The organism is Pseudomonas sp. HMSC065H01, from assembly GCF_001815235.1.
Lineage (GTDB): Bacteria > Pseudomonadota > Gammaproteobacteria > Pseudomonadales > Pseudomonadaceae > Pseudomonas > Pseudomonas aeruginosa.
Genome location: NZ_KV819829.1, coordinates 55,106 through 111,813, shown reverse-complemented (window position 1 = coordinate 111,813; position 56,708 = coordinate 55,106). Strand labels below are relative to the sequence as shown.

The following is a 56,708-nucleotide window of genomic DNA, read 5'->3' as shown; positions in this document are numbered from 1 at the left end:
CGGCTTCGCCCTGACCGACGAGGGCCGCGAGGTCTATCGCGCGACCCAGACCCTGCTGGCGGCGCTGGAGGGGTTCCGCGCCGAGGTCAACGACCTGCACCAGCACCTGCGCGGCGAACTCAACATCGGCATCATCAACAACCTGGTGACCCTGCCGCAGATGCGCATCACCCACGCTCTCAGCGCGCTCAAGGGGCAGGGACCGCAGGTGCGGATCAACATCGGCATGACCACCCCCAACGAGATCGAACTGGGCGTGCTCGACGGCCACCTGCATGTCGGCGTGGTGCCGTTGATCAGTCCGCTGTCGGGGCTCGAGTACCTGCCGCTGTATGACGAGCACGCGCAGCTCTATTGCAGCCGCGGCCACGCACTGTTCGAGCGCGCCGACGGCGATATCGCGGTGGACGAGGTGCTCGCCGCGGACGCCGTGGCGCCCAGCTACCGCCTGCCCGCCGAAGCCCAGGCGCGCCACCAGGAGCTGAACAACAGCGCCAGCGCCTCGGACCGTGAGGGCATGGCATTCCTGATCCTGACCGGCAACTTCATCGGCTACCTGCCGTCGCACTACGCTGCCGACTGGGTCGCCGCCGGGATGCTGCGGCCCCTGCTGCCGGAGCGTTTCCACTATGCCATCGCGCTGACCATCGTGACCCGCAAGGGACGCCGGCCGAACCTGGTGCTGGAGCGCTTCCTGGAGGCGGTGGCGGTGTCGTGAGGGCGCGGATGGAGTAACGCGAGCTTCGGCCGCCCGCCGAACGGCGTCTTTTCTCTACGGCGCGAGGAGGTGGCATGCAGCGACGGGCCGAGCCAACGCGGGAAAGAGACTCTCACCCCTTCACATGGCGCCGCTCCCCCATCACCCAGGTCTCCGCCACCGCGCGGTCGTCGCCCAGGGTGTTCAGCACGAACAGGGTATCGGCCAGGCCGCGCGCATGCTCCATGCGCTGGGCGATCATCGGCGTGGCGGCCAGGTCGAGGGCGACGAAGTCGGCTTCGCGGCCGGGCAGGAAGTTACCGACCAGGCCGTCCAGGTCGAGCGCCCTGGCGCCGCCGAGGGTGGCCAGGTAGAGCGCCTGGAACGGATCGAGGCTGGTGCCGCGCAATTGCTGGATCTTGTAGGCGTCGGCGAGGTTGGCCAGCAGCGACAGGCTGGTGCCGCCGCCGACGTCGCTGCCGATGCCGACGCGGATGCCGTATTGCTGGGCGCGGCCAAGGTCGAACAGGCCGGAGCCGATGAACAGGTTGGAACTGGGACAGTGCGCCAGCGCCGCGTTCTTGTGCGCCAGGCAGCGGCATTCGCGTTCGGAGAGATGGATGCCATGGGCGAACACGCTGCGTTCGCCGACCAGGCCGGCGCGATGATAGACGTCCAGGTAGTCCTGCGCCTGGGGAAACAGCTCGCCGACCCAGGCGACTTCCTTGAGGTTCTCCGAAAGATGGGTGTGCAGGTAGACGCCGGGATACTCGTCCAGCAGGCGCGCCGCCGCGGCCAGTTGCTCGGGCGAGGAGGTCGGCGCGAAGCGCGGGGTGACCGCGTATTGCAGGCGCCCGTTGCCGTGCCAGCGCTCGATCAGCGCGCGGCTCTCGGCGTAGCCACTGGCCGCGGTATCGCACAGCGCCGGCGGCGCGTTGCGGTCCATCAGCACCTTGCCGGCGATCATCCGCAGGCGGCGCTTCTGCGCGGCCTGGAAGAATGCCTCGGCGGATACCGCATGGACCGTGCCGAACACCAGCGCGGTAGTGGTGCCGTGGCGCAGCAGTTCGTCGAGGAACAGCTCGGCCTGGGCGGCGGAGTAGCCGGCATCGGCAAAGCGCTGCTCGGCGGGAAAGGTGTGGGTTTCCAGCCAGTCCAGCAGTTGGGTGCCGTAGGAGGCGATCACTCCGAGTTGCGGGTAATGCACATGGCAGTCGACGAAGCCGGGCAGCAGCAGGCGCTGCGGATGCTCCTCCAGCGGCAGGTCGGCGGGCAGTTGCGGCAGCAGGTAGGTTGCGTGATCGAGCGCGCGCACGTGGCCGTGTTCGATCCACAGCAGGCCGTCCTCGAAATACTCCCAGGCCTTGTCGCCGAGTTTCGCCGGGTCGCCGAGGAAATGCAGGATCCGCCCGCGATGGGCCGAACTGCTCATCGCGCTCCCGCCGTGGTCGGAGTGCAGGATAAGTGGGGGGACGAAGTTGCCAGCAGGTACTGCATCGTTCATCTCCTCTGCTGCCGGAATGGCGCTTTCGCCTCTTTAGTCCGGGAAATCGACGGAAATATCCCGTCTTTGGCGCGTGATCTCGCTTCCGCCATTATGCACTGTGCGCATGCTGTGGATAAGTCTGTGTGTAGCGCGTGTTCGGAGAGATTGCACGAGCCATTGCGGGATGTGCCCATCTGGCTGCCGGCAGGCGATCCGCGAAAAGCGTTCCGGCACCTTGAGTCCGCCTTGCGAAATGCCCGGTCGGCAACTGGCGCTTCTGTGGGTTTGTCTGTGGAAAAGCTGTTCGCATTCCCCGTTGAAAAAATGCCTTCGGCGGTCGGGGGAAAGGCATTGGACGGAGCCGCAGAATTTCTCCCGGTTGGCGAAAGAGCCAGGGAAAAGGTGCTGTGGAATGCGCCACGACGGTGCATCGCGAAACTGTGGACAGCGGATCCACCCATGGCGCCGCCGAGCATGCTTCCGTCGATCGCCGCGGACTTTCCTGGAAAGCCGGAAAACCCAGTATCCATGGGCATCATGGCGTCTAAAGGGGAAGTCCTGGAGACATTTTCACGGGCATTCCCGTTCCGCGGGTTTCCTGTGGAAAAGCTGTTGGCAAACTGTGCCGGAAGCGGGCCGCCGGGGCTGCCCCAGGGATTCGGCCGACCCGTGGCTTGGCCGGGAGAGATCGTCCTGCCGTGCTCCTCCGAACGGCTGTCGATATCTTGTGGATAAAGCTGTTGGCAAAGTGTTGGAAAAAATGCCTTGCCAGGTCGCGCCCATGGCCTGCCGGGTTGGCTGTTTTCTGTCCATCGCCAATGTTGCGAAAATCGCCGGGACGATCGGCGCGGGAGGCTTCCCAAGGTCCCGGATGGGCTCCCGACACGCTGTGGATAACTCTGTGAGCAAGGTGGTGATGACTGTTTTGCGACAAATGCTCACGCGGGTGCGCCGCAGGGTTGCCCGCAAATGTGCCGCGGCGTCCCAGGCGTGCTCCGGCTTGGTGCCGCTCGGCGCGGCAGCCTGGCCCGTGGCTCCCGGCGCAAGCCGCGTTCCAGGGCTTTCCTGACCTCCTGGCCAGGTATTTGCACCGGCCGTGGCATCGTCGAGCAACCGACCGGGCCCGCCATGTCCGCACCTACCTCCTTCGCGCCGCCGCGCCTCGAACTGCGCGGGATCAGCAAGCGCTATCCGGGTTGCCTGGCCAACGACCGCATCGACCTGTGCATCGACGCCGGCGAGATCCACGCCCTGCTCGGTGAGAACGGCGCCGGCAAGAGCACGCTGATGAAGATCATCTACGGCGTGACCCGTCCCGATGCCGGCGAGGTCCGCTGGCAGGGCGAGCCGGTGCAGGTACGCGACCCGGCTCGCGCCCGGGCGCTGGGGATCGGCATGGTGTTCCAGCATTTCTCCCTGTTCGAGACGCTCAGCGTGGCGGAGAACATCGCGCTCGCCCTCGGCGCCGAGGCGGGCAGCCCGCGCCGGTTGGAGGCGCGTATTCGCGAGGTGTCGCAGCGCTACGGCATGCCGCTGGAGCCTCGCCGGCTGGTCCATGGGCTGTCCATCGGCGAGCGCCAGCGGGTGGAGATCGTGCGCTGCCTGATGCAGGACATCCGCCTGCTGATCCTCGACGAGCCGACTTCGGTGCTGACCCCACGCGAGGCCGAGGATCTCTTCGTCACCCTGCGCCGTCTTGCGGAAGAGGGCTGCAGTGTCCTCTTCATCAGCCACAAGCTGGCCGAGGTCCGTGCGCTCTGCCAGCGCGCCACGGTGCTGCGCGGCGGACGGGTGGCCGGACAGTGCGTGCCGGCGCAATGTTCCGATCTCGAGCTGGCGCGGCTGATGGTGGGCGACGCCGAGGGCCTGGCGGCGGAGTATCCGAAGGTTACCGGCGGCGCGCCTTTCCTCCAGGTGCGCGACCTGCACTGGCGCAACCCGGACCCCTTCGGCGTGTCCTTCGCCGGCCTCGATCTGGAGGTGCGCAGCGGCGAGATCCTCGGTATCGCCGGGGTCGCCGGCAACGGCCAGGACGAGTTGCTCGCTCTGCTCAGCGGCGAAGTGCGCCTGCCGCGCGCCCAGGCCGAGCGCATCCGCCTCGGCGGCTGCGCCGGCGCGGACCTGGCGCCGGATGCGCGGCGCCGCGCCGGCCAGGCCTTCGTGCCCGCCGAGCGGCTGGGGCACGGCGCGGTGCCGGAGATGAGCCTGGCGGACAATGCGCTGCTCACCGCCTTCCAGCAGGGTCTGGTGAAGCGCGGGTTGGTCCGGCGGCGCAAGGTGCTGGCGCTGGCCGAGGAGATCATCCGCCGTTTCGCCGTGAAGGCCCCGGGTGCCGGGGCGCCGGCACGCAGCCTTTCCGGCGGCAACCTGCAGAAGTTCATTCTCGGCCGCGAGATCCTCCAGGCCCCGCGCCTGCTGGTGGCGGCGCATCCCACCTGGGGCGTGGACGTCGGCGCGGCGGCGCTGATCCACCGCGCGCTGATCGCCTTGCGCGATGCCGGTACGGCGATCCTGGTGGTCTCCGAGGACCTCGACGAGCTGTTCCTGCTCAGCGACCGCATCGCCGCGCTGTGTTCGGGTCGGCTGTGCCCGGCGGTCGCCACCGCGAGCGCTTCGCCGCAGCAGGTCGGCGGCTGGATGGCCGGTCAATTCGAGGCGCCGGCGGCAGTCGCCGGCGCCGTTGCCCAAGGGAGCCTGTGATGCTGTTGTCCCTGGAACCGCGCGGCCGGCAGTCACGCTGGATGCTGCTGGCCTCTCCGCTGCTGGCGGGGCTGCTGACCCTGGTCTGCGGTGCGCTGCTGTTCGCCTGTCTCGGCCACGATCCGTGGCAGACCCTGCATACCGTGCTGGTACAGCCGCTCAGCGACCTCTATGGGCTCGGCGAGCTGCTGGTCAAGGCCATGCCGATCCTGCTCTGTGCCCTCGGCCTGGCACTGGCCTACCAGGCGCGCGTGTGGAACATCGGCGCGGAGGGCCAGTTGCTGGTCGGCGCCCTGGCCGGCAGCGCGGTGGCGATCCAGTTGCTCGACTGGCAGAGCCGCTGGGCGCTGGCCTGGGTGCTGCTCGCCGGCACCGCTGCCGGGGCGCTCTGGGCCGGGTTCGCCGCCTGGCTGCGAACGCGCTTCAACGCCAACGAGATCCTGACCACCATCATGCTCAACTACATCGCGCTGAACCTGCTGCTGTACGGCGTGCACGGGCCGTTGAAGGACCCGGATGGCTTCAACTTCCCGCAGTCGGCGCTGTTCGGCGAGGCCAGCCGCCTGCCGGCGCTGTTCGAGGACAGCCGGGTGCACCTTGGCGCATTGTTCGGCCTGCTGGCGCTGGCGGCGGTCTGGGTGCTGGCGCAGCGCAGCTTCCTCGGTTTCCAGGTCCGCGTGCTCGGCCTCGACCGCCGCGCCGCCGGTTTCGTCGGTTTCCGCGAGAAGCGCCTGGTCTGGTTCGTGCTGCTGTTCTCCGGCGCGCTGGCAGGCCTGGCCGGCGTCTGCGAGGTCGCCGGGCCGATCGGCCAACTGGTGCCGCAGGTCTCGCCGGGCTACGGCTATGCGGCGATCACCGTGGCCTTCCTTGGCCGTCTCAATCCGTTCGGCATCCTCTGCGCCAGCCTGCTGATGGCGTTGCTCTACCTCGGCGGCGAGGCCGCGCAGATGAGCCTCAACCTGCCGTTGGCGCTGACCGGGCTGTTCCAGGGGATGATGCTGTTCTTCCTCCTCGCCTGTGACGTGCTGATCCTCTACCGCCCACGTTTGCACGGACGCTGGCGCAAGCGCCCGGCGCTGCGCGACGCCCTGGCCTGACCGAACCGCCGAGGAACCAAGATGGATATCGATCTGCTCGACAACCTGCTGTTCGCCATGGTCCGCACCGGTACTCCGCTGCTGCTGGTGGCCCTGGGCGAACTGGTCTGCGAGAGAAGCGGAGTGCTCAACCTGGGCCAGGAGGGGATGATGCTGTTCGGCGCGGTGATCGGCTTCATGGTCGCCTTCTCCAGCGGCAGCCTGTGGCTCGGCGTGCTCCTCGCGGTGCTCGCCGGCATGCTGCTGGCGGCGCTGTTCGCCGGGGTCGCCCTGTACCTGAACGCCAACCAGGTGGCCTGCGGCCTGGCGCTGACCATCTTCGGCGTCGGCCTTTCGTCGTTCGTCGGCGCCGCCTGGGTCGGCAAGCCGCTGCAAGGGTTCGCCCCGCTGGCGCTGCCGGTGCTGGGCGAGTTGCCGCTGCTCGGGCGCATGCTGTTCGCCCAGGACGCGCTGGTCTACCTGAGCCTGGCGCTGTTCGCCGCGGTCGCCTGGATGCTCCTGCGCAGCCGCGCCGGGCTGGTTCTCCAGGCGGTCGGCGAGAACCCTGACGCGGCCAGCGCGATGGGCCTGCCGGTGCTGCGCGTGCGCACCCTGGCGGTGCTCTTCGGCGGCGCCATGGCCGGCCTGGCCGGTGCCTACCTGTCGCTGGCCTACACGCCGATGTGGGCGGAGAACATGACCGCCGGACGCGGCTGGATCGCCCTGGCGCTGGTGGTCTTCGCCAGTTGGCGGGTGTTCCGCGTGCTGCTCGGTGCCTGGTTGTTCGGCCTGGCCAGCATCCTGCACCTGGTGGCCCAGGGGATCGGGCTGTCGATTCCGGCCAACCTGCTGGCGATGCTGCCCTATGCGGCGACCATCCTGGTGCTGGTCCTGCTCTCCCGCGATGCCCTGCGCACCCGGCTGTATGCCCCGGTTTCCCTGGGCCAGCCGTGGAAGGCCGGGCACTGACGAGGGCAGGTTCTTCGATTAGTTGTTTTAACTATTTATATATTCTTCGATAGATTTAGATAATTTCACTGATGGCCTAAATCAATGGGGCATTTTTGCCGAACCCCGTTAAGATTCTCCCAGTCGATTTGAAACACCCCATTCAACTGAGAGAGGAACGACTGATGTCCCTGATCAACACTCAAGTCCAACCGTTCAAGGTCAACGCTTTCCACAACGGCAAGTTCATCGAGGTGACCGAGGAATCCCTGAAGGGCAAGTGGTCGGTCCTGATCTTCATGCCGGCTGCCTTCACCTTCAACTGCCCGACCGAGATCGAAGACGCCGCCAATAACTACGGCGAGTTCCAGAAAGCCGGTGCCGAGGTCTACATCGTGACCACCGACACCCACTTCTCGCACAAGGTCTGGCACGAAACCTCCCCGGCAGTCGGCAAGGCCCAGTTCCCGCTGATCGGCGACCCGACCCACCAGTTGACCAACGCCTTCGGCGTGCACATCCCGGAAGAAGGCCTGGCCCTGCGCGGTACCTTCGTGATCAACCCGGAAGGCGTGATCAAGACCGTCGAGATCCACTCCAACGAGATCGCCCGTGACGTCGGCGAGACCGTGCGCAAGCTGAAGGCCGCCCAGTACACCGCCGCCCACCCGGGCGAAGTCTGCCCGGCCAAGTGGAAGGAAGGCGAGAAGACCCTCGCTCCGTCCCTGGACCTGGTCGGCAAGATCTAAGACCGCGCCGGCGGCATTCGCCGCCAGCCTCTCCGGCGGACGATCCCTCGCGGATCGTCCGCCCTTCACCCAGCCAACGCGCCGTGCAGGGCGGATGTCCCATCCGCCGGGGATACGTTTGCCCGAATTTCGAGGAGCTGAACCATGTTGGACGCCAATCTTAAAACCCAGTTGAAGGCCTACCTGGAAAAGGTCAGCCAGCCGTTCGAGATCGTCGCGTCCCTCGATGACAGCGACAAATCCCGCGAGCTGCTGGGCCTGCTGCAAGACATCGTCGGCCTGACCGACAAGATCACCCTGAAGACCGACGGCAGCGATGCGCGCAAACCGTCGTTCTCGCTGAACCGCCCCGGTGCGGACATCGGCCTGCGCTTCGCCGGTATCCCCATGGGCCACGAATTCACCTCGCTGGTGCTGGCCCTGCTGCAGGTAGGCGGCCACCCCTCCAAGCTCGACGCGGACGTGATCGAGCAGGTCAAGGGCATCGAGGGCACCTTCGAGTTCGAAACCTACTTCTCGCTGTCCTGCCAGAACTGCCCGGACGTGGTCCAGGCGCTGAACCTGATGGCCGTGCTCAACCCGAACATCCGTCACGTCGCCATCGACGGCGCGCTGTTCCAGGATGAGGTCGAGGCGCGCCAGATCATGTCGGTGCCGAGCATCTACCTCAACGGCGAAGTCTTCGGCCAGGGCCGCATGGGCGTGGAAGAGATCCTCGCCAAGATCGACACCGGCGCCGCCGCCCGCGACGCCGAGAAGCTGACCGCCCGCGACGCCTTCGACGTGCTGGTGGTCGGCGGTGGCCCGGCCGGCGCCGCGGCGGCGATCTACGCCGCGCGCAAGGGCATTCGCACCGGCGTCGCCGCCGAGCGCTTCGGCGGCCAGGTGCTGGACACCATGGCCATCGAGAACTTCATCTCGGTGCAGGAGACCGAAGGGTCGAAGCTGGCGCGGGCGCTTGAAGAGCACGTGCGTCACTACGAGGTCGACATCATGAACCTGCAGCGCGCCAGCAAGCTGGTTCCGGCGAAGAACGCCGGCGAGTTGCACGAGGTGCAGTTCGAGAGCGGCGGCAGCCTCAAGGCCAAGACCCTGATCCTCGCCACCGGCGCTCGCTGGCGCGAAATGGGCGTGCCCGGCGAGCAGGAGTACAAGGCCAAGGGCGTGTGCTTCTGCCCGCACTGCGACGGCCCGCTGTTCAAGGGCAAGCGCGTGGCGGTGATCGGCGGCGGCAACTCTGGCGTCGAGGCGGCCATCGACCTGGCCGGCATCGTCGCCCACGTGACCCTGCTGGAATTCGACAGCAAGTTGCGCGCCGACGCCGTGCTGCAACGCAAGCTCTACAGCCTGCCGAACGTCGAGGTGATCACCAGTGCTCTGACCAGCGAAGTGAAGGGCGACGGCCAGAAGGTCACCGGCCTGGTGTACAAGGACCGCAACTCCGAGGAGTTCAAGTCGATCGAGCTGGAAGGCATCTTCGTGCAGATCGGCCTGCTGCCCAACACCGAGTGGCTCAAGGGCAGCGTCGAGCTGTCGCCGCGTGGCGAGATCATCGTCGACGCCCGTGGCGAGACCTCGCTGCCCGGCATCTTCGCCGCCGGCGACGTGACCACGGTGCCGTACAAGCAGATCGTGATCGCCGTGGGCGAGGGCGCCAAGGCTTCGTTGAGCGCCTTCGACCACCTGATCCGGACCTCCGCGCCGGAGTGACCCGGCCAGCGACCGTCGAACCAGGGACGCCCGGAGCGCGAAAGCGCCCCGGGCGTTTTCGTTGGCGCGACCGCCCGCCTCAGGCCGGGATATCCAGGTTCGCGTGGCCCGGCGCGGCGGCCGCCTCGGCGTAGACCTTCTCGTCGTCCTCGATCACCCGCGAGGCCGGCCCCACCAGCAACGGGTCCGGCTCATGGGCGATGCGCCGGTCCTTGTCCGGGTAGTCCAGCGAGTGCAGGAAGTGGCGGATGCAGTTGAGTCGCGCGCGCTTCTTGTCGTCGGACTTGATGACCGTCCACGGCGCGTCGGCGGTGTCGGTATGGAAGAACATCGCCTGCTTGGCGGCGGTGTAGTCGTCCCACTTGTCCAGAGACTTGATGTCGATGGGCGACAGCTTCCAGTGCTTGAGCGGATCGTCGCGGCGCGAGATGAAGCGCCGCAGTTGTTCCTCGCGGCTCACCGAGAACCAGTACTTGAACAGCAGGATGCCGCTGTTGGTGAGCATGCGCTCCAGCTCCGGCGCCTGGCGCATGAACTCCAGGTATTGCAGCGGCGAACAGAAGCCCATGACCCGCTCGACGCCGGCGCGGTTGTACCAGGAGCGGTCGAAGAAGACCATCTCGCCGGCGGTGGGCAGATGTTGGATGTAGCGCTGGAAATACCACTGGCCCTGCTCCTGGGAGGACGGTTTCTCCAAGGCTACGATCCGCGCGCCGCGCGGGTTCAGGTGTTCCATGAAGCGCTTGATGGTGCCGCCCTTGCCGGCGGCGTCGCGGCCTTCGAACAGGACCACCACGCGCTGGCCGGTCTCCTTCACCCAGCTCTGCACCTTGAGCAGTTCGATCTGCAGGTCGTGCTTGGCCTTCTCGTACTCGTTGCGGCGCATCCGCGTGTGATAGGGATAGTTCGCCGGCAGGCTCGCCGAGGTGCTGTCCTCGCTGCTGCCGTGGGGCGCACTGGCGACCTGCAGGGCCACCGGCTTCTGGCTGATTGCCTGGATCTCCTCGCGGGCCTTCTGCGCCGGGCTGGCCACTCGCGGGCGGCGGGTCGCCGGCTTGCGCGGGGCGCGGCGGGCGGCTGGCCGGGCCGGCTTGGCCGGCTGCGCGGCGGGTTGCTCGGGGGAGGGGGGACTGACAGTGGGTTCTTCGCTCATGCGGGACTCCTTCCGTTCTACGTTTTCAGCTATGCAGTCCCCCACTCTATGCCCCTGCCGGGAGGCGTCCGTTGACCCCCATCAAACCGCGCCCGGCCGCCACCGGGAGGAAAGCCTTACACCTCTCCAGAAATCCCTTGTAGGATATCGCCACGCGCGTGGCGTCCCGTCGTCGCCCCGCGGACCTGGATCAGCAGACAGGGTGAACACTGAGCTGGCTCTCATCAACCGAGGGCCGGCAGCGTTCGCGCCGGCCCGCCGATCCGACGAAGGTCCGCACATGTCCCGCACCTGGATTCGCAATCCCCTCGCCATCCTCACCGCCAACGGTCTCGACGCCGCCGGCGGCCTGGTCGTCGAAGACGGCCGCATCGTCGAGCTGCTCGGCGCCGGCCAACAGCCCGCGCAGCCCTGCGCCAGCCAGTTCGACGCCAGCCGGCACGTGGTGTTGCCGGGGTTGGTCAACACCCATCACCACTTCTACCAGACCCTCACCCGCGCCTGGGCGCCGGTGGTCAACCAGCCGCTGTTCCCCTGGCTGAAGACCCTCTACCCGGTCTGGGCGCGGCTGACCCCGGAGAAACTCGCACTGGCCACCAAGGTGGCGCTGGCCGAGCTGCTGTTGTCCGGCTGTACCACTGCCGCCGACCACCACTACCTGTTTCCCGGCGGCCTCGAACAGGCCATCGACGTGCAGGCCGGGGTGGTCGAGGAACTGGGCATGCGCGCCATGCTCACCCGCGGCTCGATGAGCCTCGGCGAGAAGGACGGCGGCTTGCCGCCGCAGCAGACGGTGCAGGAAGCCGAGACCATCCTCGCCGACAGCGAGCGACTGATCGCCCGCTACCACCAGCGCGGAGATGGTGCCCGGGTGCAGATCGCCCTGGCGCCCTGCTCGCCGTTCTCGGTGACTCCGGAGATCATGCGCGCCAGCGCCGAACTGGCGGCGCGCCACGACGTACGCCTGCACACCCACCTGGCGGAGACCCTCGACGAGGAAGACTTCTGCCTGCAGCGCTTCGGCCTGCGCACCGTGGACTACCTGGATAGCGTCGGCTGGCTCGGCCCGCGCACCTGGCTGGCCCACGGCATCCACTTCAACGCCGAGGAGATCCGCCGGCTCGGCGAGGCGGGCACCGGTATCTGCCATTGCCCGAGTTCGAACATGCGCCTGGCCTCGGGCATCTGCCCGACCGTGGAGCTGGAGGCGGCCGGCGCGCCGATCGGCCTGGGAGTCGATGGCTCGGCTTCCAACGACGCCTCGAACATGATCCTCGAGGCGCGCCAGGCCCTGTACCTGCAACGCCTGCGCTACGGCGCCGAGCGGATCACCCCGGAACTCGCCCTGGGCTGGGCAACCCGTGGCTCGGCACGCCTGCTCGGGCGCAGCGACATCGGCGAGCTGGCCCCCGGCAAGCAGGCCGACCTGGCCTTGTTCAAGCTCGACGAGCTGCGCTTCTCGGGTAGCCACGACCCGCTCTCGGCGCTGCTGCTGTGCGCTGCCGACCGCGCCGACCGGGTAATGGTCGGCGGCGTCTGGCGAGTGGTCGACGGTGCCGTGGAGGGCCTCGACCTGGCCGCCCTGATCGCCCGCCACCGCGCTGCGGCGAGTGCCCTGATCGCCGGTTGATGCGGGTTCCGGTAGGGGAAGCGCCGTGCTTCCTCTGTCGGTTCGCATAGGTCGGCGCGTGGCCCGCAACTGGCTAGACTGTGGCATTCCCCACCAGGAGCCGCCCCATGTCACGCGCCGCCCGCCCATGCAATCGCTTTTGCAGCCTTCTGCTAGGACTCGCCCTGCTGATGCCCGCCAGCCTTCCTCTGTCCGCTGCCGAAACGGTGGCGCCGCCATCGCCGCGGACGCTGATCATCGACACCGATCCGGGCGCCGACGATGTGATCGCCCTGCTGTTCGCCATGGCCTCGCCGAAGGAGCTGAAGATCCAGGCGCTGACCACCGTCGCCGGCAACGTGCCGCTGGAAAAGACCGCGCGTAACGCCCGGCTGGCCCGCGAGTGGGGCAAGCGCCCGGATATCCCGGTCTACGCCGGCGCCCCGCGACCGCTGCTGCGCACGCCGATCTACGCCGCCGACGTGCACGGCAGCGAAGGCATCAGCGGCGTCGAGGTGCATGAGCCGAAGCAGCCGCTGGCCGAAGGTAACGCCGTGGACTACCTGATCCGCACCTTGCGTGCGGCGCCGGAGAAGAGCGTGACCCTGGCCATGCTCGGCCCGGAGACCAACCTCGCGCTGGCCCTGACCCAGGCCCCGGACATCGTCAAGGGCATCCGCGAGATCGTGATCATGGGCGGCGCCCACTTCAACGGCGGCAACATCACCCCGGCCGCCGAATTCAATATCTTCGCCGACCCCCACGCGGCGGAAATCGTGCTCAAGAGCGGGGCGCCGATCACCATGCTGCCGCTCGACGTGACCCACAAGATCCTCACCAGCCCCGAGCGCATCGCCAAGCTGCGCAACCTCGGCAACCAGGCCGGCAAGACCGTCGCCGACATCCTCGACGCCTACGTCCAGTACGACATCAAGTACTACGGCCTGAAGGGCGGCCCGGTGCACGACGCCACGGTGGTCGCCTACCTGCTCAAGCCCTCGCTGTTCAAGGGCAAGCGGATCAACGTGCAGGTCGACAGCCGCGAGGGCATCACCTTCGGCCAGACCGTGGCCGACTGGTACGGCGGCCTCAAGCAGCCGGCCAACGTCGAGTGGATCAACGAGGGCGACGCCCAGGGGTTCTTCGACCTGCTCACCGAGCGTATCGCCCGCCTGCCCTGAGTCTCTCGCCGTACGGCCGGCGCCGGGTCAGCCGTGGCGCCGGCTGGCGAGTTGGCGCAGGGCCTGCTCGGCGTCGCCGACGACTAGCGTTGCCGGCACCGCCAGCATCAGGTTGAGCGGCAGGCCGAACTCTTCCAGGGTCATGCCGTCGCGGTCGCGGGTCGGATCCTCGCCGATCAGCTCCGGGGTGTGCCGGCGGATCCGCTCGGCGTAGCTGCCGGCGTCGTCGACGTAGCCATAGACCGGCTTGCCGAGGGCGGTGGCATAGCCGACCTCGAAGGCGGTGCCGCTGTCCGGCTCGGCGCCGCGGAAGAAGTTCAGGTTGGCCAGCACCGCGTCGGCGCGTTCGATCAGGCCGATGTTGGCGCGGTAGATCCAGGCCGCCTGTTCGCGCGGCTCGGCGAGCTGTTTCGGCAGCGCGTTGTCCAGCGGGTAGAGGCCCTCGAAACCGTAGCGTGCGCACAGTGCCTTGAGTGCTTCGCCGTGGGCGACGGCGTCGGCGCGGAACACATCGGGACCGGCCAGATAGAGTTTCCGCGGCCTGGCCGCGGCGCGTACGCCCGGCAGGCTGCCGAGCAGGGCGCCGGCGGGCAGCAGCAGGGCTGCCAGGCGCAGGAAGGTACGACGGCTGCTGGAACCCTTGGATCGGTTCATCGGATGCCTCTTGCAGGCCGGCCTCCCGGATGGGGCCGTTGTTGTCCAGGATTATGGCCGGCAAGCGACGGGCCGGGCGGCGGCTATCTGCCAGCAGCTAGGCGACGGCCTTCCCGCGATGTCAGGCGCGCTCGAGTTCCTCGGCGAGGCGTCGCAGGGCCTCGCGCGGGCCGCCGGCGACCAGCCGCGAAGGCACCGCCAGCATCAGGTTCAATGGCAGGCCGAAACCCTCCAGTTGCCATCCGTCGCGGTCCTCGCCGGGGCGCTCGCCGAGCCATTCCGGCGCCAGCCGGGCGAGGCGCTCGGCGTAGGCGCCGGCATCGCTGAGGTAGGCATATACCGGCTTGCCCAGGGCCAGGGCGTAGCCCACTTCGAAGGCGGTGCCGCTGTCCGGCTCGCTGCCGCGGAACGGTTCGAGGTTGGCCAGCACGCAGTCGGCGCGCTCGATCAGGCCGACATTGGCGCGGTAGATCCAGGCGGCCTGTGCGGCCGGCTCGCGGATGTCGGCGGGCAGGGCGTGGTCGAGCGGGTAGAGGCCGAGGAAACCGAACTCGGCGCAGAGCGCCTTGAGCATTTCGCCGTGGGCCTCGGCGTCGGGGCGGAAGACGTCCGGCCCGGCCAGGTAGATCGCGGTCATCGCGTGCGTGCCTTGTTACGGAAAGCCAGCGCCCATGGTAGGCCATCGTGGCGGCGCCGGCATGCACCAAGCGATGGCGCGCTGCACCGTCCTGCAGCCGCGCCGGCATGGCGCGGCACGCAGAAGCGCGGGCTTGAGCGGAGTTGTCCGGGTGGTCAGGTAATTGCATCGGCGGGCGGGCTGAACGCGAAGCCACGCCCGATGGCCAACCCTGCACTCACCGGAGCACGCCCATCCATGAAACACCGTCGCACGCAATCCCACATGTCCGTCCTGCGCCGCCTTGCCGCCGTCCTCGGCCTCGGCGCCTGCGCTCTCGCCGCCGAGGCCGCCGAACCACTGAAGATCGGCTTCGTCTATGTCGGCCCGGTCGGCGACCACGGCTGGACCTACCAGCACGAACTGGGCCGCCGCGAACTGGTGGAGCACTTCGGCGATAAGGTGAAGACCAGCTTCGTCGAGAACGTCGCCGAGGGCGCCGACGCCGAGCGGGTCATCCGCAACCTGGCGAAAGACGGCTACGGCCTGGTCTTCACCACTTCCTTCGGCTACATGAACCCCACCGCCAAGGTGGCCCGGCAGTTTCCCAAGGTGACCTTCGAGCACGCCACCGGCTACAAGCGCGACAGGAACCTCGGCACCTACCTGTCGCGCTCCTACGAGGGACGCTACGTCGGCGGCTTCCTCGCGGCGAAGATGACCCGCAGCCACAAGATCGGCTACATCGCCTCGTTTCCGATTCCCGAGGTGATCCGCGACATCAACGCGATCCAGCTGGCGCTGGACAAATACGACCCGCAGGCCGAACTCAAGGTGATGTGGGTGAGCACCTGGTTCGATCCGGGCAAGGAGGCCGACGCGGCCAACGCGCTGATCGACCAGGGCGTCGACGTGGTGTTCCAGCACACCGATAGCCCGGCGCCGATCCAGGCCGCCGAGCGTCGCGGGGTGTACGCCGTGGGCTACGCCTCGGACATGCAGCACTTCGGTCCGAAGACCGTGCTCACCTCGATCGTCAACGACTGGGGCCCGCACTATATCCGCTCGGCCCAGGCGGTGATGGACGGCACCTGGAAATCCGAGGACTTCTGGGGCGGCCTGGCCGAGAGTACGGTGGTCCTGCCGCTGAACCAGGAGGTGCTGCCGGCGCCGGTACGGGAAGAGGCGGGCAGGCTGATCGAGTCGATCCGCAGCGGAGCCTTCCACCCCTTCACCGGGCCGATCCGCGACCAGTCCGGCAAGGAGCGTTTCGCCGCCGGCGTCAGCGCGACCAATGCCGACCTGGCGTCGATGAACTATTACGTGGAAGGCATCAAGGCCGACCTGCCGAAGTGAGCCCTGGCCTTGTATGGAAAAAGTCGCCGAGCGCAGGCACTTTCCGTACAGGGCCCATCGAGGAGAGCGCGATTGGACCGTCTACCCATCATCGACATCGCCCCGCTCTACGGCGCCGACCGTGGCGCCTGGAACGACGTGGCGCGGCGGATCGACCAGGCCTGCCGCGAGTGGGGCTTCTTCTACATCGCCGGACACCCGTTGCCGGCCGCGCGCTTCGAAGCCCTGCTGGCGGCAGCGCGGGAGTTCTTCGCGCTGCCCGTCGAAGAGAAGCTGAAGATCGATATCACCCGTAGCCGCAACCATCGCGGCTATGGCGCGATCGCCACCGAGCAGCTCGACCCGGCGTTGCCCAGCGACTTCAAGGAGACCTTCGACATGGCCCTGCACCTGCCGGCGGAGCATCCCGACGTGCGCGCCGGCAAGTCCTTCTACGGGCCCAACCGACACCCCGACCTGCCCGGCTGGGAGGCCCTGCTGGAAGGACACTATGCCGACATGCTGACGCTGGCCCGTACCGTGCTGCGCGCCCTGGCCATCGCCCTGGGGATCGAGGAGGACTTCTTCGATCGCCGCTTCGAGCAGCCGGTCAGCGTGTTCCGCCTGATCCACTATCCGCCGGCCTCGGCCCGGCAGAGCGCCGACCAGCCCGGCGCCGGCGCGCACACCGACTACGGCTGCGTGACCCTGCTCTACCAGGACGCCGCCGGTGGCCTGCAAGTGCAGAACCGCCAGGGCGAATGGATCGACGCGCCGCCCATCGACGGCACCTTCGTGGTCAACATCGGCGACATGATGGCGCGCTGGAGCAACGACCGTTACCGCTCGACCCCGCACCGGGTGATCAGCCCGCGCGGGGTGCACCGCTACTCCATGCCGTTCTTCGCCGAACCGCACATGGATACCGAGATCCGCTGCCTGCCGGGCTGCTTCGACGCGGACAACCCGCCGAAGTATCCGCCGACCACCTGTGGCGATTGGCTGATCTCGCGCTTCGCGCAGACCTATGCCTATCGGCGCGGCGAAACGGCCTGAGCCGCCCGTCGCGCGCGGGAGCGGCTCGCGGGTTTGCCGCGGGCCTGACTCCCGGGACAGGTTAAACTTGCCGGCCAAGACCAGCCTGATCGAGAACCCACCCCATGTACGAATGGCTCAACGCCTTGCCCAAGGCCGAACTGCACCTGCACCTGGAAGGTACCCTGGAGCCGGAGCTGCTGTTCGCCCTCGCCGAGCGCAACCGCATCGCCCTGCCCTGGAACGACGTCGAGACCCTGCGCAAGGCCTACGCCTTCAACAACCTGCAGGAATTCCTCGACCTCTACTACGCCGGCGCCGACGTGCTGCGCACCGAGCAGGACTTCTACGACCTGACCTGGGCCTACCTGCAGAAGTGCAAGGCGCAGAACGTCGTCCACGTCGAGCCGTTCTTCGACCCGCAGACCCACACCGATCGCGGCATTCCCTTCGAGGTGGTGCTCGCCGGCATCCGCGCCGCGCTACGGGACGGCGAGAAGCTGCTGGGCATCCGCCATGGGCTGATCCTCAGCTTCCTCCGCCACCTCAGCGAGGAACAGGCGCAGAAAACCCTCGACCAGGCGCTGCCGTTCCGCGACGCCTTCATCGCCGTCGGCCTCGACAGCTCGGAAGTAGGGCATCCGCCGAGCAAGTTCCAGCGGGTCTTCGACCGCGCCCGCAGCGAAGGCTTCCTCACCGTCGCCCATGCCGGCGAAGAGGGGCCGCCCGAGTACATCTGGGAAGCCCTCGACCTGCTCAAGGTCGAGCGCATCGACCACGGCGTGCGCGCCTTCGAGGACGAGCGGCTGATGCGGCGGCTGATCGACGAACAGATCCCGCTGACCGTCTGCCCGCTGTCCAACACCAAGCTCTGCGTGTTCGACGACATGAGCCAGCACACCATCCTCGACATGCTCGAACGCGGCGTGAAGGTGACGGTGAACTCCGATGACCCGGCCTACTTCGGCGGCTATGTCACCGAGAACTTCCATGCCTTGCAGCAGAGCCTGGGAATGACCGAGGAGCAGGCCAGGCGCCTGGCGCAGAACAGCCTGGATGCGCGCCTGGTGAAGTGAGGGGCGGCGCGCCGGGCAACCCGGCGCGCGACCCGCAAGGCGTTTCGTCGTCGCCGGCTTCTCGGTATTGATGATAAGCATTATCATTTGTGGGCTGCTCAGCATTCCCATGGCGCCGCCCCGGCGCCGGCTTTCGTGCAGCCGTCCCTCACCGATGCCCGACCGCGACCTACCCTCCGGCCCGCGCCCGGATGCCTTGCCGGCAGACGGCGAGGCGGCGCGCCGCGCGGATCTGCTCAAGGCCTTCCTGGCCCAGCGCCAGCGCATGGAAAGCCTGGTCAGCCGCTGGGTCGGCTGCCGGGCGACCGCCGCCGACCTGGTCCAGGAACTGTTCCTGCGCTTCTGGCGGCGCCCGGCCGCCCCGGTGGAGGAGCTTGGCAGCTACCTCCTGCGCAGCGCGCGCAACCTGGCCATCGACCACTTGCGTGGCGAAGGATCGCGGCAGCGGCAACTGGACGACTGGCTGCCGGAGCAGCGCCAGGGCGAGCCGGTCGGTCCCGAGCAGGCGCTCGAGGCCGGCGACCAGTGGCGCCGGGTCGAGGCCGCCTTGCGCGGCCTGCCCGAGCGGACCCGGCGGATTTTCCTGCTCAATCGCATCCACGGCCGCACCTACGCGGAGATCGCCCAGGCCATGCAGCTTTCCCAAAGCGCCGTGGAAAAACATATGATGCGCGCCCTCGACGCCTGCAAGGCGAGCCTGGCCGGCCCGGCCGGCGAGCAGGCAAGGAGCGCCCAGCCATGACCCGACCCGATAGCGACGCCGCGCCCTACGATCCCGTCCTCGAGCAGACCGCCCAGGCCTGGCTGGTGCGCCTGCGCGGTACGCCGGATGCGGCGACCCGGCGGGCCTTCGAGGACTGGCTGGCGCAGCGGCCGGCGCATGCCGAGGCCTATGCTCGCGCCGAGGCGCTCTGGCGCCTGACGGAAATACCGGCGAGCCGCCTGGCCATCGAAGAGGCCGATGCCCTGGAAGCCTACCTGCGGCCGCGCCGAGCGTCGCGCAACCCGCGGCGCTGGGCCTACCCGCTGGCCAGCGTCGCCTGCCTGCTGGCGATGCTCTGGCTGGGCGGCTGGTGGCAGCCCGGCGACTGGCTGCAGGACTGGCGTGCCGACTATGTCGCCGCGCCGGGACAGGTCGCCGAATGGAAGCTGGCCGATGGCTCCTACCTGAGCCTGGACGCCGGCAGCGCGGTGCGCGTGCGTATCGACGGCGGCCAGCGGCGGGTCGAACTGCTGCGCGGCGCCGCCGCGTTGCGGGTGAAGCGCGACGCGCTGCCATTCGTGGTCGAGGCCGGCGAAGGTCGGGCGCGGGTACTGGGCACCGAGTTCGAGGTCCGTCGCGGCGCCGGGGCGACCCGCGTCACCGTGTTGCAAGGGCGGGTCGCGGTGAGCGCCGGCACCGGTGCAGGCGCCGCCGAGGAAGTGCTGGGCGCCGGCCAGCAGGTCGGCTTCGCCGACGGCAAGCTGGGCCGGCCCGTGGCCATCGACGCCGCCGCCGCGCTGGCCTGGCGCCAGGGTTGGCTGAGCTTCTACCGGCGGCCGCTGGCAGAAGTGCTCGACGAACTCGCTCGCTACTACCCCGGACGCATTCTCCTGCTCGACGACGCGCTCGGTCGCCAGCCGGTCAGCGGCAGCTTCCGCAGCGATGATCCCGAAGCCGCGCTGAAGTCGCTGCAGGCGGTGCTCGGCTATCGCCAGCAGATCCTGTTCGGACGCCTGGTGGTGATTCGCTGACGGTGGCCCCGGTCCGTTTGGCCGCAGGAATCTTTCCCGGCGAAGAATTTTTTTGCCCTGCGGGGTGAGGTAAATCCGGCGCCGCTTCGTGTAGTGCTCATGACCGCGATTGATTCGCATTAGAAAAGCGACCGACACGAGCAACCCATGACCCCGTTCCCGCGCTTCGCCCTGCGTACTCTCCCCGCCCTGTTCCTCAGCCTCGGCTGTCTCGCCGCCACCGTGCAGGCCGCCGAGGCGGTTCGCTACCGCTTCAGCCAGGCTGCCGCGCCGCTGGCCCAGGCGCTCAACGCGTTCAGCCGGGCCAGCGGGCAGACGCTGCTCTACACCGCCGAGCTGCCGCCGCAGGCGACCGCTCCGGCATTGCACGGTTCGCTGGACGCGGAGGAGGCGCTGCAACGCCTGCTGCAGGGCAGCGGCCTGCGCGCGCGGCGGATCGACGAGCGCACCCTGACCCTGGAACCGATCCCCGCCAGCGGCGCGCTCGACCTCGATGCCACGACGGTCTCCGCCGCCGCCCCGGCGCAGGGCTACCGGCCGGCGGCCAACGCCTCGATCAGCCGCGGCGATGCGCCGCTACTGGAAATCCCCCAGGCGATCAGCGTGGTCCCGGCACAGGCGCTGCAGGACCAGCGCCCGCGCAACCTTGACGACGCGCTGGGCAACATCAGCGGCATCACCCAGGCCAACACCCTCGGCGGTACCCAGGACGCGGTGATGAAGCGCGGCTTCGGCGACAACCGCGACGGCTCGATCATGCGCGACGGCATGCCCTCGGTGCAGGGCCGCAATTTCACCGCCACCGCCGACCACGTCGAGGTGCTGAAGGGGCCAGCATCCCTGCTCTATGGCATCCAGGACCCGGGCGGGGTGGTCAACGTGGTGAGCAAGAAGCCACAACTGCAACAAGCCAACGCCCTGACCCTGCGTGGCTCGGCCTACGCCCACGGGCACAACGGCAGCGGCGGCCAGCTCGACTCCACCGGCCCGCTGGGCGACAGCGGACTGGCCTACCGGATGATCCTCGATCATGAGGACGAGGATTACTGGCGCGACTTCGGCAAGAGTCGCGAGACGCTGGTGGCGCCCTCGCTGGCCTGGTACGGCGAGGACACGACGGTCAACCTGAGCTACGAGCACCGCGAGTTCACCACGCCGTTCGACCGTGGCACGGCCATCGACCCGCGTACCAACCGCCCGCTGGACATCCCGCGCAGCCGGCGCCTGGACGAGCCCTTCAACATCACCGAGGGCCGTTCCGAGCTGACCCGCCTGGATCTCGAACGGCAGCTCGACGACACCTGGAAGGCCCACTTCGGCTACGGCTACAGTCGCGAGACCTACGACGACAACCAGGCCCGGGTGATGGCCGTGAATGCCGACGGCACCCTGACCCGGCGCATGGACGGCACCCACGGCGCGGTCAGCAGCGACAGCTTCGCCACCCTCGGCCTGAGCGGAACGCTGCAACTGGCCGGGATGCAACATGACCTGCAATTCGGCATGGACCACGAGAAGCGCAAGATCTTCCGCGCCGACCTGCTGCGCGACAGCAAGACCAGCCGCTTCGACTACCTCGACCCGGTCTATGGCCAGGTGGTGCCGTCGACCCGGGTGGTCGCCGGCGACAGCGACCAGACCGACAAGCTGCGCAGCGACTCGCTGTACTTCCAGGACTCGATCCACCTGGACGAACGCTGGATCCTGGTCGGCGGCGCGCGCTACCAGATCTACGACCAGCTCGCCGGGCGCGGCCGGCCGTTCAACGCCAACACCGATATCAACGGGCAGAAATGGGTGCCGCGCGGCGGCCTGGTCTACCGCCTGAGCGACGAGGTTTCGCTGTACGGCAGCTACACGCGCTCGTTCAAGCCGAACTCGACCATCGCCCCGCTGAGCACCGGCGAGACCATCGATTCGGCGATCCTGCCGGAGGAGGCGACCTCCTGGGAGCTGGGCGCCAAGCTGGATGTGCCGGGGCGTCTCAGCGGCACCCTGGCGCTGTTCGACATTCGCAAGAAGAACGTGCTGGTCAACGAACTCGACGGTGCCGGCAACAGCAGCGTGCGCGCCGCCGGCCGGGTCCGCTCGCGCGGCCTGGAGCTGGACCTCACCGGCCAGCTCAGCGCACGCTGGAGCCTGATCGGCAGCTACGCCTGGCTCGCCGCGGAAGTCACCGAGGACCCGACCCTGGAGGGCAAGCGCCTGCAGAACGTGGCGCGCAACACCGCGTCGCTGTCGGCGGTCTACGAACTCGGCCAGCTCTTCGGCGGCGACCGCCTGCGCCTGGGCGGCGGCGCGCGCTACGTCGGCAAGCGCCCGGGCGACCCGGCCAATTCCTTCGACCTGCCGTCCTACACCGTGGCCGATGCCTTTGCCAGCTACGACACCCGCTTTGGCGGACACGGCGTGAAGTTCCAGCTCAACGTGAAGAACCTGTTCGACCGCACCTACTACCCGTCCAGTGCCAATCGACTGTACGTGGCGATGGGCGAGCCCCGGCAGTTCCAGGTGTCGACGACGGTGGAGTTCTGAGTCGGCGCTCGCTCCAGGTGGGGTTCCCCGGCGTCCTCCTGGACGTGGAGGCCCCCCTGAAGGGCGAAGGGTCGGCGCGATGCTGCCCGACCATGCTCCATCTGGTTCCTTCTTCCCCAGGGAAGGGATTGCCCGGCGCGTGAGTCGTTCCGCCATCCAGTGCCTTCTCTCTTTGGGGAAAGGAAGGCGGAGAACCGCCTGGCACGACCTCGCCGCACGCCACACCTCGTTCCCAACCCGCCCGTTGGGTACCATGCCCGCACCACTCGCCGCCACGGCCGCCCCATGAACCTCGACAACCGCATCAAGTTCCGCCACCTCGCCTGCTTCCTCGAAGTCGCCCGCCAGCGCAGCTTCGCCAAGGCGGCGGATGCCGTGGCGGTGTCGCAGCCGGCGATCTCCAAGACCCTCAAGGAACTGGAGGAAATCCTCGGCGCGCGCCTGTTCGAACGGAGCAAGGCCGGCGCCGAGCTGACCGAGGCGGGCGTGACCTTCCTGCGCTATGCCGGCCCCTGCGTGCAGGCCCTGCGCGACGGGGTGAACACCCTGCGCGGCCACGAGGCGCAGGTCGAGACGGTGCGGGTCGGCGTGCTGTCGACGGTGGAGAGCCTGGTGGTGCCCGAGGTGATCCGGCGCCTGCACCGGCGCCACGGTGCGCTGGTGGTCAGCGTCGCCACCGGACCCAGCGCCTACCTGCTGGCGCAACTGAAGGTCGGCGAGCTGGACCTGGTGGTCGGGCGGATGACCGATAGCCCGGACATCCAGGGCCTGACCTTCGAGCACCTGTACAGCGAGTCGATGATGCTGGTGGTGCGTCCCGGCCACCCCTTGCTCGCCGCGCCCCTCGGCGACCTGCAGCGGCTGGCCGAATTCCCACTGGTGCTGCCGCTGGCCGGCACCACCATCCGCCGCCACGCCGACAGCCTGTTCGTGCAGTGGGGCATCGCGCTCGCCGGACAGCGCCTGGAAACCCTCTCGCCGACCCTCAGCCGCAGCTATGTGTTGCGCAGCGAGGCGATCTGGGTGGCGCCGCGCGATGCAGTGCGCCTGGACGTCGGCAACGGCGAGCTGGCCGAGCTGGACCTGGGTATCCGCGAACCGGGCGGTTCGGTCGGGCTGTGCCACAACGCGGCCTTGCCGTTGCCGCTGGGGGCGCAATGGTTCAGCGCGGTGTTGCGCGAGGTGGCCGCCGAGTTGCACTGATAAAGCATAACCAAATGGTTATGTATGGGGCCGGATAATTCACTGTCCCCGTCCCGCCTCCTGCGCAAGACTTCGTTTTCCATGCCTGAATCCACAAGCCTGGCGACCGATAACGCGAATAACAGGAGCCCGACATGCACGACGCCGAAAGCCGTCGTTTCGTCATCCGTGACCGAAACTGGCACCCCAAAGCCTTGACCCCCGACTACAAGACCTCCGTGCCGCGCTCGCCGAGCCAGGCGCTGGTGAGCATCCCGCAATCGCTCTCGGAAACCAGCGGGCCGGACTTCTCCCACCTCAGGCTCGGCCGCCACGACAACGACCTGCTGCTCAACTTCGACCACGGCGGCCTGCCCCAGGGCGAGCGCATCATCATGTTCGGCCGGGTCTTCGACCAGTACGGCAAGCCGGTCCCGCACACCCTGGTGGAGATGTGGCAGGCCAACGCCGGCGGGCGCTACCGGCACAAGAACGACCGCTACCTGGCGCCGCTCGACCCGAACTTCGGCGGCGTCGGCCGGACCCTCACCGACAGCGAGGGCCACTATTACTTCCGCACCATCAAGCCCGGGCCCTATCCCTGGCGCAACGGCCCCAACGACTGGCGCCCGGCGCACATCCACGTGTCTGTCAGCGGCCCGGCGATCGCCGCGCGGCTGGTCACCCAGATGTACTTCGAGGGCGACCCGCTGATCCCCAAGTGCCCGATCATCCGCACCCTTGCCGACCCGGAGGCGGCGCAGAGCCTGATCGGCCGGCTCGACATGAGCATGGCCAACCCGATGGACTGCCTGGCCTACCGCTTCGACATCGTCCTGCGCGGGCAGCGCAAGACCTTCTTCGAGAACGCCTGAGGAGCCGACCATGAGCCACGAACTGCTGCGGGAAACCCCTTCCCAGACCGCCGGTCCCTATGTCCACATCGGCCTGGCGCTGGCCGCCGCCGGCAACCCGACCCGTGACCTGGAGATCTGGAACCGCATGGCCCGCGAAGACGCGCCGGGCCAGCACATCCTCCTGCTCGGCCACGTCTACGACGGCAACGGCCACCTGGTGCGCGACTCGTTCCTGGAGTTCTGGCAGGCCGACAGCGAAGGCCGCTACCAGGAGCGCTACGATCCGGAGCGACCGTTCAACAGCTTCGGCCGCACCGCCACCACCTTCGATGCCGGCGAGTGGACCCTGCACACGGTCAAGCCGGGGGTGGTGCGTAACGCCCAGGGCGTGCCGATGGCGCCGCACATCAACGTCTCGCTGTTCGCCCGCGGCATCAACATCCACTTGCAGACCCGGCTGTACTTCGATGACGAGACCGAGGCCAACGCCGCCTGTCCGGTGCTCAACCTGATCGAGCAGGCGCCGCGTCGCGACACCCTGCTCGCGCGGCGCTGCGAAGTGGACGGACAGCTCGCCTACCGTTTCGACATCCGCATCCAGGGCGACAACGAGACGGTGTTCTTTGACTTCTAGGCGCATCGATCGCGCGGGAAGGAAGGGCGCCCTTGCCGGAGCGGCAAGGGCGTACCCAGAACCCGCCGATGGGTACCTGACATTACTCCCGGAGGGCGATGGGTAGCCCCGACAGTACTACAGTCGGAGGCGCTCCGGTCAATTGCGATGATCGAACGAGTGTCCGATAATCGGCGAGCCTTTCCGTGACCCGAGCCCGAACGTCCATGAGCGAACTCCCGGAACACCCCGCCACCCTGGCGCCGCCGACCGTCCTTTCGCCGGCCAAGCGCATCGAGGCCTTCACCGGCGATCCCAACTTCATGACCTCGCTGGCCCGTGGCCTGGCGGTGATCCATGCGTTCCAGGAGCGCAAGCGGCACCTGACCATCGCCCAGATCAGCCACCGCACCGAGATACCCCGCGCCGCCGTGCGTCGCTGCCTGCACACGCTGATGCAGCTTGGCTACGCCACCACCGACGGGCGCACCTACTCGCTGTTGCCGAAGGTGCTCACCCTCGGCCACGCCTACCTGTCGTCGACGCCGCTGGCGATCACTGCGCAGCCGATCCTCGACCGCCTCAGCGAACAGCTCCACGAAGCCTGCTCGATGGCCACCCTGGAGGGCGACGACGTGCTCTACATCGCCCGTTCGGCCACTCCCCAGCGGCTGATTTCGGTGGACCTCAACGTCGGCAGCCGGCTGCCCGCCTATTGCACCTCGATGGGCCGCATCCTCCTCGCCGCGCTGGACGACGACGCGCTGCACGCCTACTTCGGCGGAGTGGAGATGCAGGCCAAGACCAGCCGTACCCTGTATACCCCCGAGACCCTGCTGCCGTGCCTGGTGGAGATTCGTCGCCAGGGCTGGTGCATCGTCGACCAGGAGCTGGAAGTCGGCCTGCGCTCGCTGGCGGTGCCGGTACGCGACTCCGCCGGCCATGTGCTCGCCGCGCTGAACGTCGGCACCCATGCCGGGCGGGTCTCCCGCGCCGAACTGGAAAGCCGTTTCCTGCCGTTGCTGCTGGAGGCCAGCCGCGAGCTGAGCGCGCGCCTGTTCACCTGACGCCGGAGGCGATCCCCTCCACAAGTTTGGAAAAGGAACCCCCGCTTCCATCTGATAGTCGCAATCCTTGGGGACGCGGCTAGAATCCCTGCCAATTCCGGGAGTTTCCGGCCGGATCGGCCGGTATCTGTATGGATCGCGAAGGGGAAGGCATGTCAGACGCCAGAGGCGCTTTTCATTCCAAAGGTCGCTGGTCGCGGATGGCGCTGCCCGCCATCCTGTGCGCCGGCCTGCTTGTCGGTTGCGGCGCCGAGCCGCCCGCCGAGGAACACGTCCGTGTGCTGGCGCAGACGGTGAAGATGGCCGAGTTCGCCTCGGCCACCTCGATCACCGGCGACATCCAGGCACGGGTACAGGCCGACCAGTCGTTCCGTGTCGGCGGCAAGATCGTCGAGCGCCTGGTCGATGTCGGCGACCACGTCGCGGCTGGCCAGGTGCTGGCGCGGCTCGACCCGCAGGACCAGCGCAGCAACGTGGAGAACGCCCAGGCGGCGGTCGCCGCGCAGCAGGCGCAGTCGAAGCTCGCCGACCTCAACTACCAGCGGCAGAAGGCGCTGCTGCCCAAGGGCTACACCAGCCAGAGCGAGTACGACCAGGCGCTGGCCTCGGTGCGCAGCGCGCAGAGTTCGCTGAAGGCCGCCCAGGCGCAGTTGGCCAACGCCCGCGACCTGCTTTCCTATACCGAGCTGCGTGCCTCCGACGCCGGGGTCATCACTGCCCGCCAGGCCGAGGTCGGCCAGGTGGTGCAGGCCACCGTGCCGATCTTCACCCTGGCCCGCGACGGCGAGCGCGACGCGGTGTTCAACGTCTACGAGTCGTTGTTCAGCCACGATGTCGACGGCCAGCGGATCACCGTCAGCCTGCTCGGCAAGCCGGAAGTCACCGCCAGCGGCAAGGTCCGCGAGATCACCCCGACGGTGGACGAGCGCAGCGGTACGCTGAAGGTCAAGGTCGGCCTAGACTCGGTGCCGGCGGAAATGAGCCTCGGCAGCGTGGTCAACGCCAGCGTCGCCGCGCCGGCCGCGCACAGCGTGGTGCTGCCCTGGTCGGCGCTGTCCAAGGTCGGCGAGCAGCCGGCGGTCTGGTTGCTCGACCAGCAAGGCAAGGCGCGTCTGCAACCGGTGCGGGTGGCACGCTACGCCAGCGAGAAGGTGGTCATCGACGGTGGCCTGGAGGCGGGCCAGACGGTGGTCACGGTGGGCGGCCAACTGCTCCATCCGGGCCAGGTGGTCGAGGTGGCCCAGCCGCCGCAGCCGACCCAGAGCACCGCCAGCCGCGACGCCGTGGGCGGAGGCCAGCCATGAAGCCGTTTTCCCTCGCCGGCCTGTTCGGCTTCGCCCTGCTCCTCTCCGGCTGCGGCGACGAGCCGCCGCCGGCACCGCCGCGGCCGGTGCTGACGGTGACCGTGAAGACCCTGAAGAACGACGACCTCGGTCGCTTCGCCGGGAGCATCCAGGCGCGCTACGAGAGCGTGCTCGGCTTCCGCACCAACGGACGGATCGCCTCGCGCCTGTTCGACGTCGGTGACTTCGTCGGCAAGGGCGCGCTGCTGGCGACCCTCGACCCCACCGACCAGCAGAACCAGTTGCGCGCCAGCCAGGGCGACCTGGCCAGCGCCGAGGCACAGTTGATCGACGCCCAGGCCAATGCCCGGCGCCAGGAAGAACTGTTCGCCCGCAGCGTCACCGCCCAGGCGCGCCTGGACGATGCGCGGACCCGCCTGAAGACCAGCCAGGCCAGCTTCGACCAGGCCAAAGCGACGGTGCAGCAGGCCAGGGACCAGCTTTCCTACACGCGCCTGGTGACCGATTTCGACGGCGTCATCACCACCTGGCACGCCGAGGCCGGGCAAGTGGTCAGCGCCGGCCAGGCGGTGGTCACCCTGGCCCGGCCCGAAGTGCGCGAGGCGGTCTTCGACCTGCCCACCGAGGTCGCCGAGAGCCTGCCGGCCGACGCGCGCTTCCTGGTCAGCGCCCAGCTCGACCCGCAGGCCAGGACCACCGGCAGCATCCGCGAGCTGGGTCCGCAGGCCGACGCCTCGACCCGCACCCGTCGCGTGCGCCTGAGCCTGGCGCAGACGCCGGAGGCGTTTCGCCTCGGTTCGACCATCCAGGTCCAGCTGAGCAGCGCCGGTAGCGTGCGCAGCGTGCTGCCGGCCAGCGTGCTGCTGGAGCGCGACGGCAAGACCCAGGTCTGGGTCGTCGATGGGAAACAGTCCAGCGTGGCCCTGCGCGAGGTACAGGTGCTCAGCCGCGACGAACGCCAGGTGGTGATCGGACAGGGCCTGGCCGACGGCGACCGGGTGGTCCGCGCCGGAGTCAACAGCCTCAAGCCCGGCCAGAAGATCAAACTCGACGAGGATGCGCGATGAAGGGCGGTTTCAACCTGTCGGACTGGGCCCTGCGCCACCAGTCCCTGGTCTGGTACCTGATGGCGGTATCGCTGGTGATGGGCGTGTTCTCCTACCTCAACCTGGGGCGCGAGGAGGATCCCTCGTTCGCCATCAAGACCATGGTCATCCAGACCCGCTGGCCGGGCGCCACGGTGGACGACACCCTGGAGCAGGTCACCGACCGCATCGAGAAGAAGCTCGAGGAGCTGGACTCGCTGGATTACGTGAAGAGCTACACGCGACCCGGCGAATCGACGGTCTTCGTCTACCTCAAGGACACCACCAAGGCCGGCGACATCCCGGATATCTGGTACCAGGTGCGCAAGAAGATATCCGACATCCAGGGCGAATTCCCCCAGGGCATCCAGGGACCGGGTTTCAACGACGAGTTCGGCGACGTGTTCGGCAGCGTCTACGCCTTCACCGCCGACGGCCTGGACTTCCGCCAGCTGCGCGACTACGTGGAGAAGGTGCGCCTGGACATCCGCTCGGTGAAAGACCTGGGCAAGGTGCAGATGATCGGTGCGCAGAACGAGGTCATCTACCTCAACTTCTCTACCCGCAAGCTGGCCGCCCTCGGTCTCGACCAGCGCCAGGTCGTGCAGAGCCTGCAGGCGCAGAACGCGGTGACCCCGTCCGGCGTGGTCGAGGCCGGCCCCGAGCGCATCTCGGTGCGCACCTCCGGCAACTTCCGTTCGGAAAAGGACCTGCAGGCGGTCAACCTGCGGGTCAACGATCGTTTCTACCGGCTGTCCGACCTGGCCAGCATCAGCCGCGATTTCGTCGACCCGCCGACCTCGCTGTTCCGCTACAAGGGCGAGCCGGCCATCGGCCTGGCGGTGGCGATGAAGGAGGGCGGCAATATCCTCGAGTTCGGCGAGGCGCTCAATGCGCGCATGCAGGAGATCACCGGCGAACTGCCGGTTGGTGTCGGCGTGCACCAGGTGTCGAACCAGGCCCAGGTGGTGAAGAAGGCGGTCGGCGGTTTCACCCGGGCGCTGTTCGAGGCGGTGGTGATCGTCCTCATCGTCAGCTTCGTCAGCCTCGGCCTGCGCGCCGGGCTGGTGGTGGCCTGCTCGATCCCGCTGGTGCTGGCGATGGTCTTCGTGTTCATGGAATACACCGACATCACCATGCAGCGGGTTTCCCTCGGCGCGCTGATCATCGCCCTCGGCCTGCTGGTGGACGATGCCATGATCACCGTGGAGATGATGATCACGCGCCTCGAACTGGGCGACTCGCTACACGACTCGGCGACCTACGCCTACACCTCGACGGCCTTCCCGATGCTCACCGGGACCCTGGTGACGGTGGCCGGCTTCGTACCCATCGGGCTCAACGCCAGCTCCGCTGGCGAGTACACCTTCACCCTGTTCGCAGTGATCGCCGTGGCGCTGCTGCTGTCGTGGATCGTCGCGGTGCTGTTCGCCCCGGTGATCGCCGTGCACATCCTGCCGAAGACTCTCAAGCACAAGTCGGAGCAGAAGAAGGGCCGCATCGCCGAGCGTTTCGACAGCCTGCTGCACCTGGCGATGCGCCGGCGCTGGACGACCATCTTCCTCACCGCGCTGCTGTTCGGCGTGTCGCTGTTCCTGATGAAGTTCGTCCAGCACCAGTTCTTCCCGTCTTCCGACCGTCCGGAACTGCTGGTCGACCTCAACCTGCCGCAAAACAGCAGCATCCACGAGACCAGGGCGGTGATGGACCGCCTGGAAGCGACGCTGAAGGACGACGAGGACATCGACCACTGGAGCGCCTACGTCGGCGAAGGCGCGATCCGCTTCTACCTGCCGCTGGACCAGCAGTTGCAGAACAACTTCTATGGCCAGCTGGTGATCGTCACCAAGGACCTGGAGGCCCGCGAGCGCGTCGCCGCACGCCTGCGCGATCGCTTGCGCAAGGACTACGTCGGCATCAGCACCTACGTGCAGCCGCTGGAGATGGGGCCGCCGGTGGGACGGCCGATCCAGTACCGGGTCAGCGGACCGCAGATCGACAAGGTCCGCGAGTACGCCATGGGCCTGGCCGGCGTGCTCGACGGCAACCCGAACATCGGCGATATCGTCTACGACTGGAACGAGCCCGGGAAGATGCTCAAGATCGACATCGCCCAGGACAAGGCGCGCCAGCTCGGGCTTTCCTCCGAGGACGTGGCGCAGATCATGAACAGCGTGGTGACCGGCAGCGCGGTGACCCAGGTGCGCGACGACATCTACCTGGTGAACGTCATCGGCCGCGCCGAGGATAGCGAGCGCGGCTCGCTGGAGACCCTGGAGAGCCTGCAGATCGTCACGCCCAGCGGCACCTCGATCCCGCTCAAGGCGTTCGCCAAGGTCAGCTACGAGCTGGAGCAGCCGCTGGTGTGGCGCCGCGACCGCAAGCCGACGATCACGGTGAAGGCGTCGCTGCGCGGCGAGATCCAGCCCACCGACCTGGTCGCCCGGCTGGCGCCGGAGGTCAAGCGCTTCGCCGACGGCCTGCCGGCGAACTACCGGATCGAAGTGGGCGGCACGGTGGAGGAGAGCGGCAAGGCCGAGGGCCCGATCGCCAAGGTGGTGCCGCTGATGCTGTTCCTCATGGCGACCTTCCTGATGATCCAGTTGCAGAGCGTGCAGAAGCTGTTCCTGGTGGCCAGCGTCGCGCCGCTGGGGCTGATCGGGGTGGTCGCGGCGTTGCTGCCGACCGGCACGCCGATGGGCTTCGTGGCGATCCTCGGGATTCTCGCGCTGATCGGCATCATCATCCGCAACTCGGTGATCCTGGTGACCCAGATCGATGCCTTCGAGAAAGACGGCAAGACGCCCTGGGAAGCCGTGCTGGAAGCCACCCACCACCGCACCCGGCCGATCCTGCTGACGGCGGCGGCGGCCAGCCTGGGGATGATCCCCATCGCCCGCGAAGTGTTCTGGGGGCCGATGGCCTATGCGATGATCGGCGGCATCGTCGCCGCCACGCTGCTCACGCTGATCTTCCTGCCGGCGCTGTACGTCGCCTGGTACCGGATTCCGGAACCGGGACGCTGAGCGCGGCGTAAGGGGAAGGGGGCGCCGCCGTAGCAGAGTCTGTGCGGGGGGAAGGAGAGCGGACGGCGGGTGGGCCATCCGCCCCGACGCCGGGCAGGGTATGCCCGGCGTTGCTACGGCGACGGCGGCCAGTATAGGCAGCCCGGCGCCAGGGAAAATCCGACCAATTTACGAATCTGTTTTGCAACCGAGGTAATAGTGGACACATTGCAAGGCATGCGCGTGTTCGCCAGGGTGGTGGACAGCGGCAGCTTCACTTCCGCCGCCCAGGCCCTGGACCTGTCCACCGCGCAGGTATCGCGGCTGATCTCCGACCTGGAGGCGCACCTGCAGACGCGCCTGCTGCACCGCACCACCCGGCGCCTGGCCCTGACCGAGGCCGGCGAGCGCTACCTGGAGCGGTGCCGCGGGATCCTCGAGGACATCGAGGTCGCCGAGGCCGAAGCCGCCGGCGCGCACATCCGCCCCTGCGGCCGCTTGCGCGTGCAGTCGCTGATGGGCATGGGCCAGCATCACCTGGTGCCGATGATCGCCCGCTACGGCGCACTGTTCCCCGACGTGGTGATCGAGCTGACCCTGTCCCAGCGCAACCCGGACATGCTCGAGGAAGGCCAGGACGTGCTGATCACCGGCGAGCGCCAGTTGCCCGACTCGGAGTTCGTCGCCCAGCGCCTGGGCAGCATCCACAGCGTGCTCTGCGCCAGTCCCGGCTACCTGCAGCAGCGCGGCGTGCCACGCTCGGTGGACGACCTGGAGCGCCACGTCTGCCTGCGCCTGCAGGACCCGGCCTACCCGGAGGGCTGGATCTTCGCCGACGAGCAGGGCGAGCGCACCGTCAGCCCGCAGAACACCTTCATGGTCAATGTCGCCGAGGTCATGGCCCAGGCGGCCAAGGCCGACCTCGGCATCGCCCTGCTGCCCAGCTACGTGGCGGCCGCGGCGCTGCGCAACGGCGAGCTGCTACGAGTGTTGCCCGGCCATGCCATGCACCAGCGGACCATCTATGCGCTGTATCCCTCGCGGCGTTACCTGGACGCGAAGATCCGCACCTGGGTCGATCTGTTGCAACAGGAACTTCCCCAGGCATTCGCCCGCGACGAAACTACCATGCAAAGTTCAAGTTACTGGGCACAGTGAAGGATTGTTGTTATTGAGGTAATACTCTCTCGTCTGTTTGGCTATTTTTCCGAGCATGGCGGTTAACTAATATGGCGCCTGTCCCAAGTGAACAGGGTGTCATCGGAGACCCGCCATGAATCGCCAGATCCTTGCTGCCGCCATACTCAGTTTGTTTTCCCTCGCATTTTCCCAGGCCGGTTTCGCCGAAGAGTCCTCGCTGATGACCAACCGCATGGTCGACGCCAACCAGCAGGCCATCGAGCACCAGCAGGAACTTTCCGCCTCCGCCGCGCAGGCCGGGGCCCGCAGCGACTCCTGATCTAGCGCATGGCGCCAGCCGCGCCATGGCTTCCCCCGGGTACTCGGGAAGCGTGAGCCTGGGTACCCTGTCCTTGCGCCGCATATGATATGCGGCGTTTTTTTTGCCTTCCTGACCGTTCGGACAATTCTTGCAGAATATGTAAAAGACTTTCGTTGGATATCGGGTTTTTCCGATAGTGGCAAAAAAATATAATCGCGCCAGCTCAATGGATAATTGTCGCTGGCTGTCGACGATATTCGTTCTGTCTTCATCGATCTCGCCATGCAAGAGCGGGACGTGGAAAGCCTAAAGCCTGATGAGTCGAAGAGACTTTCAATAGAAGAGTCCGACTGCGTTCCAGCCGGTTTCCAGTGTCCGGAAATACACTGGCAAGACTTCCCGACGCCGAACTTTGATTGCTCCTATTCGACGTCTTCTCAAGGCCGCTGATACCAGCGGCCTTTTTTTTCGGGTTGCGCCCGGCTGGGCGCCCCATGGGAGCGATCGCCCGCGCGACGCCAGCAGAAGCGTCGCCGGGAACGACACCACAACACGCTTTCCGGCCTTGCCGGATTTCACCACGCTGTAAGAAGGAGCAACCGCAATGAGGAATCTGTTCGCCTTGACGCCGATGGCGCTGGCGCTGTGCACCGCGTCCGCCGCCTGGGCCGATGAGGGGGAAGCCAAAGAAGGCTTCATCGAAGGCTCCAGCCTCCAATTGCTGACCCGCAACTACTACTTCAACCATGACCGCCGGCACGCTTCCGGGCACGACAGCAAGGAATGGGCGCAAGGCTTCATCGCCACCTTTCAGTCCGGCTACACGCCCGGCGTGGTCGGCTTCGGCGTCGACGCCTACGGCATGCTCGGGCTGAAGCTCGACGGCGGCGGCGGTACCGGCGGCACCAGCATCCTGCCGATCACCGCGCCGAGCAAGGAAGGCTACGAATCCGGCAAGGCGCCCGATGAGTTCTCCAGTGGCGGGGCGGCGCTGAAGATCCGCGCCTTCGACACCGAGCTGAAGCTGGGCGACCAGTTCCTCAGCAACCCGGTGGTCGCCGGCGGCGAGTCGCGCATGCTGCCGCAGACCTTCCGCGGTGTGAGCCTGACCAACAACAGTTTCGAGGACCTGACCCTCACGGCTGGCCAGGTCAGTTTCACCAAGTACTACAACCAGAGTGGCCACCGTCGCCTCGGCTCGTACTACGGCGAACTGCCGGGCGACCGCGACAGCCATCATCTCAGCTGGCTGGGCGGCACCTGGGGCGGCATCGAGGGCTTCACCAGCAGCCTGTACGCCGCCGAACTGCAGAACGTCTGGAAGCAGTACTACGCCGACGTCGACTACACCTACGAGATCGACGACAACTGGTCGCTGAACCCCGGCGCGCACTACTACAAGACCGTCGACAGCGGCGACTCGTTGCTCGGCCGGATCGACAACAACACCTACAGCCTGCATTTCGCGGTCGGCTACAGGCAGCACACCGTCACCGCGGTGCTGCAGAAGGTCAACGGCAACACGCCGTTCGACTACATCAACCAGGGCGACAGCATCTTCCTCGACAACTCGCAGCAGTATTCCGACTTCAACGGTCCCAACGAGAAGTCCTGGAAGCTGCAATACGACTACGACTTCGTCGCCCTCGGCCTACCCGGCCTGAGCGCCTCGGCCTCGTACTCGCGCGGCAAGCTGGACCTGACCCGGGTCGATCCGGACAGCCCCGGCTACGGCGGCTGGTACAGCGCCGACGGCAAGAACGCCAAGCACTGGGAACGCGACCTCGACCTGCAGTACGTGGTCCAGGGCGGTCCGGCCAAGGACCTCTCGCTGCGCCTGCGCTGGGCCACCCACCGCGGCACCGGCGGCTACAGCGCGGTGGACAACGACATCGACGAATACCGGGTGATCGTCGACTATCCCATCGACGTGTTCTGAGCCCCGCGCGCTGGGCCCTTCGCCGGGCTCAGCGCTGGCGGAACAGTTCGCCGGGAGTGAAGCCGAAGAGTCCCTTGAAGGCGGCGATATAGGCCGAGGTCGAGTCGTAGCCGCTGTCCAGGGCGGCGCCGGTGACGCTGTCGCCGGCCTCCAGCGCGTTGAGCGAGGCGAGCAGGCGCTGGCGTTGGCGCCAGAGCCGGTAGTTCATCCCGGTCTCGCGCTGGAACAGGCGCGACAGGGTCTTTTCCGAGGTGCCCAGGCGCTGCGCCCAGTCGCCCATGGTCAGGCTCTGAGTCGGTTCGTCGATCAGTGCCTGGCACAGCCGCAGCAGGCGCGGCTCGCGCGGCATCGGCAGGGAGAAGGCGACCTCCGGCAGCAGCCGCAACTGGTCCAGCAGCACCTGCACCAGCCGCGATTCGGCGCTGTCGCCCTCCGGGTAGTCCACCGGCAACTCGCAGAAACTCTTGATCAGCTCGCGCGCCAGCGGCGTCACCTCCAGCACCCGGCAGCGCGTCGGCGCCCAGGCGCAGGCGTCGCCACGGATGTACAGGCTGCGCATCTCGGCGCGGGTGGAGGTGACCACCTCGTGTTCCAGCTGCGCCGGAATCCAGATCGCCCGCTGCGGCGGGGCGAAGAAGCTGCCCTCGGCGGTATGTACGCCGAGCACGCCGCTGATGGCGTAGGAAAGCTGTACCCAGGCGTGCCGGTGGCGCGAGGTCCAGGAGCCGGCGCGCAGGCTTTCGGCGCGCGCGTAGACCGGCCGTGGCAGGCGGGCGAGGGTGGGAATCGGGCGGTGCAGTTCCGCAGGCTGTCCGTTCATCGTCATGACTTGGCGTCGTGTCGCTAGTCGGCAGAGTCTGGCAGGGCTAACCTGCCGCCTCAAGTTTCCCGGAGCCCACGCCGATGCTCGACTTCTCCGCCCACGCGCTTCCCTACGCCTCGCAACGTTCGCCGGTCCATGCCCGCCGCGGCATGGTCGCCACCTCGCAGCCGCAGGCGGCGCAGGTCGGGCTGGAGATATTGCGCCGTGGCGGCAATGCCATCGACGCGGCGATCGCCACCGCCGCCGCGCTGACGGTGGTCGAGCCGACCGGCTGCGGGATTGGCGGCGATGCCTTCGCCCTGGTCTGGACCCGCGGACGCCTGCACGGCCTGGACGCCAGCGGGCGCGCGCCGGGCCTGCTCGATCGCGAGCGGGTGCGCGCCGCCGGCCACGAGCGGATGCCGCTGTACGGCTGGACGCCGGTCACCGTGCCGGGCTGTCCGGCGGCCTGGGGCGAACTGTCGCGGCGCTTCGGCAAATTGCCGTTCGAACAACTGCTGCGGCCGGCGATCGAGCTGGCTCGCGATGGCTTTCCGGTCTCGCCGGTGATCGCCCGCCTGTGGCAGAGCGGCCTGGACAAGTTCCGCGCGGCGTTGCCGCAGCGGCCCGAGCTGCGGGCCTGGTTCGACGAGTTCCTCATCGACGGCCGGGCGCCGCGCGCCGGCGAGGTGTTCCGCCAGCCGGGCCAGGCCGACACCCTGGACGAGCTGGCGCGCAGCCAGTGCGAAAGCTTCTATCGCGGCGAGCTGGCCAGGGCCATCGTCGGCCACGCCGAGCGCAGCGGCGGCTACCTGCGCGCGGAGGACCTGGCCGGCTACCAGGCGAAGTGGGTCGAACCGATCTCACTGAACTACCGTGGCTATGACGTCTGGGAGATTCCGCCGAGCGGCCAGGGCCTGATCGCCCTGATGACCCTGAACATCCTCAAGGGCTTCGAATTCGGCGAGCGCGACTGCGCGCGGACCTGGCATCGCCAACTGGAGGCGATGAAGCTGGCGTACGTCGACGGGCTGCACTACATCAGCCAGCCGCAGTCGATGCGGGTCTCGGTCGAGGAACTGCTGCACGAGGACTACGCCGCCAGCCGCCGTGCGCTGATCGGCGAGCGCGCGCTCGATCCCAGCCCCGGCCAGCCGAGGCCGGGCGGCACGGTGTACCTGGCCTGTGGCGACGAGGAGGGCAACCTGGTCTCGTTCATCCAGAGCAACTACCACGGCTTCGGCTCCGGCGTGGTGGTGCCCGGCACCGGCATCGCCTTGCAGAACCGCGGCGCCGAGTTCAGCCTTGATCCGGACCACGTGAATTGCCTGGAGCCGGGCAAGCAGACCTTCCACACCATCATTCCCGGTTTCCTCAGCAAGGACGGCGTGCCGCTCGGCCCGTTCGGCGTGATGGGCGCCTATATGCAGCCGCAGGGCCACGTGCAGATGGTGATGAACCTGGTGGACTTCGGCCTCAACCCCCAGGCTGCCCTCGACGCGCCGCGCTGGCAGTGGCTGGGCGGGCTGCGCGTCGGCATCGAACATGCCGCGCCGCGCGCGCTGGCGGCGGAGCTGGCGCAGCGTGGGCACCAGGTGGAGATCGCCTACGACTCGACCAGCTACGGGCGCGGCCAGATCGTCCTGCGCGACCCGGCCAGCGGCGTGCTCTGTGGCGGCACCGAGCCGCGCACCGATTCGCAGATCGCGGTGTGGTGAGGGGACCCATGTGGGTGAGGCGGGGAGACCTGTCCGGCGGATAATGCCCAAGGCGTATCCGCCCTGCGGATGGCGAAGCAAGAAGTCCCGGCAGGCATAGGCTGCCAGGCGACCCGTACTCGAGCGCGCTCCGCTACGCAACATCGAGAGCGCCTTCTGGATGTCATGCCACCGGAGTCTCCCAGGCCCTGGCGAATTTACGTCCGGGCGTCCTGAAACCCGACGAAAAACCCCATTCGGGGATGAATTCCGCCCGCCGTCTCTGGCATCATCCGCGCCGCTTCTCGCCCGAACGCCGGGGCGGTGATGTGTAGAAAGACCACGCACTGTTTTGTGTACAAAAGTCTGCTGATTCTTTTTGTCACAAATCGTTTTTGTGTATCCAGTTTTCTTCGCGCTGCCAACCCAAAGTCGAGCACGCCCCTCCCGACCACGCACCAGTGCAAGGCAAAAACTGTCCTTGGGGTCAGGTTTTTGCCGTCGTAGAGAGGTTGGAGGCATTTCGCCGCCTTTGTCCAAAACACTGAAAAAACAGGCGTTCCCTTCGCCGCAGGAAACCCGGCGAAGCGCCCGCGCCGTCTTGGCTTCGTTCTTGCTATCCATGGCGAGGCCTGACCGCTCGGACAGGTTCGCCCACTAGAAGAAAAGCTATTCACTCCAGGAGCGTTTCAATGAGCCGCACACTCGCCACCGTGATGCTAGCCGGGGGGCTACTGGCCGCAGGCCAGGCTGTCGCCGAAGACCATGACATGACGCCGACCCACGAGACCGACTCGGGGCCGCTGCTCTGGCACAACGAGAGCCTGACCTACCTCTACGGCAAGAACTTCAAGATCAACCCGCCGATCCAGCAGACCTTCACCCTGGAACATGCCAGCGGCTGGACCTGGGGCGACCTGTTCATCTTCTTCGACCAGATCAACTACAACGGCAAGGAAGACGCCAGCAACGGCAAGAACACCTACTACGGCGAGATCACTCCGCGCCTGAGCTTCGGCAAGCTCACCGGAGCGGACCTCTCCTTCGGCCCGGTGAAGGACGTGCTGCTGGCCGGCACCTACGAGTTCGGCGAAGGCGACACCGAGGCCTACCTGCTCGGCCCGGGCTTCGACCTGGCGATCCCCGGCTTCGACTACTTCCAGCTCAACTTCTACTACCGCAAGCCCGACGGCAACCGCGTGCGCGCCGGCGCCTGGCAGATCACCCCGGTGTGGTCCTACACCATTCCGGTGGGCAACTCCGACATCCTCATCGACGGCTACATGGACTGGGTGATCAACAACAAGAGCGCCAGCACCAGCCGCCGCAACCAGAGCGACTATCACGCCAACCTGCACTTCAACCCACAGGTCAAGTACGACCTGGGCAAGGCCCTCGGCTACGAGCCTAAGCACCTGTACGTGGGCCTGGAGTACGACTACTGGTCCGACAAGTACGGTGTGAAGGACTCGCAGTACTTCACCACCGACCAGAACACCGCAAGCTTCCTGGTCAAGTACCACTTCTGAGTCCGTCGCGCGGGGCTGCCGGCCGGGCCCCGCCAGCGCGCCCCGTCATTGCGCGCCGTGCATCGGCACGGTGCGCGACGGTCGCCTTCGTCGTCCTTGCGTTTGCCTCCCGTTGTTCGCTCGACCCACGCCGGGCGCGCCCTGCAGCCTGAGCGGCAGGAATAAGCTGATCACCTGGACAGCTTTTTGCAGAAGCCGTGCATCCTCCTCCTGTCCGAGGAGCGCCACTTGAGACGGCCCGATGCATAGCGAAGACCAGCGCCCCAACGACCTCATCTACGGCCTCGACGACCGGCCGCGCCCGCTTCCCGCCTTCCTTGCCGCGCTACAGCACGTGCTGGCCAGCTTCGTCGGTATCGTCACTCCGCCGCTGGTGATCGGCTCGCTGCTCGGCCTCGGCGAGCACCTGCCATACCTGATCAGCATGGCGCTGATGGTTTCCGGCGCCGGCACCCTGATCCAGGCGCGCCGGCCGTTCGGCATCGGCGCCGGGATGATCTGCCTGCAAGGCACCAGCTTCGCCTTCCTCGGCGCCGTGCTGGCCGCCGGGATGCTGGTGAAGCAGCGCGGCGGCGGTCCCGAGGAGATCCTCGCGATGATCTTCGGCGTGTGCTTCTTCGGCGCCTTCGTGCAGATCGTCCTCAGTCGTTTCCTCGGCCATCTTCGCCGGGTGATCACGCCGCTGGTCACCGGCATCGTCATCACCCTGATCGGCGTCAGCCTGATCAAGGTCGGCATCACCGACCTCGGCGGCGGAGCCGGGGCCACGGACTTCGGCGCACCGGCCAATCTCGCGCTGGGCGCGCTGGTGCTGCTGAGCATCGTCCTGCTGAACCGCTCGCGCCTGCCCTGGCTGCGCCTGGCCGCCATCGTCATCGGCCTGGCGCTGGGTACCCTGGCGGCCTGGGCGACCGGCCTGTTCGTTCCGCGGGCGCTGCCCGAGCTGCCGCTGGTCAGCCTGCCGCAGCCGTTCCGCTTCGGCTTCGCCTTCGACTGGATGGCCTTCCTGCCGGTGGCGCTGATCTACCTGATCAGCAGCATCGAGACGGTCGGCGACCTGACCGCCAACTGCATGCTCTCGCGGCAACCCCTGGAGGGGCCGGCGTACCTGCAGCGGTTGCGCGGCGGGGTGCTCGGCGACGGCGTCAGTTGCCTGCTGGCAGCCACCTTCAGCGCCTTCCCGAACACCACCTTCGCGCAGAACAACGGGGTGATCCAGCTCACCGGGGTGGCCAGCCGGCACGTCGGCATCTACATCGGCGGCGTGTTGCTGGCGCTCGGCCTGTTCCCCTGGGTCGGCGCGATCCTCCAGCAGATCCCCAAGCCGGTGCTCGGCGGCGCCACCCTGGTGATGTTCGGCAGCGTCGCCGCCGCCGGCATCCGCATTCTCGGCCAGACCGCGATGGACCGCCGCAGCGTGCTGATCATCGCCGCCTCGTTCGGCGTCGGCCTCGGCGTGGCCGCGCAGCCGACCCTGCTCGACCAGATGCCGGCGGTGGTGAAGACCCTGTTCGACTCGGCGATCACCAGCGGCGGCATCACCGCCATCCTGCTCAACCTGCTGCTGCCCGAGGAGCGCGTTGCCGAAGCGGCGCAGGCCAGCGCGAAGGGCGGCGCCCTGGCGCGCTGGCGCAAGCCGCTGGGTTGATACGGGCGTTTGCAAATTTTTCCGCGCCTGGCTTGTGTCCCGCGGCCGGGCTGGGGTATCAACGCGGGGATCACGCCGATGGAAACCTGCGCATGACCCTGACAGTGCCCGCCCACGACCCGGCCGCCCGCGACAAGCCGGCCGGGCGTATCCGCCAGAAGAACGAGGAGGCGATCCTCGCCGCGGCCGAGGAGGAGTTCGCCCGCCACGGCTTCAAGGGCACCAGCATGAACACCATCGCGCAGAACGTCGGCCTGCCCAAGGCCAACCTGCACTACTACTTCGGCAACAAGCTGGGCCTCTACACGGCGGTGCTGAGCAACATCCTCGAACTCTGGGACAGTACCTTCAACACCCTCGGCGTCGACGACGATCCGGCCGAGGCGCTGGCCCGCTACATCCGCGCCAAGATGGAGTTCTCCCGCCGCTACCCGCTGGCCTCGCGGATCTTCGCCATGGAGATCATCAGCGGCGGCGAGTGCCTCACCGCGCATTTCAACCAGGACTACCGCAGCTGGTTCCGCGGCCGCGCCGCGGTATTCGAGGCCTGGATCGCCGCCGGCCGGATGGACCCGGTGGATCCCGTGCACCTGATCTTCCTGCTCTGGGGCAGCACCCAGCACTACGCCGACTTCGCCAGCCAGATCGGCCTGGTCACCGGCCGCAAGCGCATGTCCAGGCAGGACTTCGCCGCCGCCGCCGACAACCTGGTGCGGATCATCCTCAAGGGCTGCGGACTGACCCCGCCGGCGGCCTGAACGCGATGCCGAGCACCCTGCAAGGCCTCGCCGAATACCGCGAGGAAATCCGCAAGAGCCGCTTCCACACCATCGCCGCGCCGGTGGCCGACGAGGACGAGGCGCAGGCGTTCATCGCCGCCCACCGCGACGCTTCCGCCGGACACAACTGCTGGGCCTGGAAGTGCGGCGCGCAGTACCGCTTCAGCGACGACGGCGAACCCGGCGGCAGCGCCGGGCGGCCGATCCTGGCGGCCATCGAGGGACAGGACATGGACTGCGTGGCGGTGCTGGTCAGCCGCTGGTTCGGTGGCATCAAGCTCGGCACCGGCGGCCTCGCCCGCGCCTATGGCGGCGGCGCGGCCAAGTGCCTGCAGCAGGCGCCGCGCAGCGAGCTGGTCGAGCGCTGTCGGGTGCGCTTCGCCTGTGCCTTCGCCGACCACGCGCTGCTCAAGGCGCGCAGCCTGGCGCTGGGCGCCAGCGTGGCGGCCGAAGACTACGGCGCCGACGGCGTCGTCCTGACCCTGGAGTTGCCGGTGGCGCGCTTCGAGGCGCTTCAGGCGCTGCTGGTGGACCTCAGCCGAGGCCAGGTGCGGCCGCAGCGGCTGGACGCCTGAGGAGGCTCAGCGCGCTGGAGCCGGGCGGGAAGGGGCAGGAAGCGGCGGGAGCGCGGCGAACACGCATTTGTCGCGGCCGCTGCGCTTGGCGTCGAGCAGTGCGGCGTCGGCGCGATTGACGGTCTGCGAATAGGTTTCGCCGATGCGGTGTTCGGTAACGCCGACGCTGGCGGTGACGCTCAGCGCCTCGGTGCCGACGCGTACCGCCAGGGTCCGTACGCTGTCGCGCACCCGCTCGAGTACCGGGCCGGCGTCCTGCAGGCGGGTCTGCGGCAGCAGCAGGAGGAATTCCTCGCCGCCCCAGCGGCCGCAGAGGTCGTATTCGCGTAGCTCGGACTCCATGGCCCGGGCGATTTCCACCAGCACCCGGTCACCGCTGTCGTGGCCCCAGGTATCGTTGACCTGCTTGAAGAAGTCCACATCGAGCATTGCCAGCACGTAGCTCTGGCCGTGGCGCTGGGAGCGTTCGTTCTCCTCCCTGAGGCGCTCCAGCAGCATGCGTCGGTTGGGCAGGCCGGTCAGCGGGTCGCGGATCGAGGCTTCCTTCAGCGCCAGGTTGAGGTCGCGCATCATCTGCTGGTAGCGGTCGGAGATCCGCGCCACCTTTTCCAGGCGCCGCAGCTGCTTGTGGTAGCGCTCGGACAGCGACAGGTTCTGCTCCCGCGCCATCGACTGGAAACCGTCGGAGATCCGGGCGATGCGCTCCAGCCGCACCAGTTGCTCCAGCGATTGCTGGCGCAGGCGGGCCAGCGCCTGGTGCAGCGGATGCCCGTGGAACTGCGGATCGGCCAGCAGGCCGTCGATCCAGGCGTCCAGTTCGCGTTCGCGGCTCATCGTCGGCTACTCGTCGTGGGCCTGGATGGCGAAGGGGAAGCTGCAGTCCTCGCGGAACTCCTCGGCCAGCTCGGCGACCCGTTCGTTGCGCCGGTCGTAGTGCCAGCGCAGGCTGACCGGGCGACCGCCCTGGTGGGCCTCTTCGAGCAGGTCGAGGATGTCCATCATGGCCTTGATCGAACTGGTGTTCAGGTACAGCAGGCGCAGGTCCAGTTCCAGCGGCCGCTGCCCGGCGGCGAGGAAGCGCTCGACCCAGTCGATCACCTGGCCGAACAGTTCATAGGAGTTTTCCGGGTAGGAATCGCCTTGCATGGACAGGCGTCCGGCCTGCCAGTCGCCCTGGATGGCGGGCGTGGACTGGGTGCCGGGTATGTGCAGGTCACTCATGATGGTGTTCTTCCTAAAACACGGGGTCAGATCACGGCGCGCAGGCTGAAGAAGGCGCGCCCGTCGGGCTGTTCCTTCAGCGATGCGGCCAGTGGTTCGCTGGACTTGCGGGCGATGTCCAGCAGGCCGAGACCGGCTCCGCTGGCGCAGCCGCTGTCGCGCGGGCGGCGTAGCTGCTCCTTGTAGGCGGCCTTGAGGGCGGCCTTGTCGAGGTTGGCGATGGCCTGGATGCTGCGCACCAGGCTCTGGCCGTCGTCGCGTTCCACCAGGTTGCCGGCGGACACCACGTAGTGGCCGTCCTCGTTGCGGGCGATGGCTACCGTGGCCGCCGCCTCGTGTTCGCCGTAGCCCTTGAGATTGGCGTAGTGGCGGATGTTCTGGGTCATCTCGATGTACACCGCGAAGACGTCCATCGCTTCGCTCGGCTTGGCCTGTTCGGCGTGCAGGTAGTTGCGCAGCGCGTGGCCTATCTCCTCGATCAGGCTGCGCGAGATCGGTCCGTTGAAGCAGAGCAGGATGCGTTGGCGGGTGTAGCTTTCACGCATGGCCAGCAGGTCTAGCGTTTCCATGGGTGCCCCTAGTCGAATCGGAAGGACAGGATGGTGATGTCGTCGCGTTGCGGGTGCTCGCCCTGGTACTCGGCGAGCGTCGCCACGAAGGCCTCGGCCTGCTCGGGGAGCGGCTGCCGCGCGTGGTCGCGGAGCATGTCGGCGAAGCGCCGGCTGCCGAAGCCGAAGCCGTGTTCGCCGCCGGCCTGGTCGAGGAAACCGTCGGTGCTCAGGTAGAAGGTCCAGCCCGGCGCCAGCGGTACCTCGATGTTGCGGTAGTCGCCACGGCGCTTGTCGCCGATCGCCCGGCGCGCGCCCTTGAGTTCCTGGACCTCCTCGCCGTCGCTGGCGTACAGCGAGATCTTCGCCCCGGCGAAGGCCAGCTGGCGGCGCCGGCGGTCGACCCAGACCAGCCCGGCATCCATGTTGGTGGCCAGCGCCTGGGGGATCTGCTCCTGGCTGAGCATGCTGCGCATCGCCTGGTCGGTCTCGCCGAGGATCGCCGCCGGGTCGCGGCTGCCCACCGCCTCGATGGCGTGGTCGATGGCGGCGCGGGCGAGCATGGTCATCAGCGCGCCGGGCACGCCGTGACCGGCGCAGTCGACCACGCCGATCAGGTAGCCGTCGGTCTGCTCGCGGTACACGTAGAAGTCGCCGCCGACCACGTCGCGCGGTTTCCACAGGATGAAGTGATGCTCGCCGAGGGTGGCGCTGAGCTGGCGGTCGGGGAGGATCGCGCGCTGGATCAGGCTGGCATAGTCGAGGCTGTCGCCGATCTTCTTCTGCGCGGCGGCCATCTCGCGGTTGGCTTCCTCCAGCGCCTGGGTGCGCTCCTGGACCTTGTCTTCCAGCTCGGCGGTGTGCCGGCGGACCTGGTCGGCCATGCTGGCGAAGGCCTTCGACAGCGAGCCGATCTCGTCCTGGCGCGCCAGCGGCAGCGGCGTGTCGTAGCGCCCGGCGGCGATCGCCTTGGCCGAGCGCTTGAGGCTGCGCAGGGGGCGCAACAGCAGGCGCTCGACGGCATAGGCGAAGCCCAGCAGCAGGGCCACCAGCAACAGCAGGAACGTGCCCGCCAGCGGCCAAAGCCAGCGGTTGTCGAGGACCTGGGCGGCGTGCAGGTCGACGGCGGTGAGCACGTACCAGCGCAGTTGGGGAATGTAGGCCACGGCGAAGAGTTGCTGGCGGCCGTCGAGGCCGGCCCACAGGCAGTGCACCGAGCCGGCCTTGGCGCGGGCCAGGCGCATGGCCTCGCGCAGGGCGTCGCGCTGTTCCGGCTGGTCGAGCAGGTCGAACACCCGGTGGCGTTCGCTGGCGCCGCCGGCGGCGGAGCTGTAGGCGATCAGGCGGCGGTCCGGGTGGGCCTGGATGGCGCCGTCGTCGCCGACGATCATCGGCGTCACGCCCGGCTCGCGGGCGATGATGAAGTCGTCGAGGAAGCCGCTCAGGTCCAGGCCGCTGCCGGCCAGGCCGATGGGCCGGCCCTGGTCGCGGATCACCAGGTTGAACCAGACCTTGGTCAGGTTCAGCTTGCTGTCGACATTGACGTTGATGTTGTAGGCGGCGCTGTTGCGCAGGGTATTGAAGTACCAGGCGTCTTCCGGGTCGCCGGCCTCCAGGGTGTAGCGCGGCCGTTCGCTGTAGGGTTGGCGGCCGTCGTTGAAGTAGTAGTGCTGGGAGCCGCTGGCGATGATGAAGTAGGCGTGGTCGCGGAAGTCGCCGCGGTAGCCCTCGGCCTCGCGGAAGAACAGCGCGCGGCGCGCCGGGTCGTCTTCCTTCAGCAGCCAGTCGCGGGTCACCACCGATTCGGCGAAACGGCGCGACAACGCCAGTTCGCGGGAGACCGGGGCGAGGATCTTCTGCCGGTGCAGCAGGGTGAAGTTCTTCGCGTAGGCCAGGCCGAAGTGCGTACGGATGTCGTCCATCGCGCGCCAGCCCAGCAGCACCGCCGGGACCAGTGCCAGGGCACAGGCCAGCAACAGCGCCACCACCGATTTGCCGCGCAACCCCCAGTTCGCCGCCATGGCTATCCCTATCAGTTTCTCGCCCGGCCCGCGGCCGAAATCATGGATCGAAAGCGTGTGTCGAACTTTTGGCGAAAGGGCCAATTGTGCAGATGTGCATTATTTCAGGCAACGTAATTTGGTTTTATTTCGCCATTAATTTGACGTCACAATGATGGCGAGCAGGCAAAGGCCCGTGGTTCGGGCCTGTCGTCGGCGGGGTCTCGGCGGGGGAGGTTGCGGGGGGGCGGCGAAAAAGCGCAGCGGGCCGGCCAGGATCCCGCTCAGAGGCGGTTGCCGCTGCCGCGCCGGGCGGCTTGCTGGAGCAGCGCGGCGGCGATCCGTTCGAGCGGCAGCACGTCTTCCGCGGCGCCCAGTTCCACCGCTTCGCGGGGCATGCCGTAGACCACGCAGGTAGCCTCGTCCTGGGCCAGGGTGTAGCCGCCGGCCTGGCGGATCGCCAGGAGCCCGCGCGCGCCGTCCTTGCCCATGCCGGTGAGCAGCCCGGCGAGCAGGTTGCGCCCGGCGCAGCGAGCCAGCGACTCGAACATCACGTCCACTGCCGGGCGGTGGCCGTTGACCTGCGCCTGGCGGTTCAAACGCACCACGTAGTTGGCGCCGGAGCGCTGCACCTCCATGTGGTGGTCGCCCGGCGCGACCAGGGCGTGGCCGGGCAGTATGCGGTCGCCGTCGCGCGCTTCGCTGACGCTGAGCCGGGTCAGGCGATCCAGGCGCTCGGCGAAGCTGCGGGTGAAGCCGGGAGGCATGTGCTGGGTGATGACCACCCCGGGACTGTGCGCCGGCAGGCCGAGCAGCACTTCCTTGAGCGCCTCGGTGCCGCCGGTGGAGGCGCCGAGGGCGATGATCTTCTCGGTGCTGAGCAGCGGCGCCGCGCTTTCCGGCGGCGCCGGCGCGTCCGCCGCACGGCGGCGCAGGCGGGCGCGGGCGACGGTCTTGAGCTTGGCGCGGATTTCCTCGGCATAGGCCTGCATGCCTTCGGCGATGCCCAGCCGGGGCTTGGCGATGAAGTCCACCGCGCCCAGTTCCAGCGCGCGCAGGGTGGCTTCGGAACCGCGCTCGGTGAGCGAGGAGATCATCAGCACCGGGGTCGGCCGCGCCTTCATCAGCTTGTCGAGGAAGGTCAGGCCGTCCATTCGCGGCATTTCCACGTCGAGGCTGATCACGTCCGGCGCGTGCTGCTTGATCAGGTCGCGGGCGACGAAGGCGTCCGGCGCGCAGCCGACCAGGCGCAGCTCCGGGTCGGCCTGGATGATCTCCTTGAGCAGGCTGCGGATCAGGGCGGAATCGTCGACGACCAGGACACTGATGGGCATGGCGGGCTCTCCCGGAGAGTCAGAACAGGTCGATGGGGCCGCCGTCCGCGTTGCGGTCGATACGGCGGCGGTAGTCGCGTTCACGCTGCAGCACGGTGTCGTTCTTCAGCTCCACCAGGGACTTCACCAGGACCCGGCCATTGCGCGGGAAGAAGTAGATCTTGCGCGGGAAGGCCTCCAGCACGTCGCTGGCGAGCAGCGGGATACGCTCGGTGGCCAGGTAGTCGAGGGTGAACTCGACGTTGCGCTGGCCGATGGCGGCGCTGATCTGGCGCAGTACCGAGCCGCCGCCGAAGACCTTGGCCTGCAGGCGCTCGCGGCTGGCGCCGAGGGCCAGCATGCGGTTGATCAGCAGTTCCATGGCGTGGCTGCCGTAGCGCGCCGACGGCGAGGCCGGGTCGCCGCCGAGGCCGCGCTCGGGGAGCATGAAGTGGTTCATCCCGGCGATGCCGTTGAGCGGGTCGCGCAGGCACACCGAGACGCAGGAGCCGAGCACGGTGACGATCACCAGGTCTTCGCCGCTGGCGAAGTATTCGCCGGGCAACAGCTTCACCGCATCGCAGGCGAAGTACGGATCGTAGTAGCGGTTCAGTGGCGCGCCTTCCCGGGCCTGGAGGTTCATCGCGATCAGGCCGGGCGATAGACGGTCTGGCCGACGGAGCGCACCAGGTGGCTGGCGTGGACGAAGTTCTCCGAATGCCCGGCGAAGAACAGGCCCTCCGGCCGCAGCAGGGCCACCATGCGTTCCAGCAGGCGGGTCTGGGTCGGCTTGTCGAAGTAGATCATCACGTTACGGCAGAAGATCGCGTCGAGCTCCCCGGCGATCGGCCAGTCCGCTTCCAGCAGGTTGATCTGGCGGAACTCCACCAGCTGCCGCAGTTCCTCCACCACCCGCGCCTTGCCGGCGTTGGGCCCGGTACCGCGGAGGAAGAAGCGTTTCTTCAGCGGCGCCGACATCTGCTCCAGGCGCTCCAGCGGATACACGCCCTGGCGGGCGCAGTCGAGCACCCCGGTATCGATGTCCGAGGCGACGATCTTCACCGGCGGATCGAAGCTGCCCAGCGCCTCCACCAGGGTGATGGCGATCGAATAGGGTTCCTCGCCGGTACTCGCCGCCGCCGACCAGATGCGCAGCGGGCGATGCCGCTGCAACTGGCGGCGGGCGAGGTCGGCGAGCAGGGGGAAGTGGTGGCGTTCGCGAAAGAATGCGGTGAGGTTGGTGGTCAGCGCGTTGACGAACAACTGCTGCTCGCCCGGCTCGCGGTCGAGGTGGGTGAAATATTCGGCGAAGCTGCCGAGCCGCAACAGGCGCAGGCGCCGCGAGAGGCGGCTATAGACCAGTTGCGCCTTGCTCTCGGCCAGGCTGATGCCGGTCAGCCGGTAGAGCCGCTCGCGTACTTGCTGGAAGTCCTCGCGGGTGTAGTGGAACTCCTGGTTGCCGAACACCGGCGAAGGCGTGGAGGTGGGCATTGGCGTCGGGTTTCCCTGGTCGACCCTAAGGGCTTGCCGCCCTCCGCCTGGCGGAGGCGCGGCGTGGTCTCAGAACTCTTCCCAGCCGTCTTCCTTGCGCGCCTTGCTGGCCCGCGCCATGCCGCTGCGGGCCAGCGGCGCCGGCGCGCTGGGGCGTGGCGCGGACGGCCGCGCGCTGGCGAGCTGGACCACGCTCGGCGGAGTGTCCAGCCTGAACACCGCCACCGACTGGTTGAGCAGGCCCGCCTGCTCCTGCATGGCCTCGGCCGCGGCCGCGGCTTCCTCCACCAGCGCGGCGTTCTGCTGGGTCATGTCGTCCATCTGCGAGACCGCGCTGTTCACCTCTTCGATGCCGGTGCTCTGCTCGGCGGAGGCGGCGGCGATCTCCGACATGATGTCGGTGACCCGGCGGATCGCCACCACGATGTCGCTCATGGTCTGTCCGGCCTGGGCCACCAGGGTGTTGCCGTTCTCCACCTTGTCCACCGAGTCGGAGATCAGCGTCTTGATCTCCTTGGCCGCGGCGGCGGAACGCTGGGCGAGGGTGCGCACTTCCCCGGCGACCACCGCGAAGCCGCGGCCCTGCTCGCCGGCGCGGGCTGCCTCGACCGCGGCGTTGAGGGCGAGGATGTTGGTCTGGAAGGCGATGCCGTCGATCACCCCGATGATGTCGGCGATCTTGCGCGCCGACTCGTTGATCGAGGACATGGTGCTGACCACCTTCTGCACCACGGTGCCGCCCTGGGTCGCCACTTCCGAGGCATTGGCCACCAGCGAGTTGGCCTGGCGGGCATTCTCGGCGTTGAGCTTCACCGTGCTGGTCAGTTCTTCCATGCTCGAGGCGGTTTCCTCCAGGCTCGACGCCTGCTGCTCGGTGCGCGCCGACAGTTCGGCGTTGCCGCTGGCGATCTCGCTGGCGGCGGTGTTGATGGTGTCGGCGGCCTCGCGAATCTGCCCGAGCATCCGCGACAGGCTTTGTGCGGTGTCGTTGGAGAAATCCTTGAGCTGGCCGAAGGTGCCCTGGTAGTCGGCCTCGATGCGCTGGGTGAGGTCGCCCTGGGCCAGCGCCCCGAGCATCCGCGAGACGTCGCGCAAGCCGCGGTCGGCGGTATCCACCAGGCTGTTCAGGTCCTTCGCCAGCCTGAGGAAGAAGCCTTCCTTGCCGGCCTCCTCGACGCGCTTGCTGAAGTCGCCGGCGGCCGCCGCCTGCACCAGTTGCGAGACTTCCTGCTCGGCGCGGTGTTCCTCGGTGCGGTCGGTCCATTGCACGGCGGAGCCGAGGCGTTCGTTGGCGTCGTTGAACACTGGCACCACGTCGAGGGAGAAGCGCCGGCCGCCGAGGTTGAGCTCGGCCTTGTGCACGCCGGTGAGGTTGGCCAGCAGGTGCCGCTGGTGCGCCGGATTCTTGTGGAACACGTCGATGTTGGCGCCCATCAGGCGGCCGGCGTCGAAGTTCGGCAGTTGCTTGCGGATATCCGCTTCGGCGCGACCGAGCATCTCGCTGACGGTGCGGTTCATGTAGATGATGTTGAGATCGTTGTCGGCGATCATCACGTTGGCCGAGACGTTGTCCAGCGCGCTCTTGATCCGCGCGTTGTAGGCCGCCGTGGCCAGTTGCGCCGAGGTCGCCTCGGCGGCCCCGCGCAGGCGTTCGCGAACGCCGTCGATGGCTTCGGTGATCTGCGCCTTCTTGCCCGGCAGGCGGTCCATCAGCGGCTCGAAGTTGCCCTGGCCGTAGGCGGTGACCACGCTGACCACCTTCATCTTCACCGCGATGTGCGCGGCCACCAGTTCGTTGACGCCCTTGGCGATGCGCGCCGCGCGACCTTCCAGGCGTTCGGCGGGAATCGTCTGGTCGATCCAGCCGGCTTCGTGCTGGCGGCTCATCTCCGCCAGCCCCGCCTCCAGGCTTTCCACCTGCTGGAGTTCGGCGCGTTGTTCGCGCAGTTGCCGCTGCAGCGCCCGCAGGCTGTCGTAGAGACGCTCGTAGCCGGGCGCCGGGGCCTCGCCGACGGCGGTGTCGAGCTGGCCGTCGGCGAACGACTGGAGGAGCGTGGCGATCCGGTCGGCGCGTTGCTGCGCCACCGCATGTGCATTGAACAGACCCATTTCGATATCCCCTGCCTATCCCTCGTTGGCGCCGCTCAGGCCGCGGCTTCGTCGACCAGCGCCATTTCGCGGCTGGTCATCAGTCTCTCGATGTCCACCAGGATCAACATGCGCTCGCCCGCGGTGGCCAGGCCGAGCAGGTATTCGGTGTCGAAGCTGGCGCCGAACTCCGGCGGCGGCCTGATCGCGTCGCCGCCCAGTGCGATCACGTCGGATACCGAGTCCACCACCACGCCGACGATGCGCCGGCCGATGTTGAGGATGATCACCACGGTGAACGGGTCGTAGGTGACCTCGGCGAGGTGGAACTTGATGCGCAGGTCGACGATCGGCACGATCGCCTCGCGCAGGTTGATCACGCCCTTGATGAAGGGCGGCGCGTTGGCGATCGCGGTGACCTGGTCGTAGCCGCGGATCTCCTGCACGCGGAGGATGTCGATGGCGTACTCCTCGCGGCCCAGGGTGAAGGTCAGGTATTCCTGCGCCGGGCCGTTCGCCTGGCTTGCCTCAGTGCCGTTCATCGGCGGTGTCCTCCCGCGCCGCCAGGCGTGGCAGCGCATCGACGTCGAGAATCAGGGCGACGCTGCCGTCGCCCATGATGGTGGCGCCGGCGATACCCTCCACGCGGCGGAAATTCTGTTCCAGGCTCTTGATCACCACCTGCTGCTGGCCGACCAGTTCGTCCACCTGCAGGGCGAAGCTGCGCCCCTCGGACTCGAGGATCACCACGATGCCCTGCTCCGGCGCCGGCGCTTCGCCGCCGATGCGCAACAGCTCGTGCAGGCTGAACAGCGGCAGGTACTCGCCGCGTACGCGGATCATCGCGTTGTCTTCGCCGCCGAGGCCGCGCACGTCGTCGCTGCGCGCCTGCAGCGACTCGACGATGTAGGTCAGCGGAATCACGTAGTTGACCGCTTCGACGGCGACGATCAGGCCGTCGAGGATCGCCAGGGTCAGCGGCAGGCGGATGCCGATGCGAGTGCCCATGCCGGGCGCCGAGTCGATGTCGATGCGCCCGCCCATGGCACCGATGTTGCGCTTCACCACGTCCATGCCGACGCCGCGTCCGGACAGCTCGGTGACCGTCTCGGCGGTGGAGAAGCCGGGCATGAACACCAGTTGCCAGACCTCGGCGTCGCTCATCCCGTCATGCACCGGCAGGTTGCGCTCGCGGGCCTTGGCGAGGATACGCGGACGCGACAGGCCGCGACCGTCGTCGGAAACCTCCACCACCACGCTGCCGCCCTGGTGGCTGGCGGCGAGCTTCACCGTGCCGCTCGCCGGCTTGCCGGCGGCGAGGCGTTCGGCGGGCGTTTCGATGCCATGGTCGATGCTGTTGCGGACGATGTGGGTGAGCGGATCGCTGAGTTTCTCGATCACGCTCTTGTCCAGTTCGGTGTGCTCGCCGTGCAGGTGCAGCTCGACCTGCTTGCCCAGGCGCGTGGCGGTGTCGCGCACCAGCCTTGGGAAGCGGCTGAAGATGAAGTTGATCGGCAGCATGCGGATCGACATCACCGACTCCTGCAGGTCGCGGGTGTTGTGTTCGAGCTGGGCCAGGGCGTGCTGCAGGCGCTCGTGGCGGCTCGGGTCGAGCTGCTCGCCGAGCTGGCCGAGCATGGCCTGGGTGATCACCAGTTCGCCGACCAGGTTGATCAGGCTGTCGATCTTTTCCACGCTGACCCGGATCGAGCCGGACTCGCCGTCGCCACGCACGGGCGCGACTGCGCCCCTGGCCGTCGCGGCGACGGCTTGCGCGGGCGCACTGGGCGCGGCGGGGCTGCCGGGGGCGCCGTCGAACAGGCCGAAGGCGCGTTCCTCCGCCGGTGGGGAACCCGGTGCCTCATCGAAGAGGCCGAACGCTTCGCTCGCGGCCGGTGCGCCGGGCGCCTCGTCGAAGAGCCCGAACGCTTCCGGCGCGGCCGCTCGTTCCGGAGCGCCCGGGCCTTCGTCGAAGAAGCCGAAGGCATCGTCGTCCGCGGTTTCCCTGGCGGGCGCGTCGTCGAACAGGCCGAAGCCTTCCTCCGCCGCTTCCTGTTCCGGCACCCGCAGCCAGCCGCGCAGCCGCTCGACCGTCTCCAGCAACGGCACCCCGGGGTCGGGACTGCCGCTGCGATGGGCGTCGAGCAGGCGCTGCAACACGTCGCGGGCTTCGAGGAAGGAACTGATCATGTCCGGCCGCAGGTGCATCTGGCCACAGCGGATGCGGTCGAGCAGGGTCTCCAGTTCGTGGGTGACGGCGGTGATGTCGTCGAAACCGAACATTCCGCTGGAACCCTTGATCGAATGCGCGGCGCGGAAGATGCCGTGCAGCGTCTCGCTGTCCGGCCGGTCCAGGTCGAGACCGATCAGGAGGAGTTCGAGGGTGGCCAGGTGTTCCTCGGTTTCCTCGAAGAACACCTGGAGAAACTGGCTCATATCCTGGGGCATGGGACCTCCCCCGCGGGGGAACGGGAATCAGGGCAGGACCTTGCGCGTCACTTCGAGCAGTTTCGGCGGGTCGAACGGCTTCACCAGCCAGCCGGTGGCGCCGGCGCTGCGTCCCTGCTGCTTCATCGCGTCGCTCGATTCGGTGGTCAGCATGAGGATCGGCACGCTGCGGTAGCCGGCCAGGTTACGCAGGCTGCGGATCAGCGACAGGCCGTCCATGTTCGGCATGTTCTGGTCGGTGAACACCAGGCTGTAGCTCTTGCTCTGGGCCTTGCCGAGGCCTTCCTTGCCGTCCGCGGCCTCGTCCACCTCGTAGCCGGCGGACTTCAGGGTGAAGCTCAGCATCTGGCGGATAGACGCCGAGTCGTCGACGATCAGAATCGGTTTGCCCATGGTCTTGCGTCCTCACGGTGTCCCTACCGCAGCGCCAAGCTCGGCGGCGAAGGTGGTGTGTGCCAGGTGGCTGTGACGGAGGGCTCTGATGGCCCTTTGCTAGTTCCAGTAAAGACAATGTCCGGTGGATTTCAATTATTGGCGCCGGTTTCTCGTCGGATAGTTATCCGGTTAGACGGATTGGCTATCGATACCCCTCAGAACAATTCCACTTCGCCCACGTTGACGCTGTTCTGGCTCACCGGGCTGGGCAAGGGCCGGCGCAGTTCCTCGACCTCCCGTGCGACCCGTTCGGGCCATTCCTGGCGCGGTCGCGCCTCCAGCGCGCCGAGGCCGAGGGCGAAGGCGCCAAGACGCGCATGGTGCTTGCGCATCTGGCCGAGCAACTGGCTGCCCATGTCCTGGAATTGCAGGGCGGTGACCGCCGCGTCGACGCCCTGGCCGACTTCCAGCGAGAGCCGGTCCAGTTCGTGGATGACCTTCAGGGTGTGCCGGTTCATCGCCTCCAGGTCATCGAGCATGCCCTGGATCTTGTGCTTGGAATCGAGGGCGAAGGACATGTCCTTGTCGGCCAGTTGCGAGATCGCGCTCTCGGCGTCCTGGATCTCGTGGTGGACCACGTCGACGTGCTTGCGGATGGCGGCGGAAAACTCCGTGGAGCGGGTCGACAGCGCGCGCACTTCATCGGCGACCACGGCGAAGCCGCGGCCGCTCTCGCCGGCTCGGGCGGCCTCGATGGCAGCGTTGAGGGCGAGCAGGTTGGTCTGCTTGGCGATGGCGTCCATGTCCTGGGTCGACTGCAGGATCTCGGTGATCTTCAGCCGCACCTGGTCCATGCGTTCCACCAGTTGCTGCGAGGTCCGGCTGGTTTCCAGGGTAGCCTCGACGAACAGGCTGAGGGTCTGCTGGGTGGTCCTGACGAAGTCCTGGAAGTTGATGCCTTCGTCGACCTGGCCGCGCCCGTCGTAGCGCTCGATCAGCGAATGGGACAGGCCGCGCTGGGTATCGATGCGTTCGGCGAGGCCGTGGAAGCTGTCGCTGAGCTGGCGGATCGCCGAATGCAGCAGTTCGTCGATCTGCCGGGCGTGACCGTCCAGTTGCGCGGTTTCGTCGGCGAGCGCCCGTTGCGCCGCGCTCCAGGCCGGCGAAGCGGCATCCGCCTGCGGGTTGGCATTCGCTACCGCTTGCCGAGGGGCGCGCAGGAGGAGGACGAGCATGGCCAGGCTGGCGAACCAACCGAGCGCCAGGACCAGCCAGACGCCGAGGCCGACGGCATGCAGCCCGGCGCACAACGCCCAGGGTAGGGAAAGCAGGCCCAGCTTCAGCAGCAGGGGCCGGGATGGTAACGAAACACCGAGGGACTCGCGCATGCTGCACTCCATGTGCCGGATCGGAGCAGGGCTTCCAGGCGGTCCCTCGGGACCGTGCGGAAGCCGCCTTCCAAGCTCGTCGGCGGCGTTTTCTAAAACTAGAGTCCCAATCGGTAATGTCAAACTGCCGTTTTTCCGGCGAGGCCGGTGCCAGGGCCTTTTCCCGTTTGCCGAGGCGACGGATGGCTGGCGCTAGCCGGTTGGGAAGGCGGAGAAGCGCCGGGCCAGGTCCTGGCGGCGGAAGTAGTCGACGACGAAGTCGACGAAGACCCGGGTCTTGGCCGGTAGCAGCTTGTTCGCCGCGTAGTAGAGGCTGGTGTTGCCGGCGTCGACGTACCAGTCCGGCAGGACCCGCACCAGGGCGCCGGACTCCAGGTAGGCATAGGCGTGCTGCATGCATACCAGGGTGATGCCCAGGCCCATGGCGGCGACCTCGCAGGTGGCTTCCGGGTCGCTCATGGTCATGCGTTCGCGCAGCTCGATCGGCGCCTCCTCGCCGTTGCGCCGGCGCAGCGGCCAGGAGCGCACGCGGCCGGTCTGCGGCGAGCGGATGCGGATCCCGTCGAAGCCGCCCAGGTCGCCTGGATGGCGGATTGGCGGCTTGTCGCGGAGGTAGGCGGGCGAGGCGAGGAGGATCAGGTGGCCCGGCGTCAGGTTGCGCGCCACCACCCCGGGCGGCAGTTCGAAACCACCGCCGATGGCGGCGTCGAAGCCTTCGCCGATGAGGTCGACCTGGCGATTGTCGAAATGCCAGTCGGGCACGATGTCGGGATAGCGTTCGAGGAACTCGCCGAGCAGCGGCAGGATGTAGTCGCGGCCGAAGGCCAGCCCCATGCTGACCTTCAACGTGCCGCTGGGTTGGTTGCCGACGCTGGAGACGTTGGCGAGAGCGGTCTGGATGCCCTCCAGGCTGCCGCCGACCTCTTGCAGGAAACGCTCCCCGGCTTCGGTCAGGGTCAGGCGCCGGGTGCTGCGCTGGAACAGGCGCACGCCGAGGTTGCTTTCCAGGCGGGCGACGTTCTTGCCCACCCCGGCCGGCGTCAGGCCCAGGCGCCTGGCGGCCTCGGCGAAGCTACCGGCCTCGGCGCTGCGGACGAAGCACTGGATGTTGCTGAGGGTTTCCATGGGAAAGGGCCCGAATAAACCATTGGTATCGGCTGAATATAGCGATTACCCGCTACCAGGTCTGCAATGGACGACGGAAACTCGGGGCCTGTCTATCCACTCCGATGGAGATTTCCATGTCCGTATCCTCTGCATCCCTCGCCGGCAAAGTCGCCTTCGTCCAGGGCGGTTCCCGCGGCATCGGCGCCGCCATCGTTCGCCGGCTGGCCGCCGAAGGCGCCAGCGTCGCCTTCACCTACGTCAGCTCGGCGGACAAGTCCCGGGCCCTGGCGGCCGAACTCGAAGGCGCCGGAGCCAGCATCCTGGCCCTGCATGCCGATAGCGCCGACGCGGCCGCGCTCGTCGCCGCCGTCGACGAAGCGGCGGCTCGCTTCGGACGCATCGACATCCTGGTCAACAACGCCGCCGTCCTCGCCCTCGGTTCGGTGGAAGAGCTGCCGCTGGCCGACTTCGAGCGGACCCTGGCGATCAACGTGCGCAGCGTCTTCGTCGCCACCCAGGCGGCGGTCAAGCACATGGGCGACGGCGGGCGGGTGATCAGCATCGGCAGCACCAATGCCGAACGCATGCCGTTCGCCGGCGGCGCCACCTACGCGATGAGCAAGTCGGCGCTGGTCGGCCTGACCAAGGGCCTGGCCCGCGACCTCGGCCCGCGCGGGATCACGGTGAACAACGTGCAGCCGGGTCCGGTGGATACCGACATGAACCCGGACGACGGCGACTTCGCCGAGGCCCTCAAGGGCCTGATGGCGCTGCCGCGCTACGCCCGCAGCGAGGAAATCGCCAGCTTCGTCGCCTACCTGGCCGGGCCGGAAGCGGCCTACATCACCGGGGCCAGCCTGACCATCGATGGCGGTTTCTCGGCCTGACCCGGGTCGCCTCGTTCCACCCGGC

Annotated in this window: 48 protein-coding genes (1 of these 48 cut by a window edge); 30 read left to right on the top strand and 18 right to left on the bottom strand. The window is 67.9% G+C overall.

Annotated features, from left to right (window positions below; genetic code table 11):
- Positions 1 to 718, top strand: partial view of an HTH-type transcriptional activator BauR gene (gene bauR / locus HMPREF3014_RS01570; RefSeq protein WP_003083805.1) — the 3' portion only. Its footprint begins 200 nt before the window's first position; only the last 718 of its 918 coding nucleotides appear in the window; the start codon falls outside the window, past its left edge; the stop codon is at positions 716 to 718.
- Between the two features lie 112 nt (positions 719 to 830).
- On the opposite strand, the gene guaD is transcribed toward bauR, so the two are convergent.
- Positions 831 to 2,201, bottom strand: coding sequence for a guanine deaminase (guaD, locus tag HMPREF3014_RS01565; RefSeq protein ID WP_073647860.1), 1,371 nt, complete (start codon positions 2,199 to 2,201; stop codon positions 831 to 833).
- 1,110 nt (positions 2,202 to 3,311) lie between these two features.
- Between guaD and HMPREF3014_RS01555 the strand changes: the two genes are divergently transcribed.
- The 5 genes from HMPREF3014_RS01555 (at position 3,312) to ahpF (ending at position 9,366) form a co-directional block, all read left to right on the top strand.
- Positions 3,312 to 4,883, top strand: coding sequence for an ABC transporter ATP-binding protein (locus HMPREF3014_RS01555; protein WP_003158503.1), 1,572 nt, complete (start codon positions 3,312 to 3,314; stop codon positions 4,881 to 4,883).
- The gene (locus tag HMPREF3014_RS01550; protein WP_003107144.1) at positions 4,883 to 5,980 is read left to right on the top strand and encodes an ABC transporter permease; all 1,098 of its coding nucleotides are present in this window, start codon (positions 4,883 to 4,885) and stop codon (positions 5,978 to 5,980) included. Before HMPREF3014_RS01555 ends, HMPREF3014_RS01550 begins: the two co-directional genes overlap by 1 nt.
- Before the next feature lie 21 nt (positions 5,981 to 6,001).
- Positions 6,002 to 6,928 carry an ABC transporter permease gene (locus HMPREF3014_RS01545; RefSeq protein WP_003083821.1) on the top strand — a complete coding sequence of 309 codons (927 nt, stop codon included), beginning with the start codon at positions 6,002 to 6,004 and terminating at the stop codon, positions 6,926 to 6,928.
- 164 nt (positions 6,929 to 7,092) lie between these two features.
- On the top strand, positions 7,093 to 7,656 hold the full coding sequence (gene ahpC / locus HMPREF3014_RS01540) for an alkyl hydroperoxide reductase subunit C (RefSeq protein ID WP_003083828.1): 564 nt from the start codon (positions 7,093 to 7,095) through the stop codon (positions 7,654 to 7,656).
- 144 nt (positions 7,657 to 7,800) lie between these two features.
- On the top strand, positions 7,801 to 9,366 hold the full coding sequence (ahpF, locus tag HMPREF3014_RS01535) for an alkyl hydroperoxide reductase subunit F (protein WP_023086865.1): 1,566 nt from the start codon (positions 7,801 to 7,803) through the stop codon (positions 9,364 to 9,366).
- Positions 9,367 to 9,445: 79 nt separating this feature from the next.
- Here ahpF and ppk2 read toward each other — a convergent pair whose 3' ends face one another.
- Positions 9,446 to 10,342, bottom strand: a complete 897-nt coding sequence (gene ppk2 / locus HMPREF3014_RS01530; RefSeq protein ID WP_003119523.1) for a polyphosphate kinase 2 — start codon at positions 10,340 to 10,342, stop codon at positions 9,446 to 9,448.
- Positions 10,343 to 10,799: 457 nt separating this feature from the next.
- Here ppk2 and HMPREF3014_RS01525 point away from each other — a divergent pair, with 457 nt between their 5' ends.
- Together HMPREF3014_RS01525 and HMPREF3014_RS01520 are read left to right on the top strand one after the other, a co-directional pair.
- Positions 10,800 to 12,149 (top strand): 8-oxoguanine deaminase, encoded by a 1,350-nt coding sequence (locus tag HMPREF3014_RS01525; protein ID WP_016252841.1) that lies wholly within the window; start codon positions 10,800 to 10,802, stop codon positions 12,147 to 12,149.
- 107 nt (positions 12,150 to 12,256) lie between these two features.
- Entirely contained in the window at positions 12,257 to 13,309 is a 1,053-nt protein-coding gene (locus HMPREF3014_RS01520) for a nucleoside hydrolase (RefSeq protein ID WP_003106723.1), read from the top strand.
- Between the two features lie 27 nt (positions 13,310 to 13,336).
- Here the strand turns inward: HMPREF3014_RS01520 and HMPREF3014_RS01515 are convergent, their stop codons facing one another.
- Complete coding sequence (locus HMPREF3014_RS01515) at positions 13,337 to 13,963, bottom strand: nucleoside 2-deoxyribosyltransferase (protein WP_003106722.1); 627 nt, start codon at positions 13,961 to 13,963, stop codon at positions 13,337 to 13,339.
- Positions 13,964 to 14,084: 121 nt separating this feature from the next.
- Positions 14,085 to 14,600, bottom strand: a complete 516-nt coding sequence (locus HMPREF3014_RS01510; protein ID WP_016252843.1) for a nucleoside 2-deoxyribosyltransferase — start codon at positions 14,598 to 14,600, stop codon at positions 14,085 to 14,087.
- A 237-nt stretch (positions 14,601 to 14,837) separates the two neighbouring features.
- Between HMPREF3014_RS01510 and HMPREF3014_RS01505 the strand changes: the two genes are divergently transcribed.
- From HMPREF3014_RS01505 to HMPREF3014_RS01425, 16 genes are all read left to right on the top strand, one after another.
- Positions 14,838 to 15,935, top strand: a complete 1,098-nt coding sequence (locus tag HMPREF3014_RS01505) for a BMP family ABC transporter substrate-binding protein (RefSeq protein WP_003123811.1) — start codon at positions 14,838 to 14,840, stop codon at positions 15,933 to 15,935.
- A 72-nt stretch (positions 15,936 to 16,007) separates the two neighbouring features.
- Positions 16,008 to 16,970 (top strand): isopenicillin N synthase family dioxygenase, encoded by a 963-nt coding sequence (locus HMPREF3014_RS01500; RefSeq protein WP_034017055.1) that lies wholly within the window; start codon positions 16,008 to 16,010, stop codon positions 16,968 to 16,970.
- Positions 16,971 to 17,074: 104 nt separating this feature from the next.
- Positions 17,075 to 18,025: an adenosine deaminase gene (locus HMPREF3014_RS01495; protein ID WP_003112641.1), complete on the top strand. Its 951-nt coding sequence runs from the start codon at positions 17,075 to 17,077 to the stop codon at positions 18,023 to 18,025.
- Between the two features lie 196 nt (positions 18,026 to 18,221).
- Positions 18,222 to 18,767 (top strand): RNA polymerase sigma factor, encoded by a 546-nt coding sequence (locus HMPREF3014_RS01490; RefSeq protein ID WP_003112642.1) that lies wholly within the window; start codon positions 18,222 to 18,224, stop codon positions 18,765 to 18,767.
- On the top strand, positions 18,764 to 19,759 hold the full coding sequence (locus HMPREF3014_RS01485; RefSeq protein WP_019396909.1) for a FecR family protein: 996 nt from the start codon (positions 18,764 to 18,766) through the stop codon (positions 19,757 to 19,759). The genes HMPREF3014_RS01490 and HMPREF3014_RS01485 overlap by 4 nt, the downstream gene beginning before the upstream one ends.
- 147 nt (positions 19,760 to 19,906) lie before the next feature.
- Complete coding sequence (locus HMPREF3014_RS01480; protein ID WP_019725684.1) at positions 19,907 to 22,294, top strand: TonB-dependent siderophore receptor; 2,388 nt, start codon at positions 19,907 to 19,909, stop codon at positions 22,292 to 22,294.
- Between the two features lie 285 nt (positions 22,295 to 22,579).
- Positions 22,580 to 23,497 (top strand): pca operon transcription factor PcaQ, encoded by a 918-nt coding sequence (pcaQ, locus tag HMPREF3014_RS01475; RefSeq protein WP_003102186.1) that lies wholly within the window; start codon positions 22,580 to 22,582, stop codon positions 23,495 to 23,497.
- 134 nt (positions 23,498 to 23,631) lie between these two features.
- Entirely contained in the window at positions 23,632 to 24,351 is a 720-nt protein-coding gene (gene pcaH / locus HMPREF3014_RS01470) for a protocatechuate 3,4-dioxygenase subunit beta (RefSeq protein WP_003102187.1), read from the top strand.
- Positions 24,352 to 24,361: 10 nt separating this feature from the next.
- Positions 24,362 to 24,967, top strand: a complete 606-nt coding sequence (gene pcaG, locus HMPREF3014_RS01465; protein ID WP_003102189.1) for a protocatechuate 3,4-dioxygenase subunit alpha — start codon at positions 24,362 to 24,364, stop codon at positions 24,965 to 24,967.
- A gap of 206 nt (positions 24,968 to 25,173) precedes the next feature.
- Entirely contained in the window at positions 25,174 to 26,013 is an 840-nt protein-coding gene (locus HMPREF3014_RS01460) for an IclR family transcriptional regulator domain-containing protein (protein WP_003083866.1), read from the top strand.
- A 152-nt stretch (positions 26,014 to 26,165) separates the two neighbouring features.
- Positions 26,166 to 27,317, top strand: a complete 1,152-nt coding sequence (gene triA, locus HMPREF3014_RS01455; protein ID WP_073647849.1) for a triclosan efflux RND transporter adaptor protein TriA — start codon at positions 26,166 to 26,168, stop codon at positions 27,315 to 27,317.
- A complete protein-coding gene (gene triB, locus HMPREF3014_RS01450; protein ID WP_023086867.1) occupies positions 27,314 to 28,384 on the top strand; it encodes a triclosan efflux RND transporter adaptor protein TriB in 1,071 nt (356 codons plus the stop codon). Before triA ends, triB begins: the two co-directional genes overlap by 4 nt.
- Positions 28,381 to 31,428 (top strand): triclosan efflux RND transporter permease subunit TriC, encoded by a 3,048-nt coding sequence (triC, locus tag HMPREF3014_RS01445; protein WP_003102199.1) that lies wholly within the window; start codon positions 28,381 to 28,383, stop codon positions 31,426 to 31,428. Before triB ends, triC begins: the two co-directional genes overlap by 4 nt.
- Positions 31,429 to 31,626: 198 nt before the next feature.
- The gene (locus tag HMPREF3014_RS01440) at positions 31,627 to 32,565 is read left to right on the top strand and encodes a LysR family transcriptional regulator (RefSeq protein WP_003118585.1); all 939 of its coding nucleotides are present in this window, start codon (positions 31,627 to 31,629) and stop codon (positions 32,563 to 32,565) included.
- Between the two features lie 115 nt (positions 32,566 to 32,680).
- Positions 32,681 to 32,866, top strand: coding sequence for a hypothetical protein (locus HMPREF3014_RS01435; protein WP_003083879.1), 186 nt, complete (start codon positions 32,681 to 32,683; stop codon positions 32,864 to 32,866).
- 586 nt (positions 32,867 to 33,452) lie between these two features.
- Positions 33,453 to 34,787, top strand: coding sequence for an OprD family porin (locus tag HMPREF3014_RS01425; RefSeq protein WP_003102204.1), 1,335 nt, complete (start codon positions 33,453 to 33,455; stop codon positions 34,785 to 34,787).
- A 28-nt stretch (positions 34,788 to 34,815) separates the two neighbouring features.
- Here HMPREF3014_RS01425 and HMPREF3014_RS01420 read toward each other — a convergent pair whose 3' ends face one another.
- Positions 34,816 to 35,613, bottom strand: coding sequence for an AraC family transcriptional regulator (locus tag HMPREF3014_RS01420; RefSeq protein ID WP_003083886.1), 798 nt, complete (start codon positions 35,611 to 35,613; stop codon positions 34,816 to 34,818).
- A gap of 77 nt (positions 35,614 to 35,690) precedes the next feature.
- Between HMPREF3014_RS01420 and HMPREF3014_RS01415 the strand changes: the two genes are divergently transcribed.
- The 5 genes from HMPREF3014_RS01415 (at position 35,691) to HMPREF3014_RS01395 (ending at position 41,817) form a co-directional block, all read left to right on the top strand.
- Positions 35,691 to 37,307 (top strand): gamma-glutamyltransferase family protein, encoded by a 1,617-nt coding sequence (locus tag HMPREF3014_RS01415; protein WP_003102206.1) that lies wholly within the window; start codon positions 35,691 to 35,693, stop codon positions 37,305 to 37,307.
- 671 nt (positions 37,308 to 37,978) lie between these two features.
- Positions 37,979 to 38,815: an outer membrane protein OmpK gene (locus HMPREF3014_RS01410; RefSeq protein WP_003102209.1), complete on the top strand. Its 837-nt coding sequence runs from the start codon at positions 37,979 to 37,981 to the stop codon at positions 38,813 to 38,815.
- A 241-nt stretch (positions 38,816 to 39,056) separates the two neighbouring features.
- Complete coding sequence (locus HMPREF3014_RS01405) at positions 39,057 to 40,463, top strand: uracil-xanthine permease family protein (RefSeq protein ID WP_003102211.1); 1,407 nt, start codon at positions 39,057 to 39,059, stop codon at positions 40,461 to 40,463.
- A gap of 92 nt (positions 40,464 to 40,555) precedes the next feature.
- Positions 40,556 to 41,221 (top strand): TetR/AcrR family transcriptional regulator, encoded by a 666-nt coding sequence (locus tag HMPREF3014_RS01400; RefSeq protein ID WP_003083903.1) that lies wholly within the window; start codon positions 40,556 to 40,558, stop codon positions 41,219 to 41,221.
- Positions 41,222 to 41,226: 5 nt separating this feature from the next.
- On the top strand, positions 41,227 to 41,817 hold the full coding sequence (locus HMPREF3014_RS01395) for an IMPACT family protein (RefSeq protein WP_003102213.1): 591 nt from the start codon (positions 41,227 to 41,229) through the stop codon (positions 41,815 to 41,817).
- Positions 41,818 to 41,823: 6 nt separating this feature from the next.
- Here HMPREF3014_RS01395 and siaD read toward each other — a convergent pair whose 3' ends face one another.
- From siaD to HMPREF3014_RS01330, 13 genes are all read right to left on the bottom strand, one after another.
- Complete coding sequence (gene siaD / locus HMPREF3014_RS01390; RefSeq protein ID WP_003083910.1) at positions 41,824 to 42,651, bottom strand: biofilm formation regulator diguanylate cyclase SiaD; 828 nt, start codon at positions 42,649 to 42,651, stop codon at positions 41,824 to 41,826.
- Between the two features lie 6 nt (positions 42,652 to 42,657).
- Positions 42,658 to 43,038: a biofilm formation regulator SiaD modulator protein SiaC gene (gene siaC / locus HMPREF3014_RS01385; protein WP_003102215.1), complete on the bottom strand. Its 381-nt coding sequence runs from the start codon at positions 43,036 to 43,038 to the stop codon at positions 42,658 to 42,660.
- Positions 43,039 to 43,064: 26 nt separating this feature from the next.
- Complete coding sequence (gene siaB / locus HMPREF3014_RS01380) at positions 43,065 to 43,607, bottom strand: biofilm formation regulator kinase SiaB (protein WP_003083916.1); 543 nt, start codon at positions 43,605 to 43,607, stop codon at positions 43,065 to 43,067.
- A gap of 8 nt (positions 43,608 to 43,615) precedes the next feature.
- Entirely contained in the window at positions 43,616 to 45,607 is a 1,992-nt protein-coding gene (siaA, locus tag HMPREF3014_RS01375) for a biofilm regulation protein phosphatase SiaA (protein ID WP_009875673.1), read from the bottom strand.
- A 263-nt stretch (positions 45,608 to 45,870) separates the two neighbouring features.
- Complete coding sequence (locus tag HMPREF3014_RS01370; protein ID WP_003083922.1) at positions 45,871 to 46,920, bottom strand: protein-glutamate methylesterase/protein-glutamine glutaminase; 1,050 nt, start codon at positions 46,918 to 46,920, stop codon at positions 45,871 to 45,873.
- A 19-nt stretch (positions 46,921 to 46,939) separates the two neighbouring features.
- On the bottom strand, positions 46,940 to 47,542 hold the full coding sequence (cheD, locus tag HMPREF3014_RS01365; protein ID WP_003102220.1) for a chemoreceptor glutamine deamidase CheD: 603 nt from the start codon (positions 47,540 to 47,542) through the stop codon (positions 46,940 to 46,942).
- Positions 47,543 to 47,547: 5 nt separating this feature from the next.
- Positions 47,548 to 48,390: a CheR family methyltransferase gene (locus tag HMPREF3014_RS01360; RefSeq protein WP_009875674.1), complete on the bottom strand. Its 843-nt coding sequence runs from the start codon at positions 48,388 to 48,390 to the stop codon at positions 47,548 to 47,550.
- A 69-nt stretch (positions 48,391 to 48,459) separates the two neighbouring features.
- Positions 48,460 to 50,499, bottom strand: a complete 2,040-nt coding sequence (aer2, locus tag HMPREF3014_RS01355; RefSeq protein WP_070734376.1) for an aerotaxis transducer Aer2 — start codon at positions 50,497 to 50,499, stop codon at positions 48,460 to 48,462.
- A 35-nt stretch (positions 50,500 to 50,534) separates the two neighbouring features.
- On the bottom strand, positions 50,535 to 51,020 hold the full coding sequence (locus HMPREF3014_RS01350) for a chemotaxis protein CheW (RefSeq protein WP_034017419.1): 486 nt from the start codon (positions 51,018 to 51,020) through the stop codon (positions 50,535 to 50,537).
- Entirely contained in the window at positions 51,007 to 52,926 is a 1,920-nt protein-coding gene (locus HMPREF3014_RS01345) for a chemotaxis protein CheA (RefSeq protein ID WP_016252851.1), read from the bottom strand. Before HMPREF3014_RS01345 ends, HMPREF3014_RS01350 begins: the two co-directional genes overlap by 14 nt.
- Positions 52,927 to 52,953: 27 nt before the next feature.
- Complete coding sequence (locus HMPREF3014_RS01340) at positions 52,954 to 53,319, bottom strand: response regulator (RefSeq protein ID WP_003083943.1); 366 nt, start codon at positions 53,317 to 53,319, stop codon at positions 52,954 to 52,956.
- A gap of 197 nt (positions 53,320 to 53,516) precedes the next feature.
- Positions 53,517 to 54,536 (bottom strand): methyl-accepting chemotaxis protein, encoded by a 1,020-nt coding sequence (locus HMPREF3014_RS01335; RefSeq protein WP_369700133.1) that lies wholly within the window; start codon positions 54,534 to 54,536, stop codon positions 53,517 to 53,519.
- A 345-nt stretch (positions 54,537 to 54,881) separates the two neighbouring features.
- Entirely contained in the window at positions 54,882 to 55,814 is a 933-nt protein-coding gene (locus HMPREF3014_RS01330; protein WP_003083951.1) for a LysR family transcriptional regulator, read from the bottom strand.
- Between the two features lie 116 nt (positions 55,815 to 55,930).
- Between HMPREF3014_RS01330 and HMPREF3014_RS01325 the strand changes: the two genes are divergently transcribed.
- Complete coding sequence (locus HMPREF3014_RS01325) at positions 55,931 to 56,683, top strand: 3-oxoacyl-ACP reductase family protein (RefSeq protein ID WP_003106691.1); 753 nt, start codon at positions 55,931 to 55,933, stop codon at positions 56,681 to 56,683.
- The last annotated feature ends 25 nt before the right edge of the window (positions 56,684 to 56,708 follow it).

Coding starts and splice junctions, on each gene's coding strand:
- guaD (WP_073647860.1), bottom strand. CDS start 2,201: ATGAACGATGCAGTACCTGCTGGCAACTTCGTCCCCCCACTTATCCTG.
- HMPREF3014_RS01555 (WP_003158503.1), top strand. CDS start 3,312: ATGTCCGCACCTACCTCCTTCGCGCCGCCGCGCCTCGAACTGCGCGGG.
- HMPREF3014_RS01550 (WP_003107144.1), top strand. CDS start 4,883: ATGCTGTTGTCCCTGGAACCGCGCGGCCGGCAGTCACGCTGGATGCTG.
- HMPREF3014_RS01545 (WP_003083821.1), top strand. CDS start 6,002: ATGGATATCGATCTGCTCGACAACCTGCTGTTCGCCATGGTCCGCACC.
- ahpC (WP_003083828.1), top strand. CDS start 7,093: ATGTCCCTGATCAACACTCAAGTCCAACCGTTCAAGGTCAACGCTTTC.
- ahpF (WP_023086865.1), top strand. CDS start 7,801: ATGTTGGACGCCAATCTTAAAACCCAGTTGAAGGCCTACCTGGAAAAG.
- HMPREF3014_RS01525 (WP_016252841.1), top strand. CDS start 10,800: ATGTCCCGCACCTGGATTCGCAATCCCCTCGCCATCCTCACCGCCAAC.
- HMPREF3014_RS01520 (WP_003106723.1), top strand. CDS start 12,257: ATGTCACGCGCCGCCCGCCCATGCAATCGCTTTTGCAGCCTTCTGCTA.
- HMPREF3014_RS01515 (WP_003106722.1), bottom strand. CDS start 13,963: ATGAACCGATCCAAGGGTTCCAGCAGCCGTCGTACCTTCCTGCGCCTG.
- HMPREF3014_RS01510 (WP_016252843.1), bottom strand. CDS start 14,600: ATGACCGCGATCTACCTGGCCGGGCCGGACGTCTTCCGCCCCGACGCC.
- HMPREF3014_RS01505 (WP_003123811.1), top strand. CDS start 14,838: ATGAAACACCGTCGCACGCAATCCCACATGTCCGTCCTGCGCCGCCTT.
- HMPREF3014_RS01495 (WP_003112641.1), top strand. CDS start 17,075: ATGTACGAATGGCTCAACGCCTTGCCCAAGGCCGAACTGCACCTGCAC.
- HMPREF3014_RS01485 (WP_019396909.1), top strand. CDS start 18,764: ATGACCCGACCCGATAGCGACGCCGCGCCCTACGATCCCGTCCTCGAG.
- HMPREF3014_RS01480 (WP_019725684.1), top strand. CDS start 19,907: ATGACCCCGTTCCCGCGCTTCGCCCTGCGTACTCTCCCCGCCCTGTTC.
- pcaQ (WP_003102186.1), top strand. CDS start 22,580: ATGAACCTCGACAACCGCATCAAGTTCCGCCACCTCGCCTGCTTCCTC.
- pcaH (WP_003102187.1), top strand. CDS start 23,632: ATGCACGACGCCGAAAGCCGTCGTTTCGTCATCCGTGACCGAAACTGG.
- pcaG (WP_003102189.1), top strand. CDS start 24,362: ATGAGCCACGAACTGCTGCGGGAAACCCCTTCCCAGACCGCCGGTCCC.
- HMPREF3014_RS01460 (WP_003083866.1), top strand. CDS start 25,174: ATGAGCGAACTCCCGGAACACCCCGCCACCCTGGCGCCGCCGACCGTC.
- triA (WP_073647849.1), top strand. CDS start 26,166: ATGTCAGACGCCAGAGGCGCTTTTCATTCCAAAGGTCGCTGGTCGCGG.
- triB (WP_023086867.1), top strand. CDS start 27,314: ATGAAGCCGTTTTCCCTCGCCGGCCTGTTCGGCTTCGCCCTGCTCCTC.
- triC (WP_003102199.1), top strand. CDS start 28,381: ATGAAGGGCGGTTTCAACCTGTCGGACTGGGCCCTGCGCCACCAGTCC.
- HMPREF3014_RS01435 (WP_003083879.1), top strand. CDS start 32,681: ATGAATCGCCAGATCCTTGCTGCCGCCATACTCAGTTTGTTTTCCCTC.
- HMPREF3014_RS01425 (WP_003102204.1), top strand. CDS start 33,453: ATGAGGAATCTGTTCGCCTTGACGCCGATGGCGCTGGCGCTGTGCACC.
- HMPREF3014_RS01420 (WP_003083886.1), bottom strand. CDS start 35,613: ATGACGATGAACGGACAGCCTGCGGAACTGCACCGCCCGATTCCCACC.
- HMPREF3014_RS01415 (WP_003102206.1), top strand. CDS start 35,691: ATGCTCGACTTCTCCGCCCACGCGCTTCCCTACGCCTCGCAACGTTCG.
- HMPREF3014_RS01410 (WP_003102209.1), top strand. CDS start 37,979: ATGAGCCGCACACTCGCCACCGTGATGCTAGCCGGGGGGCTACTGGCC.
- HMPREF3014_RS01405 (WP_003102211.1), top strand. CDS start 39,057: ATGCATAGCGAAGACCAGCGCCCCAACGACCTCATCTACGGCCTCGAC.
- HMPREF3014_RS01400 (WP_003083903.1), top strand. CDS start 40,556: ATGACCCTGACAGTGCCCGCCCACGACCCGGCCGCCCGCGACAAGCCG.
- HMPREF3014_RS01395 (WP_003102213.1), top strand. CDS start 41,227: ATGCCGAGCACCCTGCAAGGCCTCGCCGAATACCGCGAGGAAATCCGC.
- siaD (WP_003083910.1), bottom strand. CDS start 42,651: ATGAGCCGCGAACGCGAACTGGACGCCTGGATCGACGGCCTGCTGGCC.
- siaC (WP_003102215.1), bottom strand. CDS start 43,038: ATGAGTGACCTGCACATACCCGGCACCCAGTCCACGCCCGCCATCCAG.
- siaB (WP_003083916.1), bottom strand. CDS start 43,607: ATGGAAACGCTAGACCTGCTGGCCATGCGTGAAAGCTACACCCGCCAA.
- siaA (WP_009875673.1), bottom strand. CDS start 45,607: ATGGCGGCGAACTGGGGGTTGCGCGGCAAATCGGTGGTGGCGCTGTTG.
- HMPREF3014_RS01370 (WP_003083922.1), bottom strand. CDS start 46,920: ATGCCCATCAGTGTCCTGGTCGTCGACGATTCCGCCCTGATCCGCAGC.
- cheD (WP_003102220.1), bottom strand. CDS start 47,542: ATGAACCTCCAGGCCCGGGAAGGCGCGCCACTGAACCGCTACTACGAT.
- HMPREF3014_RS01360 (WP_009875674.1), bottom strand. CDS start 48,390: ATGCCCACCTCCACGCCTTCGCCGGTGTTCGGCAACCAGGAGTTCCAC.
- aer2 (WP_070734376.1), bottom strand. CDS start 50,499: ATGGGTCTGTTCAATGCACATGCGGTGGCGCAGCAACGCGCCGACCGG.
- HMPREF3014_RS01350 (WP_034017419.1), bottom strand. CDS start 51,020: ATGAACGGCACTGAGGCAAGCCAGGCGAACGGCCCGGCGCAGGAATAC.
- HMPREF3014_RS01345 (WP_016252851.1), bottom strand. CDS start 52,926: ATGCCCCAGGATATGAGCCAGTTTCTCCAGGTGTTCTTCGAGGAAACC.
- HMPREF3014_RS01340 (WP_003083943.1), bottom strand. CDS start 53,319: ATGGGCAAACCGATTCTGATCGTCGACGACTCGGCGTCTATCCGCCAG.
- HMPREF3014_RS01335 (WP_369700133.1), bottom strand. CDS start 54,536: ATGCTCGTCCTCCTCCTGCGCGCCCCTCGGCAAGCGGTAGCGAATGCC.
- HMPREF3014_RS01330 (WP_003083951.1), bottom strand. CDS start 55,814: ATGGAAACCCTCAGCAACATCCAGTGCTTCGTCCGCAGCGCCGAGGCC.
- HMPREF3014_RS01325 (WP_003106691.1), top strand. CDS start 55,931: ATGTCCGTATCCTCTGCATCCCTCGCCGGCAAAGTCGCCTTCGTCCAG.